Here is a 57,671-nt window from a genome sequence, read left to right on the forward strand (position 1 = left end):
TGTAGAATACATTGAAAGTGGAGTTGTAACTAGAATATGTGCAAACTATATATCAGGACCAGTAGCTAAAGCTATATCAGAAGGAAAACTACAAAACCCTGCTGTTATGCATACACATGGTGGAAGAGCTAGAGCTATAGAAAGTGGAGATTTACACATAGATGTAGCATTTATAGCAGCACCAGCTTGTGATATGTATGGAAACATAAATGGATTATACGGAAAATCAGCTTGTGGAGCATTAGGATATGCTGTAAGTGATGCAGAATGTGCAGATAAAGTTGTTGCTATAACAGACAACTTAGTTGCTTATCCAAACTGTCCAATAGAAATAGCTCAAATCTACGTTGACTATGTAGTAAAAGTAGATTCAATAGGAGATCCAGCAGGAATAGTTTCAGGAACAACTCAAATAACTAAAGATCCAGTTGGATTAAAAATTGCTAAAATGGCATTAGATTCTATGATAGCATCTGGTCTTGTAAAAGAGGGAATGAGCTTCCAAACAGGTGCAGGTGGAATATCTCTAGCTGTTGCAGCAGAACTTAGAGAATATATGAAAAAAGAAAACATAAAAGGAAGCTTTGCATCAGGTGGAATAACTGGATACATAGTTGATATGTACAGAGAAGGATTATTCAAAAACTTATTTGATGTTCAATGCTTTGACTTAAAAGCAGTAGAATCTTACAGATCATCTCATGAACATATGAGAATGTCTGCATCAATGTATGGTAACCCAGACAATAAAGGTTCTGTTGTAAATAACTTAGATATAGTTATATTAGGAGCTACAGAAATAGATACAAACTTTAACGTTAACGTAACTACTGCTTCTGATGGAACTATAATGGGTGGTTCTGGTGGACACAGTGATACAGCAGCAGGTGCTAAACTTACAATAATAGTTACTAAACTTGTAAAAGCAAGATTACCTATTATAAAAGATAAATTAACAACAATTACTACTCCAGGAGATAGTATTGATGTTATAGTAACTGAAAACGGAATAGCTGTTAATCCAAAGAGAACAGACTTAATAGAAGCATTAGGAAAAACTAACCTACCTGTAATGACTATAGAAGAATTAAAAGCTGTAGCAGAGAAAATGACTGGTACACCAAAAGCAATCGAATTATCTGATGAGGTTGTAGCTGTAGTTGAATACAGAGATGGATCAGTAATTGACGTTATTAAAAAACCACTTTAATAAAGTTAAAGATACAGTTAGTTTATAAATTGAAACTGTCTAAATTTAGAATAATATTCTATACTTTAGACAGTTTCTTTATTTAGGTGAGTTTTAAAATTATTATATATTATATAAATATAAGTAAATACATTTATAGAATATATAATAAAAAATATAGTAAAATATATAAATAGCAATTATATGATTAATAAATGTATACTTTGAAGGTGGTAAAAATATGAGCAAGTATTTTTCAATAGGTGAAATGGCAAAATTACATAAAATAAGTATCCAAACACTAAGATATTATGATCAGATAGATTTATTTAAGCCTATTTATGTGGATAAAGAAAGCAATTATAGATATTATTCAATAGATCAATTTTCACAATTGGATATTATAAAATACTTAAAATATTTGGGCGTTCCATTAAAGGAAATAAAGAGTAAATTAAATGAAGATAATGAAGAAAAATTAGAACTTCTAAATAAAAAAATTGATGTAGTTAATGATAAAATAAAAGAGTTACAACTAATAAAAAAGGTTATAGAAACTAAAAAGGAAATAGTGGAAAAGGGATTAAATGCTGATGATATTGGCAAAATACATAAAAAATATATTGCAAAACGAAGTATACTATCTATGATATATGAAGATGGGTTAACTCCAAAAGAGACGCTAGAATTATCTAGAAGATACATAGCAAATATATTAGAAGAAAATATATCTGTATTTTATGGTGGTGTAAGTGGCTTAGCTTCAATGAAAAAAATTATAGAAAAAGGTATTGTTGTATATGAAAAAAGTTTTGTTGCAGTTGAAAGGGATCTTTTTAATAAAGGTGCACAGAAAAACATAACAGAAATACCAGCAGGGGATTTTATATGTATGACATACAAGGGGCCATATAATGATAACTACAAACATTTTAAGAAAATTATTGATTATATTGAAAGTAATAATATTCAGGTGGAGGATTATATGTACGAAATACCAATAATTGATCCACTATCAACTAATAATGAAGAAGAATTTATAACAGAAATTCAAGTATTAATTAAGAAAAGAGAAATAGATTTTAGGTGTTTAGTTTAAAATATCAGTACATACTATGTATTGGTATTTTTTTATTTAAATAAAATTAAGAAAATTAAAATTTATAATAAAAAAATATTGACTCTCTAGTAACTATAGACTTTATAATCATCAATGTAAAGAAAATTTCAAAAACATTAAATTTAAAATTGCAATTTATAAATTTTTAAATCTTTGAGAAATTAATTCAGATTTTGGAGGCAAATAAATTGAGTAATAATTTAAATCACGATTTAGAAACTAAAATAATTCATTGTGGACATAATGCAGATTCATCTACTGGAGCATTAGCAAGTCCAATATATCAAACAGCAACATTTGCAGCAAAGTCAGTGGAACATTTTGAAGAGTTATGCAGAGATTTTGGTTATGTTTACACAAGGGAGTGTAATCCAAACCTAACTGAATTAGAACTTAAACTTGCTATGCTAGAAAATGCAGAGAGTGCTATTGTTAGTACATCTGGTATGGGAGCTATAACATCAACTATTTTAGCATTAGTAAAAAGTGGTGACCACATAGTTAGTTCTGATGGAATATTTTCACACACTAAGCTATTTATGAATGAGTTATTGGGTAAATTTGGAGTTGAAGTTACATTTGTAGATGCAACTAATTATATAAATGTTAAGAATGCACTTAAAAATAATACAAAGTTAGTATATATTGAAAGTCCATTAAACCCAACATTAGATTTAGTAGATATAAAATCTATATCAGAAGTTGCTCATGAAAATAAGAGTTTAGTTATAGTAGATAGTACATTTGGAACACCAATAATACAAAAACCTATAGATTTAGGTGCAGATATAGTGGTTCATAGTCTAACTAAATTTATAAATGGACATGGAGATACTTTAGGTGGCGCAGCTATAGGATCAAAGGAGATCATAGATTTAATAAAATGGCCTAGTCTACCATGTTTTACAGGTGCATCTCTTCCACCAATGAGTGCGTGGATGATAATGCGTGGAATGAAAACGTTAGATATGAGAATGAAAAAACATTGTGAAAATGCATTAACTGTAGCTGAATATTTAAGTAATAGAGATGATATTGAAATAGTTAAATATCCAGCATTAAAATCACATCCACAATATGATTTATGCCAAAGACAGATGAATGGGCTTGGTGGCGGAATGGTTTCATTTAAATTAAAAAATGAAATCAATGGATTAACTAGAGATGAAGCAAGTAGAAAGATGATAAATGGATTAAAGTTATGTACTATTGCTACAAGTTTAGGAGAAGAGCATACTTTGGTTCAAATGAATGGAGAAAATCTTATAAGATTAGCCATAGGATTAGAGTCTGCAAAAGATATAATAAATGATTTAGAACAAGCATTAGAAAATTTAGTTTAAGTGTTAAAAGTCTAAATATAGGGAGAATTAAAAATGGAAAAAAGCAAAAATATAAAGAGGTTTTTGATAATATTCATATTAGCATTTGGTACGACTGCAATGTATAGCTTACCTTATATGAAATCATCATTTTATGATCCTATGCAACAAGCATTAGCATTATCTCATACTCAAATAGGTAATTTATTAAGCTTATATGGAGTAGTTGGTATGGTTTCATATTTTGTTGGTGGATGGTTTGCAGATAAATTTTCTGTAAAGAAATTAATATCATTTTCTTTAATAGCATCAGGAGCTATAGGATTTTACTTTTCAACATTTCCATCTTACAAGGGATTAATTTTAACATTTGTATTATGGGGAATAACAACAATAATGACATTCTTCGCAGCATCAGTAAAAGTTGTAAGAATGCAAGGAAGTGAATCAGAACAAGGTAGAATATTTGGATTTTATGAAGGGTTATCTGGAATATCAGGAACATTAATATCTTTTATAGGACTATATTTATTTGGTAAATTTGCAGAAATAACTGTAGGATTCAAGTATGTTGTATGGTTATATTCAATAGCATCAATAATATGTGGAATATTACTGTTTGTGTTAATTGAAGATAAAAAAGAAGAAAATGAAAAAAGTGAAAACACTAGTTTTAAATCTATCATTAAAGTTGTTACTATGCCTAAGGCGTGGTTAATAGGAATTATAATATTTTCAACTTATTTAGTATTTTCAAGTTTAACGTATTTAAGTCCATATTTATCAGATGTATACGTTATGCCAATGACTTTAGTATCTGCTATTTCTATAGTAAGAACTTATGTTATAAAAATGGGAGCATCTCCAGCGGCAGGAATAATAACTGATAAAGTAGGATCATCAATAAAAGTTATGTTTGTAGGATTCATATTAATGGCTTTAAGTACATCAGCATATTTAATAATACCTAAAGATCAGAGTTTTATATGGATAGCTATTATAAATATGATAATACTAAGTGCAATATTATTTGGATTTAGAGGAATATACTTTGCGTCAGTTTCAGAATCTAATATACCACTAGAAAGTACAGGAGCAGTAGTTGGATTTGCATCATTTATAGGATTTTCACCAGATGCATTCTACTATACTCTTGCTGGAAATTGGCTAGATAAGTATGGACAAGCAGGGTATACATACATATTTGTTCTTTCAGTAATTTGTGCAGTATTAGGTATATTTGCAACATTTATGTTAGCTAAAATAAATAAAAAAGAAAAAATGAAGGCTTAGTATAAATAGAGTATATACAACAAATAATTATTTAATAAGAAGTAAAGCTCTACCTAAATTTAGATTTAGGTAGAGTTATTCCAATTTTAGTTTCAAATTTTAACTTTAAATTTAAGAAAATTTAGGAAATAATATATTGAGTCTATGGAGGAAAATTATGCTTACATTATGGGAAAATGGGATTATAGTAATATTTGCGCTGATATTATTAGCTATAGGATATTATTTCTCTAAAAATGTAAAAAGTATGGAAAGTTACTATTTAGGAAATAGAAGTTTACCTTGGTCATTAATAGTTGGAACATTAGTGGCATCATGGTATGGAGGGGTAGGAACTGTTGGAAGTGTTGAATATGCAGCTATATATGGGTTGTCAGCATGGGCTGTGTGGTCAATAGCTGCACATATAGGTAGAATGCCATTGGCATTGTGGGTTGGTCCCAAAATTCATATAAGAACTAATATAACAGTGCCAGATTTATTAGAAAGCTTTTATGGAAAGCATGTAGCCATACTGGGTGCAATACTTATGTTTGTATATTGTGCACAACTTGGTGAAATAACAGCCATGGGAACAATTGGTCAAGTAGCATGGGGGTTAGAAAAAGAAACAATAGGATTTATATTAGTATTTATAGTTGTAATAATAACTGTGCTTGGCGGATTTATGGGAGTGGCAATAACTGATATGATACTATTTTTTTGTATGGTTATTGGACTAACAATGGTTATGCCAGGACAATTTGAAAATATAGGCGGTTTTGCTGGAATTACAGAAGCATTAAAAAGCTCGCCAGAACTTATGCATCCAACCAAGGGAATGTCTACAATGAAAGCTTTAATGCTGATAGTATATTCTTTTGGAGCGTACTCGGACCCCACTTTTTATCAAAGGTTTTCGGCAGCAGATTCACCAAAGGTTGGTAGAAGAGCATTATTAACTTGTTTTTCATTGTGGATATGTTTTGATTTAGTATTAGTTATTACAGGGCTTATAGTTAGGGCAACATATCCAGAAATGGCTCCAGCTGCTGGATATATAACTTTAGTTTTAAATACATTACCTAAAGGAATAAGAGTAATATTTATAATTGGTATATTAGGATCTATAATTTCTACATTAGATAGTTACTATCTTGCTGCAGGAGCTACACTAGCAAATGATATATATGCAAGAATAACAAAAAAAGAATTAACTCAGATGCAATTAGTTAAGTTTACAAGAATAGGTGTTATTTTAGCAGCTGTAATGGGATTAAGTGTTGCATTTAAATTTGAAAATGTATATGATGCTTGTATTTTTGTAGGGAGTATTTGGATGGGATCAGCATTTATACCGATAGTTGGTGGATTACTAGGTAATGGTAGGCGAACAGCTTTAGGTGGTATGTTGTCTATGATTGTAGGTGGTTGTACATTTGGATATTTAAAAATGTTTCCAATAAAAGCAATAGAAATAGAGCCACTTGTTATAGCTATTCCACTTTCATTTATAGCATGGCTTATAGGAAATAGAATAGGTAAAAATTTAAATGATAATGAACTCAAAATAGAGGAGAATTAATATGGCTAAATTAGTATCTAAGGTTAAAAAAGATTTAGAGATAAAATGGATTGGAATAGATGGTTTTTTAGTATTGTTATATTTTTTTATAACAGCATTTATATTTTATGGAATTGCAACAAAAAATGATTTTATAATAGGAAAATTAATTCCATATGGAGTTATGTTTGTGGTAACAATTATATTTTGTGATTATTTAAAACAAATATATAAAATGATAAAAAATAGATAGTTATAAAAATGAGAAAAAAGGTGTTAAATGTGGCAAAAATAAATGTATTAGAAATAAAGATTAGTGAAGAAGAAGCTATAGATAGCGCTAAATTGAAATGTAAATCTATTTTTTATAGAATACTCTTGAGGGCGAAAAAGATAGAGGAAGTAAGACTTCACTATATAGAGTTTAAATTAGTTACTGTACAGATATACAACAAGAGGCAAGATAAAGAGGACACAATAAAAATATTGGTAAATGGATCTACGGGTGGTGGAAGTATAATTCAAGACATTCCAAAAGATTTAAGCAATAAAGAAATAGATGATGATATAGTTCAATATTCAGATAAAGATAATGCTAGAATAAGGTCAAAGGCTATGAATATGGCAATGAGAATAAGTCACAAATTTATGGGTGGAACACCTGAAATAAAGATTAAGAATATAGAAAGTATTTTTAGACCGTACTGGGTTGTATTTTTTGATAAGGTTCAACAAAATAAAAGAGTAATATATATACCAATAGAAGCTGATGGGTTTAAAATTAGTAGAAATTAAATTAATTAGTCACATTATTTCCAGAGAAATAAATACTAAAAAGAAGAATAATTATATTTAATGTAAAATAAATTTATAAATAAGTACATTTTTAAAATAAAAGTAATATTATAAATAGTAGATAAATTTTAAATATAAAATTTATCTAAATGGAAAATTGAATATATATAATCTATAGGGCAATTAAATTTAAATAGAAAATTAGAACCCTATAAAGTAGATTTATAAGTTTTATATTTATATATTAAGACTTAAAATATATAAGTTCATATAAGACTTTATCTATATTATATTGATATAGGAGTGATAACATGAAAAAAGATGAGAAACTAAAGCTATTTCTAGTGTTATTGCCATTTTGTAATGATATAGATTTGGAGCAGAATAGAAGTAATGAACTTAAGATTAAATTTAATAGAAAAAGATTTTATATAAACAATATTTTATATAAAGAAAGAAATGTTCCTGAATTTATAATGGATTCATATAAAGAAGAGTTAGAAGTACTACCTGAGTATATTTTGAAGTATTATGTTTATCATGGAGTAAAAATGTATGTAACTAATAGAAAATTAAGGTTTTTAATAAGAAATGAAATAGGATATGATTTAGGTCCTGCTGAAATAGGTGGAGTTTTCATTAATTTGCCAGACAAATTAAAAGGATACGTTTCATCTAATTATTATAGTTATCATTATGTGTTACTTCATGAGTTAGGACATGGAATAGACATAGTAGAGAAATTTTATGGTATAGGCTTTGAACCATCAGCAACTAATGAATTTAGACAAATTTATTTTGAAGAAGCACAAAGAGTATTTAATAGACAAGGAATGGTATATGCAAATTCACCAAAAGAATACTGGGCTCAATGTTTTGCATTATATAATTTAGATCAAGAAACACTAAAAAATAAAGCCCCTAAAACATTTGCATATATGGCTTTAATACTATTAAATATAAAGATGCGTATAGAAACTTACAGAATAGCTATGTAAGTTTTATAAAAAAACAAGTTAAAAAAGGAAGCACGAATTTAATTATTCGTGCTTCCTTTTTTATGGATTAGAGAATTAAAAACTAGAAATGTTGTCATAAAGAAGAGTTTATATATAAAGCTATTATATTAATTCATATAATAAGAATTGAAAAGTAATTAAACTTACAATATATAAAAAAAATGAAAAAAGATGTATAATAAGCTTTGGGAATTTACAAATAAGCAAGTTTAAATTTAAGAACACTTTAAATGTGAAAATGGACTTATCAGGATGATATAAAATATTTAAGGGTGGGAGGATATATGCTAAAAAAAATTAAAATTAATAAGAAACTTTTGAAACAATTAGATTTTATTACTATATTAACAGTTATAATTTTAGGTATTTTTGGTTCAATAAATATTTATAGTGCTACTCATTTAAATTGTGGAAATCATTACTTAAAATCCCAGTTAATAGGGATTGCAGCAGGTATGGTCATTATATACCTTGTATTGATACCTGATTATGCAATTGTTAAAAGATATGCCAATATAATATATTCATTTGGGGTATTTTTACTTATTCTTAATTGCCTTCCTATGTTTAAGTCTACAGTTAATGGAGCTTCTTCATGGATAAAGATAGGACCAGTTTCAATGCAACCATCAGAATTTGCAAAAGTCGGTATAATAATAATGCTTGCAAAAGAATTAGATGATATGGAAGGTAACATAAATAATCTAAAAAATTTTATGAAACTAACAGCATATGCAGCATTACCAATGATACTTATAGTTACACAACCAGATATGGGAATGATGATGGTTTGTTTTTTTATTGTACTAGGAATATATATTGTTGCTGGATTAGACTTTAAAATAATAGGCGGAGGACTTGCAATACTAACAGGGCTAATTTGTATAGTATGGAATTCACCTATTATGCAGACATATTGGAAGACTAGGCTATTGTCATTTTTAGATCCAGATGCAGATCCGTTAGGAGCTGGATTTCAGCTTTCACAATCAAAACTTGCTATAGGCTCTGGTGGTATTTTAGGAAAGGGCTTTTTAAAAGGGAGTCTAACAACTGGTGGATTTATACCAGAAGCTCATACAGATTTTATATTTTCAGTTATAGGTGAAGAATGGGGCCTGATTGGAGCACTGTTTGCATTAATGTTATATGCAATAATCATTTACAGACTTATAAAAATAGCAAAAAATTCTAAAGATATATTTGGAACAATCGTTTCAGTAGGATTAATAGCTACTATGTTATTTTCTATATTACAAAATATAGGTATGACTATTGGGATAATGCCTATAACTGGCATTACATTACCATTTTTAAGTTATGGTCGTAGTTCAATGCTTACAGCATTTATGAGCATTGGAATAGTTTTAAATATAGGTATGAGACGGAAGAAAATCAGCTTTTAAATTTAAAATGTAAATTTGAATAATAAATCATATTAATTTATATTTTATTTATATGTTTAATTTAGTATATTAGATTTAAGTAAATCATGAATGGGGTGTTAAATTTGACGAACAGATATAATTGTTTAATATGTGGAGATGAACTTGAATATTTTGACGAAAGTAAGGAAATGGAATGTTATTTCTGTAAGAAGAAATTTATGTCAAATGCTAGCTGTAAGTCTGGACATTATGTATGTGATAGTTGTCATAGTTTAGGGGCATTTGAAATAATAAAAGAGTATTGTTTAAATACTAATAGTGTTAATCCAATGGAGATGGCAATAGATATTATGAAGCATCCAGCTATAAAGATGCATGGACCTGAACATCATTATTTAGTACCAGCAGTTTTAGTTACAGCATATATAAATAAAACTGGAGAAAATGAAAAATTAGAAAGACTTTTAAATGAAGCATCTAAGAGAGCAAAAAATGTATTAGGTGGTTTTTGTGGATTTTATGGTGCATGTGGTGCCGCTGTTGGAACCGGAATATACATAAGCTTAGTATTAGGAGCTAGTCCATTATCTGAAGAAAAATGGGGACTTACAAACTTAATGACAAGTAGAAGTTTAGAAAAAATAGCATCATTTGGTGGACCGAGATGCTGTAAAAGAGATACATGCTTAGCAATAGAAACTGCAATAGAATTTACTAAAAACAATTTAAAAGTAGAACTTGATAATATAAACAACTTGAAATGTTCATTTAATAAAATGAATGATCAATGTCTAAAAGATAAATGTAAGTTTTACAGTAAAGTATAATTAAGGCGTAAACAAAAAACTAGCAATTATGCTAGTTTTTTTAGTTAGATTTATTCATCATTTTCTTTATTATTAGGTTTATCTTCAGTGGGATGGTTTCCCATAAAAGAACTTTTTATAGATTTAGGATTACTAAGTTTTAACTCTGTTATATCAACTTCATAATTATCAATTAGCTCCATTATTTCAGGATGATTATTATTATATTTTTTAAAGAATTTATCATAGTATATTTTTATTACACCTGCAATAGGAACTGCAAGAAGCATTCCAAACATACCGTAGAGTTTACCACCAACAGTAATAGCAAATAAACAAGCTATAGGATTAATACCAACACTGTTAGATGACATTTTAGGACCAAGCCAGTTTCCATCTATTTGTTGCAATATAAATAAGTAAATTAAAATTATAAAGGCTTTCATAGGACTAATAAATAAATTTAATATAGTTCCGAAAACAATTCCTATAAATGGTCCAAAATAAGGAATCATATTAGTTACACCAAATACAATAGAAATTAACACTATATATTTAGAATGTATGAATATAAGACCTATGAAGCAGGCAATTGCAACAATAGTAGATTCGACAGCCCTAACCCATAAGTAAGTGCTTAACATATAGTGTACGGAATGAATGAATGTTAAAAATTTCTTTCCTAAATTCTCTCTAAAAACAAAGAATATAAATTTACGAGATGATTTTAAAAGCATTTCTTTGTAATACAAATAATAAGCTGCGATTATAAGTGCAAAAATCCAATTAAAAACTGAAAGTGTAAAAGTCACCAAAGAAGAAAGGGCCGTATTAAATAATTTTGTAGACCATTCACCAATATTTTGAATTAAATTTAGTTTCTTTGCTAATTTATTGGCAAGGTCAATACTTAAATTGTTTTGAAGCCAGTTGTCAGCAATAGTAACCATATCTGGTATGGAATTAACAAGTGCTTTAATATTTGAAATAACTTCAGGAAGAACATATACAATACAAAATGCAACAATTAGAGAAACCACAATGAATGTAATAAGAAGACTTATACCACGAGAAAGATTACATTTAGTTTCTAAAAATCGCATTAATGGATTTAAAATATATGCAATGATAAATGCAAGAAGGAATGGCCATAGCAGATTTAAAGTAAAATTATATAATGTGGCAAGTAAATTAGCATTGTCAATAAGTTTTATACCGATATATGCTAATAAAATTATCAATATTATATAGAAATTGGATTTAATTTTTTCTTTTAGCTTGTCCAAATTCATTCTTAAAAACCCCCTTTTCAGATTGGTATATTATGATTATAAACAAAATAATTATAAATTATAACCATTATACTGGAAAATAAATGATTTAAATAAAATAAATGGTTATAAAAACAAAACTAGTATTGTAAATATTGTGAAAATTCATTAAAATTAAAATATAGTTGAATGTAGGAATGAAAACCCTATAACAAATGGAGATGATTATAAAGATGGGAAATGTAACCCAATCGCTTAAAAGAATAAGAATGAAAGGAAGTGAAGTTTTTCCAGCACTTAAACATAAAAATTTTAGGTATTTTTGGCTTGGTCAATGTGTATCACTTATAGGAAGTTGGATGCAAAGCACTACTCAAGGATGGTTAGTTCAAGAAATAACAGTCAATAATTCAGCATTTTTATTAGGTCTTTTAAATGCACTTCAATTTACACCTATGATGATATTTTCACTTTTTGCTGGTGTATTTATAGAAAGATTTTCAAAACGGAAAATTCTTTTGTTTACACAAATAGGATTAATGGCAATGGCTATTATACAAGGAGTACTTGTTTTAACAGGAACAATAAAATATTGGCATCTGCTTGTAATAGCAGTTATAAATGGAATTATTAATACGATAGATATGCCAACAAGACAATCTTTTGTAATTGAATTAGTTGGAAAAGAGGATTTAATGAATGGTATTGCATTAAATTCATCAGTATTTAATGCAGCTAGAATGCTTGGACCAGCTGTGGCTGGAATAATAATTGCATATGTAGGAATAGCAGGATGTTATTTAATAAATGCAGTTTCATTTATACCTGTTATATATGGAATATCTAAAATAAGAACAGTATATAAGAAAAAAGAAAGTAAAGATATAAATGTAATTAAGGATATAAAAGATGGATTAATTTATATAAAAGGCAATAAGGTTCTTGTAAAAAGTTTTGCTTTAATAACTGTTATGGGTATATTTGCATACAACTACAATGTAATAATACCATTGTTTGCAGTTGAAACATTAGGACTTTCAAGTAAAGGATATGGATTTTTAATGTCTGCACTAGGGTCAGGTTCACTTATAGGTGCACTTTTAATGGCAACAAGAAGTAAAGGCGGTCCTAAATCTAAAGTTATAGTTGGAGCATCTTATATAATGGGGGTATTACTTATAATTTTAGGAATAAATAGAAATCAATATATGATGGCTGGTCTTTTAGCTTTTGTTGGAATATTTAATATAACTTTTTCAACAAATTCAAATTCAACAGTTCAGCTAAATTCAAAGGATGAATATAGAGGCAGAGTTATGAGTGTTTACAGTTTGCTTTTTGCAGGGGTTACTCCTATAGGAAGTTTATTTACAGGCACTATATCTAATGAATTTGGACCTTCTAATGCATTTGTTTTTAGTGGAATTATATCTATGATATTTGTTACTATAGTGTTAGTATTTGGATCATCTAAAAAGAGAAAAAAAGTTAGTAATGTGTAGGATATGGTATGAAAATAAAATAAAATGTAGAAATTTATATTTTTCTTTGATATAATTAGATTTAATGGCTAAAAAATAGATAATAAGCCAGTATAATTAAGAATATTAAAGTAAAAAAGGATAGCTGCGTATATAAGAAACAACATTATAATATACAAATAGCTATGAATTTTTAATAAAGTTAAAACATATTTTATTATAGCAGTGTAATATTAAGTTGCTTTAAATATGTTTGAAGGATTAAGTTTTATTTTTGCTAATATGGGTTTTATATTTAACTGAATTAGTAAAAATAAATAATGTAGAGGGGTTAATAAAATGAAGACGACAAGCTAAGATATGTCAGTTAACACTTTGGACTTATTCTAAATTTATTGATTAGTTCATAAATCATATAAGGCAGCTTGATTTTAGTATTTTGACCAATATTACCCCTTGCAATTTTTTATGCAAGGGGTTTTTTATTGATTAAAATTAAACACTCAATACATAGTATAAAATAAAAATTTAAATAAAATCAAAAAACATTAATAAATAATGTAAAAAAACAAAATAATAAAGTAGGGGTGATTTTCTTGATTGATGTAATGGTTCAATTAAAAGGAGTTAGTAAAGCATTTATAGGAAGCGATGGATTGGCGGTTAATAATATATCACTGGATATAAATAAAGGTGAATTTTTAACTATTTTAGGTCCAAGTGGATGTGGTAAAACAACAACACTAAGAATGATAGCTGGGTTTGAAAATCCAACAGAAGGACAAATTCTAATAGATGGAGAAAGTGTTTCTAATGTACCAGCATATAAAAGATGTGTAAATACTGTGTTTCAAAGTTATGCATTATTTCCACATATGAATATTTTTGATAATATAGCATTTGGTTTAAAGGTAAAAAATAAAAAAGATAGTGAAATAAAAGAAAAAGTTAGTGAAATGTTAAAGATGGTTCAATTAGAAGGGTATGAAAAAAGAATGCCAAGTGAACTATCAGGTGGTCAAAAGCAAAGAGTTGCCATAGCAAGAGCGGTTATAAACAACCCTAAAGTTTTGCTATTAGATGAACCATTAGGAGCATTAGATTTAAAACTTAGAAAGCAAATGCAACTAGAATTAAAGCAACTTCAAAGAAGACTTGGAATAACATTTATATATGTAACACATGATCAAGAAGAGGCATTAACAATGTCTGATAGAATAGTTGTTATGAACAAAGGTGTTATAGAGCATGTTGGAACTCCAGCAGAAATATATGAAAAACCAAAAACAAAATTTGTTGCAAACTTTATAGGCGAAACAAATTTATTTGAAGGCACTGTATTAGAAAAAGGTGAAGTTTTATATCTAGTTGATAATGAAATAGGTGAAGACATCTTTATTGGAGAAAAAGAAAATACTCTAACAGAGGAAATTTGTCTAGCCGTTAGACCAGAAAGAATAAAATTATCAAATAATATAGATGATGGTATGGCAGGAGTAAAAGTAAACATAAAAGAGAGAATTTATAATGGTGCTGTTATAAAAACTGTTGTTGTAACTAAAAATGGAATGGAGTTTGTTGTATCTGAGCCAATAAGTGATGTTTATTCACTAGATAATGACATGAAACCTTCATTGTTTGCTACTTGGAATCCTAAGCATGCAGTGGTGGTTCAGTAATGAATAAAACAGAAAATAGAAAGAATAGTAAGCTTAAATCTATACTAAGCACCGTAGGACCAGTTGGATTATGGCTTATAACATTTTTTGTTGTACCACTGATATTAGTATTTATATTTAGCTTCTTATCAAGAGGAGAGTACGGAAATATACAATTACCTTTTACGTTGGACAATTATAAAAGATTAATGACACCTATGTATTTTGAAATACTATGGAAAACTGTACTTATTGGAATATTAACTACAGTAGGATGTTTAATAATAGGATATCCATTTGCATATTTTATTGGAAGAGCGAAGAAAAAACATAGAACATTATTATTATTGTTAGTAATATTACCATTTTGGACTAATTCATTAGTTAGAACGTATGCATGGATAATACTTTTAAGAACAGAGGGAGTTATAAATGCAATATTATTGAAAATAGGACTTATATCAGCACCGCTTGAAATGTTATATACAGATGCTGCGGTGTTTATAGGAATGCTTTATATAATGTTACCATTTATGATACTTCCAATATATACTTCAATAGAAAAATTAGATATGAGTTATATAGAAGCGGCAAATGATTTAGGAGCCTCACCATATAAAACATTTAGAGAAATAACACTTCCACTTACTAAACCGGGAATTATTGCCGGTTGTATGTTGGTGTTTATACCAACTCTTGGATATTTCTTTATTTCAGATTTAATGGGTGGAAGTAAAACTATGCTTATATCAAATTTAATAAAAAATCAATTTTTAACAGCAAGAGATTGGCCTTTTGGGTCTGCTATAGCTGTAGTTTTAATAATATTAATGTTAATTGCAATTGGAATATATTTTAAAGCTACGCAAAATAAAGAAGGCACAAAGGAGGTAGTATAATGAAAAATAAAAAAAGTGTATTTCCAAAAATATATGCAACATTAGTTTATTTATTTTTATACTTACCTATATTTGTGCTTGTAGTATTTTCGTTTAATAAGTCTAAATTAAATGCTACGTGGACAGGATTTACATTAGACTGGTATAAAAAGCTTTTGACTAATCAACAGATTTTAGTTGCATTAAAAAATAGCTTGTTAATTGCATTTGTAAGTACAATATTTGCAGTTATAATAGGAACGCTTGCATCAATAGGTATGTATAGATACAAGTTTAAAGGAAAAAAGGCAATTGAAGGACTTTTATATGTTCCAGTTGTTATACCAGAGATAGTTATGGGTATATCAATGCTTGTATTCTTTTCAATGATTAATTTGGAAGCTGGACTTACAACATTAATACTTGCACATATAACATTTTGCATAGGTTATGTTGTAATAGTTGTAAGAGCAAGGCTAGAAGGATTTGATGGTTCAATAGAGGAAGCGGCACTTGATTTAGGAGCAACACCTTGGCAAACACTAACAAAAGTAACGCTACCTATAATATCACCAGGAATTTTAGCTGGTGCCATGCTTGCATTTACTTTATCTTTGGATGATGTAATAATTAGTTTCTTTACAGCAGGACCGCAAAGTAACACATTGCCACTTAAAATATTTTCAATGGTTAAATTTGGAGTAACTCCAGAGATAAATGCGTTATCAACACTTATGATGATATTTACTTTAACTATTGTTTTAATTGCAGAAGGAATAAGAAGAAATGCATTAAAAAATAAAAAGTTAAAGAAATTTTTAAGTGTAATAGCTTTAGCTATGGTTGTATTTTTGGGTGGATTTACAATGTTTAATGGAGTTGGAACAGCAGAAAAAGAAACACTTAATATATTTACGTGGTCAGAATTCCTTCCAGAAAAAGTAGTTCAAGAATTTGAGAGAGAATATAATGTAAAAGTAAATTATATGACATTCTCATCAAATGAAGAGATGCTTGCAAAGTTAATGGGTGGAAATGTTCCATATGACTTAATTATAACAAGCGATTATGCTATTGAAGTTATGATTAAACAAGAGTTATTACAAGAAATAGAGAAAAATAATATACCAAATATAAAGAATATAGATGATAATGTATTAGACTTAGAGTTTGATAAAGGAAATAAATATAGTTTTCCATATATGTGGGGTGGAAACTATATAGTAGTTGATAGAAGTAAAGTAGACAAAGAGTTTACAAGTTTTGAGGATTTATGGGATCCGAAGTTTAAAAACTCACTAGTAGTTTTAGATGATTCTAGGGTTATGATAGGACTTGCCCTTCAAAAGAATGGATATTCAATAAACACTACAAATATTGATGAATTAAATAAAGCAAAAGAGGATTTAATAAAATTAATGCCAAATATAAAAGCATTTGATAGTGAATCACCAAAAACATTACTTATAAATGGTGAAGCAGTAGCAGGATATGTTTGGGGAACTGAAGCATACCTAGCAAAACTTGAAAATCCAAACTTAGAAACTATTTTAACTAAAGAAGGAGCGATTCCACAATATGATAACTTTGTTGTGCCCAAAACAGCGAAGAATAAGGCACTTGCAGAAAAGTTTATAAACTATATATATGAGCCAGAAGTAAGCTTTCAAGTTTCAGAGGAGTTTCCATATGCTAACCCAAACAAGGAAGCTCAAAAATTAATGCCAAAAGAAAAATTAGAAGATATAGCAGTATATCCTCCAAGAGAAGCAGTTGAACATAATGAGCTTATAAAAGACGTAGGAGAAGCTACTAAACTATATGATGACATATGGACACAAGTAAAAAATTCTAAAGGAAAATAGAAAAAGTTTTTTATGTGTATTTGTATGTATAATTAAAACTAATCTACACATAATACTATTGTAAAACAAAACTGAATGTAGGAGGGAACAAAGATGAATAATCCAAGTAACCAAAGCATTCATACTGATGAGGCTAAAATGGCTAATACAGCTGAGGATGGTCCAATTGAAAGGTAAGTCCTATAGATTATGTTAACTTAAAAGAATTTAAAAAGTTTTATTAAATTGATAAATCTATAGGACGGTAAAGTTTTACAAAATAGAAGGAACTTATTTATTATTCATGTAAAAGTGAAGAATAAATAAGTTCTTTTTATTTAATTAATTGGTATTTCTAAGAGGGAAAGATAAAATAAAGCAAGGTTATAAATATTGACCACTTAATGTATAATTTTAGGTTTTGAGGGTACAACTTAAGATAAATGAAAAGATAAAGGAATGATATTAGTTGGATAAAAAAATTAAAAAGGATATTTATCATATTCATGATAAATCCTATAAAGATTTGTATTCAAAAAAGGAAATAGCACTTGATTTATTAAAGAATTTTGTAAACAAGGAGTTTACAAAGGGGTTAAGTGCAGAAGATTTAACACTAGTTAACAAGTCTTACATAGCTTCTGATTATGAAGAATCTGAATCAGATATAGTATATAAAGCAAAAATAGGAGATAGTGAAGCAATATTTTATATACTTTTAGAATTTCAATCAAGAGTTGACTACACAATGCCAATAAGGCTTTTATTTTATATTTGTGAAATACTTAGAGAGTATTGCAAAAATGCAAAACATGATAAAAATGATAAGAATATAAAAATACCAGCAGTAGTTCCAATTGTTTTATATAATGGAACAAAGGTTTGGGATGCACCAAATGAATTTAGAAAAATGTTCTATAATGAAGATAAATTTCACAATGGAATTTTAAATTTTAGATATGATATAATTGATATAAACAACGGATTTACAAAAGAAAAATTGGTGGAAAATAAAAATGTAACATCAGCTATATTTTTATTAGATCAAAAAATAACACCAATAGAGTTTTTAGAAAGAGTTAAAACAATAGCATTATTCTTTGATAAACTTACAAAGGAAGAATTAAAAGCTATAAAACATTGGATAAAAAATACAACCGAGGATAGACTAGCTGAAAAGGCAAGGGAAGTTTTAGACGCAAGTAAAGAGGAGGTTAAGAATATGGTAGCTAACAATGCATTTATAATAAAAGAAATGGAAGAAAAAGCAGAGAAGAAAGGAATAGAAAAAGGAATAGAAAAAGGAAGAGAAAAAGGAAGAGAAGAAGAAAAATTAGAGCTAACTAGAAATTTATTAGATATTTTAGATGATGAAACTATAGCATTAAAAGTAGGACTTAACATAGAAGTAGTTAAAAAAATAAGAAAAGAAACTGAGGCAGGTGGATAACCTGCTTTTTTATGTTTGAAAATAATAATTAAATAGTAACAGTTAGTATAAAAAATAAAAGTTAGTAATGATACGCAAAATGTATGAAGAAGAAAAAGAAGATTGTAGAAGGATTACAAAACATAAGATATATATTATAATAAGTATTGAGAAATAAAGAGTTAATTTAAAAGTGTATGTGTATAAAACCTTGGAGGTATATAATGAAAATGTATGATTTAATTGTAATTGGTGGAGGGGTCAGTGGAATGATAGCCGCAATTACAGCTAAAGAATATGGAGCAGAGAGAGTTCTTGTATTAGAAAGAGAGTTTGAACTTGGTGGAACATTAAATTATTGTGTTCATAATGGGTTCAAAAGTAAATATACAAGTGGTGATTTAACAGCTCCAGAGTATATATATAGTTTGGTAGAAAAATTAAAAGAATGTAATATAGAATATAAAACTTTAGCAAATGTTATAAGTATTGATAAGGATAAAAAAATTACAGCTGTAAGTGAGGAAGGAATATTAACACTTAAGGCAAATGCAATAATAATGGCAATGGGAACAAGAGAACGTCCTTTAGGATATAAAAATATTTTAAGTCATAGATGTGCTGGAATAGTTAGTGCAATGTCTACTTTGAAGTTAATAAATAAAAGGGCTACTTTGCCAGGAAAAAATGTATTTATATTAGGTTCGGAAGATACAGCTATATTTGCTGCTAGAAGTTTGATTTTAGAGGGAGCAAATGTAAAAGGAATAATAGAAACTACAGATAAGATTAAAGCTAAGAGTCATAAATCTAAGCAATTTGTTGAAGAGTTTAATTTAAATGTTATGACAAACTCAAGAGTTACAAAAGTTTTTGGAGAAGGAAGAGTAACAGGAGTAAACATAAGTAAGCTTGATAAAAATAAGAGAATTATAGAAGGCTCTAAACAGTATATGGATTGTGATACATTAGTATTATCCATATATATGAAGGCTGAATCAGGAGTTGCAGAAGAATTAGGAATAATTGTTGATAAATATGGAAAGATTTTAGTTAAAGAAGATATGCAAACGTCAATCACTGGTATATTTAGTTGTGGAACAATAGTTTCAGGATACGAAACTGCAGATAAAATCACAGAAGAAAGTGAAAAGGCAGCAATAGAGGCTGTGAAATATTTAGGAACAATAAAAAATGAAAAATAAGGAAAAAATAATTAAGTTTGCAAATTCAATAGGAATTGATACTATAGGGTTTACAAAGTGCAGGAAATTTGAAGAATTAATATCAGAATATGAATATAGGAATTTAAATAAACTTAAAGTTGAATTCGAAGAAGAAGAAATTGAAAAAAGAATCAATCCATTTTTAATAATGGAAGAAGGAAAAAGTATTATATCAATAGCAATTCCTTATTTTCATGAGGATAATAAAAAAGTAAATAATTTTTCAAAATACACAGTTGGTGAAGATTATCACCTAGTTGTAAAAAAGTATCTACAGCTTATCTGTGGATATATAGGAGAATTAGGTGGAAGAGCAGAAGCTTTTGTGGATAATAATCCATTGCCAGAAAGATATATAGCATATTTATGTGGAATTGGATTTGTTGGGAAAAATAATACATTTATAACTGAAAAATATGGTTCATATATTTTTTTAGGTGAGATTATAACTTCTTTGAACTTAGAAAGTGATGAACCAATAGATAAAGATTGTGGTCAGTGTAATATGTGTATAAAAGCATGTCCTCAAGGTTTATTAAAAGAAAATAAAATTGAAAATAATTTTAATAAATGTTTATCGTATATAACTCAAAAAAAGGAACTTTCAGATGATGAAATTAAAAGTATAAATGGAAGGATTTTTGGGTGTGACATATGCCAAGATGTATGTCCATTAAATAAAAATGCAATAGAATCAAACTTTAGTGAATTTAAGGCATTGCCATTTATGATAGAAGATGAAATCGAAAATATAATTGCTATAAATAATAGTGATTTTAAAAATAAATATAAAAAATGTAGTTGTGGATGGCGAGGAAAAAATATTTTAATAAGAAATGCATTAATTAAGTATAAACATAAGAATAAAATGGACGTAGATAATATAGAAAAAAATATTAATTCTCCATACATAAAAGATTATTATAATAGATTATTTAAAAGATAATTTTAAATAGGATTAATAAATGAGAAGGGTGATTATATATGGATTTAAAGCATCAATTAGCTCTTGTAGAAGAGTTACCAAAGGATATGAGAGAAAAAGTACTTAGAAGTAAAATAGAAGAGTGTTGCAAGACATACGGACATTTAAAAATTAATGGTGAGGAAAACTTAAAAGGTATAGAAGGACCTATAATTTTCATATCAAACCATTTAAGCAATTCTGATGGAATGTTTTTAGATATAGCATTAAAAGAATACAAGCCAGTATTTGTAGCAGGAGAAAAACTTAGTAAAAATCATTTTACAAACTTAGTTTTAGATTTAGTTGAACGTGTTATTATAAAACCAAATTCAGCAGATAAAGATGCTATAGCAGCAGTTATAAATACGTTAAAATCAGGAAGAAACATAATGATATTCCCAGAAGGAACAAGAAGTAGAACTTGTGAAATGATAGAGGCTAAAAAAGGAATAATTTTAATTGCAAAACTTTCTAAGGCAACAATTGTTCCAGTTGGAATTACAGGAACAGAAAAGTTTATGCCAATAAATAAGAATGAAATGGAATCAGAAGAAATATGTGAAGCTAATGTAGAATTAAATGTAGGAAAACCATTTAAGTTACCAGCTAAGGAAAAAGATGAAGATAGAAATGAATATCATGAAAGAGCACTGTGGGAGATAATGACATCAGTTTCAACATTATTACCAGAAGAGTATCAAGGATTTTATAAGATAAATAAATAAAAAAAAGGAGATATGCGAAGTTAGTATATCTCCTTTTGTATTTTAATTTAGAAATTTTTTTGAATGCTATTTTTAGGGCATGCATTTAAACATTCGTTGCAGTGTATGCAATCAGAGTTTAATACATATCCATTTTTATAATCTTTAGGTGATATGCCCATAGGACATGTTTTAGTGCAAATATTACAATTTATGCAGTTACTACTTACCTTAAGAGATATTTTTTTACCTCTAATTTTCGTGATTAATGAGGCAATTGAACCCATGGGACAGAAATTACACCAGGTTCTGTGTGATATGAATAAACCAAGTACAATTCCAACAATTGATGTTCCGACAATTATACGATAAAAAACTAGGCCTATTCCAAATAAATTACCCCAATTTTTACTCACTCCATTGGCAAACATATATATTATAAAAAGTACCATAAACGCTCTAAGAAAAATACTTCTAAAAAATCTTGGTACTTTAATTTTAGGTGATACATAAGACAAAATGTTATCAAAAAAACTACCACGAGGACAAAAGTTTCCACACCAATATCTACCTTTACCAAATAATGAGATAATTATGGGAGCAACCATACAAATTATAGCAATAAGTGCAAATCTCATATCAAAAAGAGATGCAATTAAAAATACTAGAAAGATTATATAACCATATTTCTTAAAAAAGTTCATAACAATATCTCCCTTATGTTTAATTGGATTTTATAGTTAATTGTATGATTTAATATTTATTTTATGATTAAATGAGTATTTATAAAATTATTAAGATAAACACATAAATTAAATATTTTAAAATATATTTATACAGGAAATATAAAGAAAAATTTTTAAAGAACATAAAGATAAACTATATAAAAAGTCTGAATTGTTAACAAAAAGTTAATATTAAAAATATTTGTAAAATTTTAGAGGGAATTTAAGAACTATGTAGAAAACAAATAGATAGGTGAATATGTATTTAAAAATTAACTAGTTGTTAAAAGTTAACAAACTATTAAGCATTTACAATTAACCAACAATATTATTGCAAATTAGTTCTTTATTCGATATGAAAAAATAGGAGGAGTGTAAAATGGGAAGTAATGCATTAAAAAATTTTCTAACAACTAATTTGGAAGATTTAAAAAGTAAGGGATTATATAACAAGATAGATGTTATATGTGGTTCAAATGGTCCAGTTATAAATATTGATGGAAAAGAACTTATAAATCTTTCATCTAATAACTATTTAGGACTTGCTACAAATCCTAGAATGATAGAAGCAACAGTTAAAGCAACAGAAAAATATGGTGCTGGAGCTGGAGCTGTTAGAACTATCAACGGAACATTAGATATACACATAGAGCTTGAAAAAAAATTAGCAGAGTTTAAACATACAGAAGCTGCAATTGCATTCCAATCAGGATTCAATTGTAATATGGCAGCGATATCTGCTGTTATGAATAAGAAAGATGCTATATTATCAGATGCATTAAATCACGCATCTATAATAGATGGTTGCAGATTATCTGGTGCAAAAATAATAAGAGTAAATCACTCAGATATGGAAGATTTAAGAGCTAAGGCTAAAGAAGCTAAAGAATCAGGCTTATATGAAAAAATAATGGTTATAACTGATGGTGTATTCTCAATGGATGGAGACATAGCTAAGCTTCCAGAAATAGTTGAGATTGCAGAAGAGTTTGACTTAATAACATATGTTGATGATGCGCATGGTTCAGGAGTACTTGGTGATGGTGCAGGAACAGTTAAACATTTCGGATTATCTGATAAAGTTGATTTCCAAATAGGAACATTATCTAAAGCAATAGGAGTTGTTGGAGGATATGTTGCTGGTTCTAAAGATTTGATAGATTGGTTAAAAGTAAGGGGTAGACCATTCCTATTTTCAACTTCTTTAACTCCAGGAGCAGCTGGTGCTTGTATTGAAGCTTTGAATATATTAACAGAAAGTACAGAACTTAACAAAAAACTATGGGCTAATGGGGATTATTTAAAGAAAGGTCTAAAAGAACTTGGATTTAATATAGGAAATAGTGAAACACCAATCACTCCATGCATTATAGGTGAAGCTGATAAAGCTCAAGAATTTAGTAGAAGACTATATGAAGAAGGCGTATATGCAAAATCTATAGTATTCCCAACAGTACCAATGGGAACAGCAAGAGTTAGAAATATGCCAACAGCAGCACATACAAAAGAAATGCTTGATAAAGCAATAGCTATATATGCAAAAGTTGGTAAGGAAATGGGGATTATTAAATAGTGAGTAAGAGGCACTTATTTATATATAAAATTAAATTATTTTAAGTTAATAAAAATATAAAATGGAGGATAAGGCCTTCATAATTTAAAAATAGGACATTAGGACATTTATATTATTTAATGGAAGTGGGGCATAAGTTTATGAAAAAGATATTAGTTACGGGTTGTTTAGGACAAATAGGTAGTGAGTTAGTTACAGAATTAAGAAGAAGATATGGAAATGAAAATGTAGTAGGAACAGACATAAGAAAACCAGAAGATAATCCTGTAGTTACTGGAGGTCCATTTGAAATAGTTGATGTTACAGACAGAGCAAGACTTTTAGAGGTTGCAAAAGAGCATAAAGTTGATACAATAATGCATTTAGCAGCATTACTTTCAGCAGTTGCAGAAGCAAAACCACAATTAGCTTGGAATATAAATATGGGTGGACTTGTTAATGCACTAGAAGTTGCAAGAGAACTTAAATGTCAGTTCTTTACACCAAGTTCTATAGGAGCATTTGGTCCAGATACACCAAAAGAAAATACACCACAAGATACTATACAAAGACCTAAAACTATGTATGGTGTAACAAAAGTATCAGGAGAATTATTATGTGATTACTATCACACTAAATTTGGTGTAGATACAAGAGGGGTAAGATTCCCAGGACTTATATCATATGTAGCTCTTCCAGGTGGTGGAACAACAGATTATGCTGTTGATATTTATTATGAAGCACTAAAAAATGGAAAATACACTTCATATATAGATAAAGGAACTTATATGGATATGATGTATATGCCAGATGCTATAAATGCAATAATTACTTTAATGGAAGCTGATGAATCTAAATTAAAGCATAGAAATGCATTTAATATAGCTGCTATGAGTTTTGAACCAACACAAATTGCTGCAGAAATCAAAAAACATATAAAAGATTTCGAGATAACATTTGAAGTTGATCCAGTAAGACAAGCAATAGCAGATTCTTGGCCAGATTGTATAGATTGTACAGCAGCTAAGGAAGAATGGGGATTTAAAGCTGAGTATGATTTAGAGAAAATGACTAAAGATATGTTAGAAAAATTAAAAGAAAAAGGTATATAGCTTATATAACTATAAGTTTATATAAAATAAAAATTCTTCCTAGAATGACTAACTAAGCTAAATGCTTAGTTAGTTTTTCTTCGTCTAAAATAAACTGAAAATTATAAAAACATTGACACAAATGTTTAATTCCAGCTATAATTTATATGTGGGGAATTAAGATATTATTTAAATTTATTTATTGTATCAAAAATTACGTTTGATTATTGAATTTAATATATCTTCCTTTTAAGTATATAAAAAATAAATATACTCATATTAATTTTTATATAAATAGCATACTAAGTAATCAAATTTCAAATCATATTTATAAATGACAATTCAATTATTAAGAAAAAACTAAATTTTAAGAAAGGGATGATAATATTTATGACAGTACCCTTAATTTTATGTTCTCTAGTTTTGCTAATATGCATATTCTTTAGCAAAGCACTTTACAAATTTGGAGTTCCATCATTACTAATATTCTTAGTAATAGGGATGCTTTTTGGTTCAGATGGAATTGTTGGAATTAAATTTGAAAATTATGAATTAGTGCAGCAAATAGGTTCTATTGGATTAATTTTCATTATGTTTTATGGTGGTTTCAGCACAAATTGGAAAGCTGCAAAACCTGTAGCAACAAAATCTGTGCTTATGTCTACACTAGGTGTTATTATAACATCAGTATTAACAGGAGTATTTTGTAAATTTATATTAAAAACGTCTACTCTTGAAGGATTATTAATTGGTGCAGTAGTTGGCTCAACGGATGCAGCATCAGTATTTTCAATTTTACGTTCAAGAAAATTGAACTTAAAAAATGGATTAGCATCATTGCTTGAAGTTGAAAGTGGAAGCAACGATCCAATGTCATATATGCTTACTATAACTATATTAAGTTTTATGAGTAATGAGGCTAAAAAACAGTCTATTTTCATTTTAATATGCTCTCAAATTATTTTTGGAGTTTTAGTTGGTATTGTATTAGCTAAAATTGTTTCTGCTATATTAAAGAAAGTTAATTTTGAAGTTGAGGGAATGTACCCTATATTTGTTATGGCAATAGCTGTATTATCTTATTCGCTTAGTGAATGGATTGGGGGAAATGGCTATTTAAGTGTATATATTTGTGGAATAATTATAGGAAATAGTAAAATAAAACATAAAAGGAGTTTGGTAAGTTTTTTTGATGGTATATCATGGCTTATGCAAATTATGTTATTTTTCATACTAGGATTGTTATCATTCCCATCAAAAATGCCAGATATAATATTCCCTGCTGTATTAATATCTTTATTTTTAATATTTATTGCTAGACCTATTGCTACATTTGGAATATTAACATGGTTTAAAGTGCCATTAAAGGAGCAAATATTTATATCATGGGTTGGACTGAGAGGTGCCGCATCTATAGTTTTTGCAATCTTTGCAGTTACTCATAAGGCAATTATAGAAACAGATATATTTCATATTGTGTTTTTTATAGCTTTATTTTCGGTTTCAATTCAAGGTACATTAATTCCAGCGTTAGCTAAAAAATTAGATTTAGTAGATGATGATATGCCAGTTTTAAAAACATTTAATGACTATAAAGATGATTTTAATGAAAGATTAGTAGAAGTTAGAGTAACAAAGGAAAATAAATGTGTTAATAAAGCGATAGTTGACTTAGAGATACCTGATGATATTCTTGTAGTTTTAATAAAGAGAAAGAATATGATAGTACATCCGAGAGGATCTACTGTAATTGAAGATGGAGATGTTCTTGTTGTTGGATGTAATAATTTAGATAAAAACTATATGGAATGTTTTGATTAAAAATGTAAGGGGAGTGCAATTTTCTGTGCTCTCCTTAATTTTATTACAATATTTTAAAAATTTAATGTATAATTAAGAGTGAATTTTGAAATTATTATGGTGGTGACTTAGAGAATGTATGAATTAAATGTAGAAAAAGTAAATTTAAATAGAGAACGTGACGTAAAGGAAGTTAAAAAATTTCTAGAAAAGTTTGAGTTGGATTTAGACAAAGATGTTGATTATACAGTAGTTATAAGAGTAGATGATGAAATAAAGGCCACATGTTCTAAATCTAAGAGTGTATTTAAATGCTTTGCAGTAGATGATGATTTAAGAGGTGAAGGGGTCTCAGCCAAGCTTCTAAATGCTTTAAATGATAAATTATTTGATGAAGGAAAATATCATAGCTTTATTTTTACAAAACCTAAAAATGTTGAAATATTTTTAGGCCTTGGATATAAGTTAATAGAAAAAGGTGAGAAAGTTGCACTTTTGGAAAATGGAATTTACAATATAAATTCTAAACTTGATAAAATTATGAAAGAATATAACTTAGATGAAATAAAAAACAGGGCAGCATTAGTAATGAATTGTAATCCATTTACTTTAGGTCATTTATATTTAATAGAGAAAGCTGCTAGTGAAAATGAAGAGGTTTTAGTGTTCATAGTAGAAGAAAATAAATCACTATTCCCAGTAGAAGATAGATATAATTTAGTTAAAAAAGGTTGTGAACATCTTAAAAATGTTAAAGTAATAAAAGGAACAGAATATATAATATCATCAGCTACGTTCCCATCTTACTTTCTACGTAAGAAAGATGATATATTAAGTGCATACACAACTTTAGATGCAACTATTTTTGGAAAGTACTTTGCTAAAAAGTTTAATATAAAGAAAAGATATGTGGGTAGTGAGCCTTATTGTGAAGTTACTAATGCATACAACAAAACTTTAAAAGATATATTACCAGGTTTTGATGTAGAAGTTGTGGAAGTTGAAAGAAAGACAGAAAAAGACAGTGCAATTAGTGCATCAAGAGTTAGGGAACTTATAAAAAATGATAGTATAACTGAGTTTAATGAATTAATACCTAAAGTTACAATAGATTTTTTAAATAGCGAAAAAGGGAAGGAAATAGTGGAGAATATAAAAAATAGTAATTCTGCACACTAAGAGTTATGGATAGAGAAGAAATATTAAAAGCAAATGCAATACTAGAATCAAGAGAAGAACGAGTTAATCTTATAGAAAAGGTAGCAAGTGAGTATAAAGGTACAATTATTGTAGCTAGAGTAAACTATCCAGGTGTAAATAAAGAAAATGATATAAGTGAATTCATTATAAATGAAGGTAGAGAAGAACTTATAAAAATATTTAATAATAGGATAGAATACATATTAGATAAAAAGTCTGCGGAAGGTCCATATATAATTATGGCTATAAATGATGATAATTACGATGTTAAAAGAAAAACTGTATCATTAGAAAATGAACACAAGCTAGGTAGATTTTGGGATATAGATGTATATGAAACTACTGATGGCGAATTTTTAAAATCTATAAGTAGGGAAACTGTAGGATGCGAGAAAAGAAAATGTTTTATATGTGATAACTATGCTCATATTTGTATAAGAAGCAAAAATCATACAGTAAAAGAAGTAGAGGACTTTTTAATAAATAAGGTTAGAGAATATACTGATATTAATTGAAAATGAAAAATTGATAATGGAAAGTGAATGTTAAAGTAGTTCTATTTTAAAATGTCATTACCATCTTTGTAGGCTAGAATTCATTCTTACAAAATATCATTTGGATATATTGCTTTAAAAAATTTATATCCAAAGCAAAGACCGCCAAGGTTAAAACCTCAGCTACGAAGGGGAGAAATTATTAATCACTATGTAGGGTGGAATTTATTCTAACTGGATTTTAGGGGAGCATCAAAACCTAAGATCACCAAGATTGAAATCTCAGCTACAAAGAAAAAGGGGAAAAGTGACAATTTATCTATAGGCGAGGTTTCAACCTTGCCTAGTGGCATTTGAATATAGTACTTTCTAATTTTCAATTTGTTCCAAGAAAAAAGCTAAGAGTTAAATTTAAAACTACTATTATCAATTAGTAATTGTATAAACGAAAATATTAGGTTGAAACACTATAGAAAGGCGGTGAAAGTTTGGAGAAGAGTAGAAAGTATTATGCGAAGGCAATGGATTTTTATAATGATGGATATCTTGATAAGTCTATGGAGTTTTGTGAAAAAAGCTTAAGTGCTAATAGGGCCAATTCTGCAACTTTAAACTTAAAAGGTCTTATTTATTATGTTAAGGGTGATTTAGAATCTGCTAGAAATCAGTGGAAGATGAATTATCGTATGAATAATGATGAAGTTGCTAGAAAATATTTAGACGATAGTAAGAATGATAGGGAAAGTGTATATAAATTCAAAGAAGTTAATAAATTAATAAAAGCTATTAGACCACAAGAAGCGTTAAAACTTTTAGAGCAATTGAAAGCTTCAGACTTTAACTCCATTAATTTAAATAATTTAATGGCAAATTGTTATATAAAATTAGGGGAGTATGAAAAATCGTATTATTATATATTAAAAACAATTGAAATAGATAAACATAATAAGATAGCAGAAGAAATGATTAAGTCTTTAGAAGATATAGGAGCAATAAAACATAAGAAAAATGTTAATAAAAAGGCAATTGCCAGCATAATATGTATAGTAGTAATAGTGTCTTTAGGTTGTATCATAGGTGTAAATAAAGATAAGATTATTACTAGTTTTAAAAATGTAACAAACTTAAAAAAACAATCAGAAAAGGATGTTAAAAAAGAGGAAGAGAAGATTACAACCGAAGAAGTAAAAGAAGATAAAGAAACTGAACAACAAGAACAAGAAGCAAAGCCTAAAGAAGAAGTGAAAGAAAAGAGCACATTTTCAATAGAAAAAGTAAAATCGTATATTGATAGTAAAAACTACGAAGAACTTTTAAAAGTAATAGAAGAATATAAAAATGAGCAATTAGGAATAAATGAAAAGCAAATGTACATTAATGCATATAATCTTGTAAAAGAGGATGCAATTGGAATATATTATGACAAAGCTCAAGAATACATAGGGAAAAAAGAGTATAAAAAAGCAGTAGATGAACTAACTAAAATATATAATATTAGTGATGGGAATTATTTAGAAGAACATATTATATATATGTTAGGTGTTTGTTATGAAGAACAGCATGACATTGTAACTTCATTAAAGTATTATGAAATGTATGTAAACAAGTTCTCTAGTGGAAGTTATACTGAAGGTGTTTTATACAAATTAGCTGTTTTAAATGAAAATATAGACTTAGGGAAAGCTAAGGGGTATGCTGAAAAGTTAAATAATGATTTTCCAGAGTCACAATATAATAATTCAAATATACAACAAATACTAAGTAAGTAATAATAACTATATTTTAATGATATAGGAAATGGGGTGCTTTTATGAATGAGTTAAATAAAAGTAATTTAAATTCAGAACTGTTAGACACAGATAAACCAATAGTACTTGATTTTTGGGCAAATTGGTGTGGTCCATGTGAAAGGTTAGCACCAGTAATAGATGAACTATCTAGTGAAATGACAGATGCAATTTTTGTGAAAATAAACATAGATGATAGCATGGAAATTGCTAAAAAGTTTAAAGTAATGAGTATACCAACTATTAAAATTATTAAAAATGGTGAAGTGGTAGACACATCTATAGGATACAAAGATAAAAATGATTTAAAATCAATAATAGAAAAACATATATAAAAAAAATAAGCCTTATGTAGGGCTTATTTTTTTTATATATTAATAAATATAATCATATTAAAATGGATGAAGATTAAATGGGCTACAAATCAGTAGAGTCAAATATATGATTTTCTTTAAAAACTTCTGTGCATTTACCATTAAATCTTATTAGTGTTTCTTCTGCTAAAGAGCTACCTTCTTGCATAGGAGCTAAACATAAGATTGTTAAAATTATTGCTGCAAACTTTATCATAAGTTTTCTCATATATTATCACCTCTTTATGTAGTTTATTGTTACCTTAATCCAAGAAAAAATACATAATTTTTATAATCTATGTTTAAATCACTCAATATGCCAATTATATATAGGTATAAGAATAAATTTTAAAGATATTTAGACTTATATTCTTTGTAAAAACTCAAGAATTTGGAATAATATTCATTACAATTATCTAAATAACTTTTAGAATTATCATAAAGAGCATTTGACATTTTTTTAGATTTTTTTTCATTTTTAGAATATACTTTTTCCATAGATAGTCCGTGTTTAAAGCTTTCAAGATAATTACCATATTCATCTATTGATAAATTTAATTTTTCATATGATTTAACTGCACCATTAGGAATAGATAACTTTTTTAATTCACTACAAAGTGTGGAAAATTTACTTATATGATTATCCAATTCAGAAAGTGCTAATTCATAAGTCATTTCATTATTTCTAGCTTTAGATACAATCTCTAAAAGGTCTGTAGATTTTAAGTCATTAAAAGAACTTACAAATGTATCTAATGTGGTTACAAAGATTTCATTTTGTTCAGATTGTATTTTATCTACCTTTTTCGTATTAGATTTATCTAGACAATAATTGTTAGTTAATTTAATAGCAGTAGAAAGTTCGCCTAAAATATTAGCATCTTTGACAAGTAATGAATAATTAGAATTAGCTGTGTCATAATAATTTTTAAGATTGGCTACACTAATGCTATTATCTTTAGCCATAGGATTTTTAAGCATAAGTTCAATTTGCTCATAAATAAGTATGTTGTTATTTATGGCATCTGTATAGGCTTGAAGCTGTGTTTCACTAGATATATTAGTAGTTTCTTTTACTTTATTTAAATTTTCCTTTAATGCAGGTATGTTTTTTAGTGCTTTATTATAATCCAAAGTATTATCTTTAATAAATACTTTACAGCTATTATTAATATCTTGAATTTCTTTTAAATAACTTAACATACTGTTTTTAGCCACAGGGGTTTTGAAAATATTGTAACTTAAACAAAAAAGTGATATAGCAGCAAAAGCCACAATTACATATTTAATGAAATCTGATTTTTTATCCTTTAAAACTATGTTCATAAACTTATCCTCCTTAAAATGTTAAAAAACTTAAAAATTAAACTATGTTTTTATAAACTTATATTAAGAAGTGATAAGAAATATTCATGAAAAGTAATATTACTTTTAAATTATTTATAAAAAATTCTTAATTAATGGAATTTGATTTTATTATTTTTAAGTATATAAAGGTGTTTTTTTACATATAAAAATTAAAAAATAAATATTATTAAATGTATTATAAACATATCCGTTAGTGTATAATTATATGTGTAAAAGTATTTTAAAATAAGAAAATAAAGTAGAAATAAGAGGTGAGGCAACAATGGAGGGTGTAAAGTTACTTCTAAATAGTTTAAAAGGATTTAATTTGTTTGCAGCCATAGATATATTAGTAGTATCCTTTATTTTCTATAAAGGTTATATGCTAATAAAGGAAACAAGGGCAGAGCAACTTTTAAAAGGAGTAATATTTATAATTTTATTAATTCCTATAAGCGAATTATTTAACTTAACTATGCTAAGTTGGATACTTACAAAAACTTTAACAATAGGTGTTATAACAGTAGTTATTATATTCCAACCAGAAGTTAGAAAAGCGCTAGAACATTTAGGGCGAACTTCATTTGTAGATAAGATAATCTATGAAGATGAAGAAGTGATGAACAATGTAGTAAACGAGATAGTAGATGCAGTAGAAGCATTAGCAGCTGAAAAAACAGGTGCATTAATAATAATAGAACAAAAAACAGGTCTTGGAGATATTATTAATACAGGAAATGCTATAGATGCAGTAGTATCATCAGCTTTACTTCAAAACATATTTGTTGTTAACACTCCATTACACGATGGAGCTACAATTATAAGAAATGATAGAATTGTAGCGGCAGGATGCTTCCTTCCTCTTACTAGTAATGATAAATTAAATAAACAATTAGGTACTAGACATAGAGCTGGTATAGGAGTTACAGAATTAACTGATTGTTTGACTATTATAGTTTCAGAAGAAACAGGAATAATTTCATTAGCAGTAAATGGTAGATTACTTAGAAATTATGACGGAGAGAAACTAAAAAATATTCTCGTGCGAATTATGAAAAGTAGACATAATAGTAAAGTAACATTTAAAGAGAGGGTTAGGTTATGGAAAAAGACAAAAAACAAGACATCTTAATTAGAATTTGTTGTGTAATAGCCTCTTTAATATTATGGATATATATAAGAAATGTAGAGAATCCAGTTACTAGTCATGTTATAAAGTATGTGCCAGTAGAAATTCAAAATGTAGAGACTTTAGAAGAACATGGATTAGTTGTAGTTGATGATCAAGATTATAGTATTGACATAACAGTAAAGGGTGCATCACAAGCTGTTTATCAAATAGACAAAATGAAAGATTTTAAAATAGTTTCAGACTTAAGTAAATATGCATTAAAGGTTGGAGAAAATAGAATTCCAGTTGAAATAAAAGAATCGCCATCAGGGGTTACAATAGTTTCAAATGAATCTATGTGGATAAAAGTTAAAATAGATAAATTAAAAGAAAAAGAAATGGAAATAAAACCAGAAATAATAGGGACTTTGCCAGAGGGATATCATATAGATGGAACTACAATATCAGTAGCAAATGTTAAAGTCCATGGTTCTGAAAAGTTGGTAGATCAAGTGGCTAACGTTGTTGCAAGAATTGATGTAACAGGAATTCAAAATGATATAAACAAAAATGTTGACTTAATTGCTGTTAATGAAGATGGAAATGCTGTAGAGGGTGTTAATCTATCAGTTACAAGCGTAAATGCAAAAGTCGACCTAAAAAAAGGAAAGGTAGTTCCAATACAAGTTCAGACTACTGGTAATGTTTTGAAAGGAACACTTCAGGGCATTGAAGTTGAACCTAATAAGGTAGAAATACTAGGAAAAGATGGTGACGTTGGTAAAATAGAAGCTATTTATACTGAAACAGTAGATTTGAGTCAAATAGTTCAAGATACTACATTAACTGTGAAGTTAGTTAATCCATCTAATTTAAAATTATCACTAGGAAGTGTTAATGTTAAAATAAATGTTTTAGAAGAGAAAAAGATAGAAAAAACTATAAAAGTGCCAATAAAACATATAAATGCTTTAGAAGGTGCAACTATTAAAGTAGATACTGAAATAGTTAATGTAACTATTACTGGAGATGAAAGTTTAATAAAAACTATAGCTGACAATAGTATAACAGCTACTATAGATTTAAAAGGGTTAAATGATGGAGATCATGCTGTTAAAATTTCTATAGCTGGTATTCCAGAGGGAGTTACAATATCATCTCAAAGTGCAGATAGCGTAAAAGTAAACATAAAGAAAAAAGTGGAGGAAAACAATACTGATGTGGATAAGAATCAATAATATAAACTTAGATATAGATGAAGATTTAAGTAATTTAAATAAAATAGCAAGTAAAAAATTGAAGATAAAAGATAGTGATATAAAAGAACTTAGAGTTGTCAAAGAGTCTATAGATGCAAGAAAGAAAAACAATATTAAATTTAACTATGCAATAGATGTTAAGTGTGATAATGCTGAGAGAATAGTTAAAAAAATAAACAGTAATGATGTAAAAATAGAAGAGAAAGTTTATGCTCCAGAATTTACATTCGGAACAGAAAAACTACAAAAAAGACCAATTATTATAGGGATGGGGCCAGCAGGACTTTTTGCTGGTCTTATTATGGCTCAAAAAGGGTATAAACCTATAATATTTGAACGTGGAGAAGATGTTGATGCAAGAACTGCATCTGTAGATAATTTTTGGAATCAAGGGAAGTTAAACACTGAATCTAATGTTCAATTTGGAGAAGGTGGAGCTGGTACATTTTCTGATGGAAAATTAACAACAAGAATAAAAGATATTAGATGTGATTATGTACTTAGAGAATTAGTTAATCACGGTGCACCGGAAGAAATTTTATATATGGCAAAACCGCATATAGGAACTGATATATTAAAAGTTGTTGTTAAAAACATTAGAAAAAGAATTATAGAACTAGGTGGAGAAGTAAAATTTAATTCAAAACTAGAAGATATAATTGTAAAAAATAATGAAGTTCAAGAAGTAGTTGTAAATGGTCAAAAAATACCATGTGATGTGTTAATTTTAGCAATAGGACATAGTGCAAGAGATACATATGAGATGTTATTTAGAAGAGGAATATTTATGTCACCAAAGCCATTTGCAATTGGATTTAGAGTAGAGCACAAACAAGATCTTATAAATGAAAATCAATATGGTTCATATAAAAATCATCCAAGACTTAAGGCTGCAGAATATAAACTTACTCACACTGCAAAATGTACAGGTAGAGGTGTGTATAGTTTTTGTATGTGTCCTGGAGGACATGTAGTTGCTTCTGCATCAGAAGAAAACACTGTAGTTGTTAATGGTATGAGTAATTATAAAAGAAATAATATAAATGCAAACTCAGCAATAGTAGCCTCAGTAAGGCCAGAAGATTTTGGAAGTGATTCACCAATTGCAGGAATTGAATTTCAAAGAAAATATGAAAAATTAGCATTTGAATTAGGTGGAAAAAATTACAATGCACCAGTTCAATTAGTAGAAGATTTCTTAAATGATAGAAAAAGCACAAAATTAAAAGGAATAGAACCAAGCTATACACCAGGAGTGGAGTTTAGTGACCTTAGAAATTGTATGCCAAACTATGTAGTAAATTCTATAAAAGAAGCTATGCCTGTATTTAATAGAAGAATACATGGATTTGCAGAAGGTGGAGCTATATTTACAGGAGTAGAAACAAGAACTTCTGCACCAGTAAGAATAAATAGGAATGAAGAAGATGTAAGCATATCAACAAAAGGACTATATCCAGCTGGTGAAGGTGCTGGATATGCTGGTGGTATAATTTCAGCAGCTGTAGATGGTTTAAAAGTAAGTGAAACAATTATGAAAAAATATAATATACCAAATTATTAGACAATTTAGTTGATATTTGTATTAACAGTTTGTTAAAATAAAAAAAGGGAATAAATAAAAAAAATGGTAGCAGATAATATTGGGGAATATTATCTGTTATCTAATATTTGCAATTGGGGGTATATTTTATGGAAGGCAAAAGGTATGTTTTAGTTGTAAATCCAGGCTCAACATCAACTAAGTTAGCTATATTTGAAGGGGAAAAATCAATAGTAGCTACAAATTTAAATCATGATGTGGAAGTTATAAGAAGCTTTGACACAATATATGATCAAAAAGATATGAGAATTAAAGTTATATTAGAATGGCTAGATGAAGTAAATGTTAAATTGAGTGAACTGCTATGTGTAGTTGGCAGAGGTGGACTTTTAAGTTCAATGCCAAGTGGAACATATAAAGTAACAGATAAAATGCTTGAAGACTTAAAAATAGGGGTACAAGGTCAACATGCATCAAATCTAGGTGGAATTATTGCTGATGAAATAGCTAAAAAAGTCAATGTATCAGCATATATAGTTGATCCAGTTGCAGTAGATGAAATATGTGATGAAGCAAGAATATCTGGACTTCCAGAATTGCCAAGAAAATCTTTAGTTCATGCACTTAATATGAAAGCTGTTGCAAGAAGAGTTTGTAAAGAGAAAGGATTAAAACTTTCAGAATGTAGTTTTGTAATAGCACATTTAGGTGGCGGAATATCTGTTTCACCATTTAAATATGGTAAATTACTTGATTGCAATAATGCAAGTCAAGAAGGACCTTTTTCACCAGATAGAACAGGTGGACTACCAGTAGGCGATTTAGTAGATATGGCTTTCAGTGGAAAGTATAGTCAAAAAGAATTGTCAAGAAAGATAATGGGACAAGGTGGTTTAATTGGATATCTTGGAACTAATGACGGCAGAATTATTGATAAAAGAATAGATGAAGGTGACAAAAAAGCTGAAATGATATTCAAGGCAATGGTATATCAAATTTCTAGAGAAATAGGTGCAATGGCTACGGTAATCAATGGCAAAATGGATGGAATAATAGTTACAGGTGGACTAGCTTACAATAAAAGATTAATGAATTGGATAAATGAATATGTTGGCTTTATAGCACCAATAATTGTAGTGCCAGGTGAAGATGAAATGCTTGCATTAGCCGAAGGTGCATTAAGAGTTGAAAATAGGGAAGAAGATTTCAAAATATACGAAAATGAAATTAAAAAATTCGGAAAATAATTTTTATTTAAAATTATATATAAATTCAAAAATAAACAAATCAGGGGGAAAAAAACAATGGTAAAGTCATTTAATGAAGTTATCGAAAAGGTAAAAAACTTATCTACAAAAACAGTAGCAGTAGCAGTGGCTCAAGATGAACCAGTGCTAGAAGCAATAAGAGATGCTAAGAAAAATGGAATAGCTAATGCAATATTAGTTGGAAATAAAGAAGAAATCGTTTCAATTGGAGAAAGAATTGGAATGAATATGGATGAGTTTGAAATAATAGACGAAAAAAATAGTAAAAAAGCTGCATTAAAAGCTGTTGAGCTTGTATCAACAGGAAAAGCAGATATGGTTATGAAGGGACTTGTTGATACAGCAACATTTTTAAGAGCTGTATTAAATAAAGAAATAGGGTTAAGAACAGGAAAACAAATGTCACACATAGCTGTATTTGAAGTACCAGGAATTGATAGAATGTTATTTTTAACTGATGCAGCATTTAATATGTATCCAGAGTTAAAAGAAAAAATAGATATTATAAACAATTCTGTAAACGTTGCAAAAGCAATAGGAATAGAAATGCCTAAAGTAGCACCTATATGTGCTGTTGAAGTTGTAAATCCAGCAATGCAAGCAACACTTGATGCAGCTGCACTAACATCTATGAACCAAAGGGGACAAATAAAAGGTTGTATAGTTGATGGGCCATTAGCACTTGATAATGCTATATCAGAAGAAGCAGCAGCTCATAAAAAAGTATCAGGACCAGTAGCAGGAAAAGCGGATATACTTTTAATGGCTAATATAGAAGCAGGAAATGCAATGTATAAATGTTTAACATATACAACTGAAGCTAAGAATGGTGGATTATTAGCTGGAGCAGCAGCACCAGTAATTGTTACTTCAAGAGCAGATTCACCAGAAACTAAACTAAATTCTATAGCAATAGCAGCTTTAGTAGCAGAAAGCAAATAAAATTAGGGGGATAAAATTATGGCACAAAAATTACTTATTATAAATCCAGGTTCAACTTCAACAAAAATAGGAGTTTATGAGGATACTAATCCTATATTAGTTGAAACATTAAGACATAGCGCTGAAGAAATAGGAAAATTCAATAATATATACGATCAATTTAATTTTAGAAAAGAAGTTATATTAAATGTTTTAAAAGATAAGAACTTTGATATAAAAACATTAGATGGAATTGTTGGTAGAGGTGGACTTTTAAAACCAATAGAAGGTGGAACATATAGAGTAAATGAAAAAATGTTAGAAGATTTAAAAGTTGGAGTACAGGGACAACATGCTTCTAATTTAGGTGGAATAATTGCAAATGAAATAGCAACTAGTTTAGATATACCAGCATTTATAGTTGATCCAGTTGTAGTAGATGAGATGATGGATGTAGCTAGAGTTTCTGGAATGCCAGAAATAGAAAGGAAAAGTATAGTTCATGCATTAAATCAAAAAGCGGTTGCAAGAAGATTTGCAAAAGAACGTAACAAACAATACGATGAATTAAATTTAATAGTTGCACATATGGGTGGAGGAGTATCTGTTGGTGCACATGAAAAAGGAAAAATTGTAGATGTAAATAATGCTTTAGATGGAGATGGTCCATTCTCACCAGAGAGAAGTGGTGGACTTCCAGTAGGACAATTAGTTGAAATGTGCTTTAGTGGAAAATATACTAAAGATGAAATAAAGAAAAAGATAACAGGAAAAGGTGGAATTGTAGCATACTTAAATACTAATGATGCTAAAAAAGTTGATGAAGATGCAGCAGCTGGTTGTGAAAAATCTAAATTAATATATGAAGCTATGGGTTATCAAGTTGCCAAAGAAATTGGTAAATGTGCAGCTACATTAAAAGGAAAAGTTGATGCAATAATATTAACTGGAGGAATTGCATACTCAAAATCAATGGTTAAATATATAAAAGAAAGAGTAGAATTTATATCTGAATTTGTTGTATACCCAGGAGAAGATGAATTGCTTGCTTTAACTGAAGGTGGATTAAGAGTATTAAATGGTGAAGAACAAGCAAAAGAATATAAATAATATGGATAAAAGGTGATATTATGAGTAGAATTAGGGTTTTTACAGGTCATTTTGGTAGTGGAAAGACAGAAATAGCAATAAATTATGCTATAAATTTAGCTAAAGAGGGAAACAAAGTTGCAATAGTCGATTTAGATATTGTAAACCCTTATTTCTGTGTAAGAGATTTAAAAAAGGAATTAGAAGAAAAATATAATATAAGAGTTATATCTTCCAATCCAGAATATGTAAATGCTGAACTGATGGTTGTTCCAGCAGAAGTCATGGCTGTATTTAATGACAAGAGCTATGAAGTAGTTTTTGATGTTGGTGGGGATGATGTAGGTGCAATTGGGCTTGGACAATACAATAAGTATTTTAATGAAGAACCATATGATATGTACTTTGTAATAAACACAACAAGACCATTTACAGCAGATGATGAAGGCATAAAAGAATATATAGGAGCAATACAAAGGTCATCAAGACTTAAAGTTACACACTTAATATCAAACACAAATTTATCATATGAAACAACAAAAGAACATATATTGAAAGGTGATAGGGAAGTAGAAAAAGTTAGTAAAGAATTAAATTTACCACATCCATATACTGTTTGTAGAAAAGATATGGTAAGTGAAGTTGAAAACTTAACTTCAGGGGAATTATTTCCTATAGATATATTTATGTTACCACCTTGGAGAAAAGGTGAATATGAAAAATAATATATAATTATAAAAAATTGTTTCAAAAGTTTAAACAAGAAATAACACATATAATTTGAATTAGAATCATATAACATTATGAGATAAAGGACAGAACTCTAAAGCGAAAAATGCTAGAGTTCTGTTTTATAATGCTAGATTATTTCTAGAAAAATAGTATAAATAAAAGAGTTTATAAAATTTAATAGCTTGTACAGAATATGAATAGATGGAAAAGTCTAATTTAATAGAATTATTAGAATTTTGTTAATAAACTGAATTGACAACGTATTCATTAAAGGAGTAAAATTAAGGTGCAAGCATAATAGAAAAAAATGTATACTATTTAAAAAAATAGGGGATTTGTAAAAATGCCCTTTAGGGGTATTTATGCATGTTAAATGTTAGTAGTATACAAAATGAACTTTTAAAATTACTGCAACATTATAAGGAGGGATAGTTATGGCTAAGGTTAGTTTTAGAGAAGAAAGATGCAAGGGATGCGGAAATTGTATAGTTGTATGTCCTAAAAATATAATTACTTTTTCACAAGAATTAAATGTAAAAGGATATCACCCAGCTATTGTTACTGAAGAGAAACAAGCTGAATGTATTGGATGTGCATCTTGTGCAAAAATGTGTCCAGATCTTGTAATAACAGTTGAAAAATAAAGGGGGGTCAATTTCATGGCAGAAAAAATATTAATGAAGGGTAATGAAGCTATTGGTGAAGCTGCCATCAAAGCTGGATGTAAATGCTTTTTTGGATACCCAATAACACCACAAACAGAAATATCAGCATATCTTTCAAGAAAAATGCCTAAAATAGGCAGAGTTTTCTTACAAGCAGAAAGTGAAGTTGCAGCTATAAATATGGTTTATGGAGCAGCTGGAACTGGAGTAAGATGTATGACATCTTCAAGTTCACCTGGAATAAGCTTAAAAGCAGAAGGAATATCATATATAGCAGGTGCAGAATTACCATGCGTAGTTATAAACATAGTTAGAGGAGGCCCTGGTCTTGGAAGTATCCAACCAGCTCAATCAGACTATTTCCAAGCTACAAAAGGTGGAGCACATGGAGATTTTAATATGCCTGTATTCGCACCATCATCTATTCAAGAGATGGTTGATTTAATACAAGATGCTTTTGATGTTGCAGATTTATATAGAACTCCTGTAATGGTTATGGGAGATGGTATGCTTGGCCAAATGATGGAACCAGTTGAATTTAAAGAAAGAGAAGAAAGAGAGCTTCCAGATAAATCTTCTTGGGCAGCAAATGGATTAAATGGAAGAAAGAAACACAATGTTATAAATTCTCTTTACTTAAAACCAGAAATATTAGAAGAACATAACAAACACTTACAAGAAAAATTTAAAACAATAAAAGAAAATGAAGTTAGATATGAATTATTTAATTGTGATAGAGAAAATGATTTAGTTTTAGTTGCTTATGGAACAACATCAAGAATATGCAAAAATGTTGTTAAAATGGCAGAAAACGAAGGAATTAAATTAGGATTAATAAGACCTATAACATTATGGCCATTCCCAAAAGCAGCTTTTGATAAAACTCTTAATGGAACTAAACATGGTTACTTATCAGTTGAATTAAGCTGTGGACAAATGGTTGAAGATGTTAGATTATCTGTTGAAGGTAAAAAACCAGTAGACTTCTATGGTAGAAGTGGTGGTATGGTACCAACACCAGAAGAAATACTAGATAAAGTAAAAGAAATCGTAGGAGGTGCTAAGTAATGGCTATAGTATTTGAACCAACAAAAGCATTATTAGATGTTCCTACACACTATTGTCCAGGATGTACTCATGGAATTATTCATAGATTAGTAGGAGAAGTTTTAGACGAATTAAATGTTGTTGATAAAACAATAGGAGTTGCTCCTGTTGGATGTTCAGTTTTAGCATATGATTATTTTGCATGTGATATGTTTGAAGCTGCACACGGTAGAGCACCAGCTGTTGCTACTGGAATAAAAAGATCAAATCCAGATAAAGTTGTTTTCACATATCAAGGAGATGGAGACCTTGCAGCTATTGGTACAGCAGAAATAGTACATGCTGCAACTAGAGGAGAAAACATTGTAACTATATTCGTTAATAACTGTATTTATGGTATGACTGGTGGACAAATGGCACCAACTACATTACCAGGACAAGTTACAGAAACAACTCCATATGGTAGAGATGTAAAACTTCAAGGACACCCAGTTAGAGTATCAGAAATGATATCTACATTAAGTGGTGCTTGCTACGTAGAAAGAGTTTCTGTTGATAGTGTACCAAATGTTAATAAAGCTAAAAAAGCTATAAAGAAAGCATTTGAGAATGCTATAGCAGGAAAAGGATTCTCATTAGTTGAAGTTTTATCAATATGCCCAACTAACTGGGGATTAGCTCCAAAAGAATCTATGGAATGGCTAAGAAACAATATGATGCCATACTATACTTTAGGAGTTAAGAAAGATATTACAGGGGAGGTGGAATAATTATGGCATCACAAGATATAATCTTTGCAGGATTCGGTGGACAAGGTATTTTATCAATGGGTAAATTCTTAGCTTACGCTGGAATGGATGCTAATATGAATGTTTCATGGTTACCATCTTATGGTCCAGAAATGAGAGGGGGAACTGCTAACTGTTCAGTAATAGTTAGTGATGATCCAGTAGGCTCTCCAATAGTTACAAGACCAGAAACACTTATAGTTATGAATAGACCATCATTAGATAAATTTGAGAATGATTTAGCTAAAGGTGGATTATTAATAATGGATAGTGACCTTGTAGATAGAGATACTGTAAGAGATGATATAGAAGTAATAAAAATTCCAGCTCAAACAGAAGCTGCAAAAGTTAGCAGTAGTAAAATTGCAAACATGGTTCTTTTAGGAGCATTAGTTGCTAAAACAAACATAGTTACTATGGATGAAATATTAGCATCATTAAAAGCTCATGGTAAAGAAAAATTCTATGAAGCTAACAAAAAAGCATTAGAAGTTGGAGCTTCATACGTTAAATAAATGAAGGTTTAAATAAAATGAGAACTTTAAAATAGGATTTTTCTATTTTAAAGTTCTCATTTTTTATTAAAGACTGTTCACCTTTCACTATTACTTCTTAATTGGTTCCAAATATAAAAAGAGAAATAAATTATAACGCTACTAATGTCATTTGATAAAAACATTACTTTAAGTTTGAGCTTGGAACCCTATACATGTTTTAAACATAATTTATAGTTGAATATTTTGTAAAATATTTATTAAAAAGGATTAAAATGTTATATAACAAATTATAATATTAGATGTGAGGTAAAGTGGCATATAAATGATTAAATTTGGAGGGGAATTTTATGGATAAGAATAAAATTAATGATTTAAAAATCTCAGGAAGTGGAGAAGTTGGTGGGGGACAGTATAAAGATGTAGTTATAAGTGGATCAGGAAAAATTAATGGCAATATAGAATGTGATAACTTTAAGATAAGTGGAAGTGGAAAAGTAGATGGAACTATAAATTGTAAAGATAACTTTTCTATAAGTGGAAGTGGAAAAATAATTGGTGGAATAGTATGTGATAATATTTCATTAAGTGGAAGTTCAAAAATTGAAGGTGATATACAAGCTAGAAGTGGACATATAAGCGGAAGTTCTAAGATCGATGGAAGTATAACTGCTGAGGAATTTAAAGTTAGTGGTGGAGCAAAAATAGCAAACAATCTTTGTATAGATACTTTATATATATCAGGGGGAAGTGCTGTTGGTGGCAAAATTGAAGGTAAAGAATTAAAAATATCTGGCGGAGTTGAAGTAGAAAATAGTATAGAAGTAGAGAAATTTAAAGCAAGTGGTGTTTTTAGAGTAAATGGAATGTTAAATGCAGATTCTGTTAGTATTCAAATGGACGGTAGATGTGAAGCAAAAGAAATCGGTGCAAGTGTAATAGAAGTTAAAGATATATATGAAAAATCAATAATAAAAGGTTTATTAAGTGCTTTTATAAAATTAGCAGAAAGAAAACTTGTAGTAGATGTTATAGAAGCCGATGAAATTTACTTAGAAAATACAGAGGCAAAAGTTGTTAGAGGAAATAAAGTTGTTATAGGACCTAACTGCAATATAGAGCTACTAGAATATAGTGGTAAATTAGAGAAAAATGAAAATAGCATTATAAAAAATAGCAATAAAATAAATAAATAATTAATTAATAGGAGGGCAACCTCCTATTTTTGTATAGGAAATTTAACTTCTTCAACAAAATAAATATTCACACTTATGTTGAATATGAAGATAAATTTTATTTGTTGAAACTTTAGGGAGAATTTTAATAAAGAATAATATGCTAAATTTAGCTAATAATAAAAACAGGAAATATTAAGGTTAATGTCAAATAATAAAAGTAGAATTAACATTAATAAATAAAAAATAGGGGGTACTAGTCTATGGAAGAAACTAAGTCACTAAAAAGTATTACAGCAAAAGAGAGTGAAAAAATTGTTGGTGGGACTTTTAACAAAGTTGTCATAAGAGGAAAAAATATAATAGAAAAAGATATTAAGTGTAAAAGTTTTTTAGTGGATGGCGTTTGTAAACTAAAGGGGAATTTAGAAGCTAAAAGCATAGTAATTAAAGGACAAATGAGCATAGATAAAAGTGTGAGTGGAAAAAACGTTAGATTTGGCGGAATTGTTAATGTTAAAGAAAATTGTAATATAGAAGATTTAACAATTAGTGGTAAAGCTCTATTAGAAAAAGATATTATATGTAAGGAATTAAATATAGCTGGTTCAGCAAGCATAGATGGAAATGTTGAGAGCAGTTACATGTATGTATCAGGTGTTAGTTATTTAAAAGGAAATTTAAACGTTGATAAACTTGCACTAAGTGGTGGAATAATTGCAGAAAAATCAATAAAGGGTAGTAACATAAATATAACATTAGGTACAGAATCTAAAATAAACAATTTAAAAGGAAAAAATGTAACAGTAAAAAATCCAGAGAATACTGCAAAGCTTTTTTCTAAAATCTTGAAAAAATTAGTTAAAAATAAAGTTCAGTTGTCTTGTAAAAAAATAGAGGGAGATAAAATTTATTTAGAAAACACTACAGCCGATTTAGTCAGAGGAAATGTAGTTATAATTGGAGAAGGATGTAACATAAAAAAAGTAGAATACATAGAAGAACTTAAAGTTATTGAAAATGGAAAAGTTATAAAGAATATAAAGGTAGATTAAGATTATATAAATTAAAATTAGTGCGTAATTTTAAAGTGGTACAAATTAATAAAAATTGTGCTACTTTTTTTATTAGTAGTATAAAATCCTTCGTTTATTGTAGATTACAAACATTTATATTATAATATAAGTTATGTATTTATATTTTAGTATAGAATAAATTCTAGAGCATTGTAATTTATTTGTTACTAATTAAACTGAAGATTAAATTACATTAATAATATAAAAATATATTCATTTAATATAGGGATTTTATTTAAAGTTCATATATATGGATATATTTAATTTATGTTATCCAAATTTTTCATAGAATAAATTGTGAGAGTGCTTTGAAAAATATAATAAATGAATAAGAATATAAAGAGGAGAGGTTTCTTATTATGAGTAGAATATTTGGTACTGATGGAGTTAGAGGAATAGCTAACAGTGAGTTAACTGTTGAACTTGCATATAAGTTAGGAAAAGCAGGTGCATATGTATTAACAAATACATTACATAGACCTAAAATATTAGTTGGTATGGACACAAGAATTTCAGGAGATATGCTTGAAAGTGCATTAGTAGCTGGAATATTATCTAGTGGTGCAGAAGCTATATGTGTGGGAGTAGTTCCAACACCAGCAGTAGCGTATTTAACTAGAAAATATGGAGCAGATGCAGGAGTTGTTATATCAGCATCACATAATCCAGTTGAGTACAATGGAATAAAATTCTTTAATAAAGATGGATTTAAATTAAGTGATGAATTAGAAGATAATATACAAGCATTAATAGAAAAGAATTTTGAAGGAATAGAAGTTGTTACAGGCGAAAAGTTAGGTAAAAAAGTAGTTGTTGATAATGCAACACAAGACTATGTTGATTTTGCTGTATCAACTGTAAAGGGCGATTTAAAAGGATTAAAGATAGCTATAGATTGTGCAAATGGAGCATCATATAAAACTTCAGAATTAGCACTAAAGAAATTAGGTGCTGAAGTACTAGCTATAAATAATACACCAGATGGATGTAACATAAATAAAAATTGTGGATCAACTCATCCAGAAGGACTTATGAAATTTGTAGTAGAAAATAAATGTGATTTAGGACTTGCTTTTGATGGTGATGCAGATAGATGCTTAGCTGTAGATGAAAATGGAAAGTTAATAAACGGAGATTTCATGATGGTTATAGCAGCTAAACACTTAAAAGTTCAAGGGAAATTACATAAAGACACTGTAGTTGTTACAGTTATGAGTAATTTAGGACTTGATATAGCATTAAAAGAAGATAATATAAAAACTGTTAAAACTAAAGTTGGAGATAGATATGTTTTAGAAGAAATGAAAAAAGAAGGATATAGCATAGGTGGAGAGCAATCAGGACACGTTATATTCCTTGACTACAATACAACTGGTGATGGACTTGTTTCAGGACTTCAATTAGCAGCAACAGTTAAAGAAAGTGGAAAAACAGTAAGTGAACTTGCATCTGCAATGACAGAACTTCCACAAGTATTAGTTAATGCAAAGGTTCCAAATTCAATGAAAAACATTCACAATGAAGATGAAGAAATAAAAGTTGAAATTTCAAAAATGGAAAAGAAACTTGAAGGTGAAGGTCGTGTGTTAATAAGACCTTCAGGTACAGAACCACTAGTTAGAGTAATGCTAGAGGGAAAGAATCAAAATGAATTAGATGAAATGGCACATGCTTTAGCTAAATTAATAGAACAAAAAGCAAATTAATATAAAAAAACCTTGCAGTAGTTTGCAAGGTTTTTTATATTGTAAGAAAATCTAAGTTTTATGAATGTAAAGTAACATATGATTACTATTTATTCCAAGAAACAGTAATTATTTAAAACGTTATCAATAAAAATTTCCAAGAAACTCTAATAAATTTGACATTTTATTTCCAAGACTAAACGGCTGAATCGACGTCCTGTCTAGGCAGTCGCTGAACCCGTCCTTGGGTTCAGGTCTTGAAAATAAAACACAAATTAATAAGATTTTCTAAATCAATTTTTAAAGAAATACTAATTTAAATGATTCCTGTTTCTTGATGAAAGAAAAAAAGTTTTTCAATTGATAAATTCAAAACTATTCTTTTAGCTGTAAATATAATCATTTCAAAAGAAATGATTATTATAAAATGATTCCGAACTAGTCTCACTCTTAAGGGTATGCAAGTTTTGGAGCTAATAATTATGAAGATGAACTTGGAACCCTATAGAAAATGATAAAGTTTACAAAGGGTTATATTAGAAAAATAGAAGAGGTGTGTTAGAAGTTATAGGAGATGAGAAAAGTTTAATAAATTTTCTTATATTGTTTTATTAAGAATTAAATAAATGATATAATGTGTACAATTAATGAGTTATTCACAAAGTTATGCACATTATATATAAAATAGTGTGCATTAATGCTTTAATAATTAAAAGTATTAATATTATAAAATAATATTAATACAGAATATTTATAAATATAAGATATAAATAAAAATATAACAATTACTCTAAAAAACTTTATGGTAAAAAATAACATTGACCATTATATTGACGTTGAATATAATAAATTGAGGTTTAGTTATGTTAAATAAGCCTAATTAAAGCGCCAGGACTTATTTTTTTTATAAATTTTTTTATCATGACATACTTGGAAGTGTTTACGACAAGGTATGTTTTAAATGAAATTATAGATAATCTAAGTTGACGAGGATGGGGAGAATCGAATCTTCGGCGGGTGCCCCACGGTATCGCACTACCGTTAAAGATTGGTAAAAGCAAGAAGTGATTTTTGTGACAACATCAATCAGGTGTTAAAACCTTTTTTATATAGGTAGTTTTTTTGTTATTTTTCATGTTTTGTGTAAATAATAAATCTAAACACCTATGAGATTAATAATATTAGATATAATTGGAGGAAGAAAATTATGTGCGGAATAGTAGGTTATTTTGGAAATCGAGAAGCAGCACCATTATTAGTTCAAGGACTAAGTAAGTTAGAGTATAGAGGATATGACTCAGCAGGTGTGGCTATAATAGAAAATGGAGATATAAAAGTTACTAAATGTAAAGGTAGACTTAAAAATCTTGAAAATAAATTAGAGGAGAATCCTATACACGGATTAGTTGGTATAGGTCATACAAGATGGGCAACACATGGACAGCCATCAGATGTAAATTCTCATCCACATTCAAATAAAACAGAAACAATAAGCGTTGTTCACAACGGAATTATAGAAAACTACTTAGAACTAAGAGAGTGGTTAACTAGTGAAGGATACGAGTTTAAATCTCAAACAGATACAGAGGTAATACCAAACTTAGTAGATTACTTCTATGAAGGAGATTTATTAAAAGCTGTTATAAAAGCTACTGAAAAAATGGAAGGAAGTTATGCTATAGGAGTTATAGCTAAAAATGAACCAGATAAGTTAGTAGCAGTAAGAAAAGACAGCCCACTTATAGTTGGACTTGGAAAAGAAGAAAGCTTTGTAGCTTCTGATATACCAGCAGTATTAGCTGAAACTAGAGATGTTTATTTATTAAATGATAAAGAGTTTGTTATTCTAACAAAAGAAGGCGTTAAAATAGTAGATGCTAATGAAACTGAAATTAAAAAGGACATATATAAAGTAACTTGGGATGCAGATGCAGCTGAAAAAGGTGGATTTGAACATTTCATGTTAAAAGAAATACACGAACAGCCAAAAGCTGTAAAAGATACTATGGCTTCAAGAATAGCTGTAGGTCAGCCAATAAAATTAGATGATATAAATATAACAAAAGAGCAAATACAAAAATTAAATAAAGTTTATATAGTTGCTTGCGGAACAGCATATTATGCTGGAGTAGTAGGAAAGTATGCTATAGAAAAATTAGCAAGAATACCAGTAGAAGTTGATATAGCTTCTGAATTTAAATATAGAGATCCAATCATTGATGAAAACTCATTAATGATAATAGTAAGCCAATCAGGAGAAACAGCAGATACATTATCAGCATTAAGACTTGCAAAAGAAAAAGGTGCTAGAGTAATAGCTGTTACAAATGTAGTTGGAAGTACAGCTTCAAGAGAAGCAGATGATATATTATACACATTAGCAGGACCAGAAATAGCTGTTGCATCAACAAAAGCTTATTTAACTCAATTAACTGCAATGTATATAATTGCATTATTCTTTGCTGAGCAAAAAGGAACTGTATCTACTGAGAAACTAGAAGAAATAAAAACAGAAATGTTAAACCTTCCAGATAAAGTTGAAACAGCATTAAGCTGCAAAGAAGAAGTTAAGGCATTAGCAGAAACTACTAAAGATGAAAAAGACATGTTCTTCTTAGGTAGAGGAGTAGACTATGCAGTAGCATTAGAAGGTGCTTTAAAATTAAAAGAAATATCTTATATTCATGCTGAAGCTTATGCAGCTGGAGAATTAAAACATGGTCCAATAGCATTAATAGAAGATGGAACAGTTGTAATAGCATTAGGAACTCAAGAAGAGTTATTTGATAAAATGGTAAGCAACGTGCAAGAAGTTGTTTCAAGAGGAGCTAAAGTTTATGCTGTAGCTCAAATGGGACACGAAGAAGTTAAGAAAACAGCAGACAGCGTAGTATATGTACCAAAAGTAATGGACTTATTAGCTCCAATCGTAGCAGTAATTCCACTACAACTATTCTCATACTACATGGCAATAGCAAAAGGCTGTGACGTTGACAAACCAAGAAACTTAGCAAAATCAGTAACAGTTGAATAATATTAAATCATATAAAAAACTGCCTAAGATAAATAAAAATTTATCTTAGGCAGTTTTTTTTATAGTATTCAACTAATTTGTCCTGAAAATTTAATAAAAATCATTAAATGAACTGGAAATCTAGTTTTAATATTTACTTTCAAGTACACTAACTATAGGGTTCCAAGCTGAAAAATGAAATTATTCAAATATTAAATGAGAATAGTAGTATTCCAAGAAAAAGTAATTATTTAAAACGTTATTCATAAAAATCTCAAAGAAACTCTAATGGATTTGCTATTTTATTTCCAAGACTAAACGGCTATAAGTGAACTAAATTAAGACCTATGTAATTAAATTCTAGTCTATTTTTCATAACTCTTCGTCAGTAATTCACATTAATAAAATACCATTATTGATGCGAATTGCTTCCTTGATTTATAAAAAATATACATTGAATTTTTAATTACATATTTCTAAATTTAGTTCACACGACGTCCTCTCTAGGCAGTCGCTGAACCCGTCCTTGGGTGTTCAGGTCTTGAAAATAAAAAACAAATTAATAAGAGTTTCTAAATCAATTTTTAAAGAAATACTAATTTAAATAATTCCTGTTTCTTGATAATGAATAGAGAGAGGATTAAATGATATTCTGTAAAGATTTCAAAGAAAAATTCATGAAATTCTCTAATAAAACTTTAAATGAATAGATTATTAGATTTCAATAAAAAACTTGTATTACATATCAAAAATCAGGATAAAAATAAAGATAAAACCTTATTAAATATTGAATGTATTTTATTTGAAGCACAAAGATTTGAGTGTAAATATTAGAATTGAAAATTAGTGTTAAGCCTAATTTATTATAACCTTATTATGACTGTAGGATTAAGGAAATAGGTGAGGTGAATTTATGGATAAGTTGCTGGAAAGGATTTTGGAGTAATATGAGTTTTTATGAGTATACAGCCGTATCAAAATGATATGGTCTTTTATTAGGTATTTATATAGTTATATGTTATAAAATGTAAAATAGAGAGGAATTAGTAAATAACATATAGAATAGATATAGAGTTATAAATAAAAGAATGAGTTGGAATATTTTGTGTTTAGCAGAAAATAAATGGGGATATGTTTTGTTAGATTTTATTAAAATTACTGAAAAAGAAATGTTAGAAGATGATTTATATAGACCAATTACAGGTTCATTAATATTAGTTAAATGTAATGATAAATATCTTATTGCATTTAACAAGTTTAGAAATCAATGGGAGATACCTGCTGGTGGAGTAGAACAAGGTGAGACACCAAGGGAATGTGCGGAAAGAGAATTATTAGAAGAAACAAACCAAAAAGCAGGAAATATACAGTTTAAGGGCATATTTAAATTATATGATAAGCATAGAGGTATAACAAAATATCAAGCAATGTATAGTGCTTGTATTAATAAACTTGAAGAATTTATTGAGAATAATGAAATGGACAAGATTATGCTGTGGGATTTACAAACTCTTATTGGAGATTTTGATGAAGTAGATAGAAAAATGATTGAATTATGTTTATTAGATAATACTTTATAATAAAGTTAAAATTTTAGCTTTAGAGTGTATTAAGGAAACTATTATTGCTAAAGGATTAATTGTTTGCATAGTAATTTCAGTAATAAAATAACTTAGAAATGAAACTTTAAGTATTAAAGCTTAAATATAAGAGTTTGGCTATGTCTATATTAAAATAAGCCAATTATACTATAAGATAACTATTCAAATAATTATTTGTGGATAAATTATTTACAGTAAGAAGATTATAATCATTAATTTATAAAGTATTTTGAGGACACTGTTAAGTTAAGATGGAGACAGGAGGATATAATGGATAAAGATGATGGTTTAATTATTTGCACTGAAAAATTATTGCAATCTATATTTAAAAAAGTAGTAATGGTAAAATCTATTGGACATGAAGAACTAGGAAGAAATTCAGTATACTACATCCAAAAATATGATATTATATTGAAATTATATAAAGACAAGATGAGGTGGGGAAGAGAAGTGGCTTCACTTAACTATCTTATTGGCAAGAAAAGTATTTGCTTTCCTAATATAGTTGATTACGGTGTATTTGAATATAGAACATATTGGGTATTGATTGAAAGATTAAATGGTATTAATTTATCTAGTGTAATTTGGAATTTAAATGAAAATTATAGGTTAGATATGTATAAAGAAGTTGGAAGTTTACAGGCAGCTTTCCATAAAGAGTGTACAGTAGATGTATTTGGAGATTGGGATGTAAATGGAAAAATACTAGATCCAAAAGAATCATATTTTTCATATGTTAAGGAGAAAAATGATAAACAGGTTAAAAAAATAATTTCTAAGGGATATCCTGATACAAAGTTATTTATGCTAGCAGCAGAGAAGCTTAAGGAATTGGAATATACTGTGGAAGATTGTAGTGTAAAGTCACTGTGTCACAATGACTTTATATTCAGAAATATTTTAGTGGATAATAAGTATAACTGGAAAATAACTGGAGTTATTGACTTTGAAAGGTGTTATCCAAGCGATCCTGAAACTGATATTTCACCTATATTAATATACATATATATGAAAAAGGAGATGGATTATTTTTTAAGTGGTTATACAAAAGTACGTACATTAAGTAATACATTTGATAAAAAAATAAAATATTACTTAATTGCATTTTGTTTAGAAGTATGCAATTGGTCATATAAAGTTGCCATTGATTACTATGAAAGATCAAAGAAAATGTTAGAGTTTTTAATAAATAAATAGTTATTTAATGAGTTTATTATGGTTAAAGCATAAGTATATGAACTGTGAATGATGTTTTGTATACTTTTAAAATTTATATTAATTTTGGAGAAAAAGGTTATGTGTGTGAATGAATACTTTAAAAAGAATAGATATCTACTTATGAAATGGATGATGTATGAATTTTTTTGTTCTGTAGCTATAGTATTATGGTCATTTTTTATGAAAAGTTTATATGATGTTTTAGTTAATGAAGGTCTTGGTAGTATTAAAAATTTATTTATATATGGTCTATTTTTCGTTATATTTTATTTTATATCAAGTTATTATAGTGAAAGATCAAAGGCGAAGTATTTAAATGGATGTAATAATATGTTAAAGAATGATTTGTATTCTTGTATTATGAATAAAAATATTAATTCATTTAATGAAGATAATAGTGCAAAATATATTTCTATACTAAATAATGATGTGAAATTAATAGAAGAAAAATACTTTTGTTTGTTGCCAACTATTTTTGCATCTTATATGCTAGCTTTCATAGCTGGAGTAACAATGATATTTTATGATGCTTTATTAGGAACAGCTACTCTTTTTATCAATCTTCTTCCAATAGTTGTTTCTTATTTTATAGGAAACAATTTGTCACAAAAGAGAAAGATATATATGGATCACTTAGAAAAATTCAATTTAAATATAAAAGATATTTTTAATGGATTTGATATAATAAAAACATTTAATGCAGAAGATAGGGTTGGGGAAAAGTTTAGAGAAATCAATTGTAAAACAGAGGGTAGACTGTTAGAGTTAAGGAAAAGTGAATCGTTAGTACAAGCAATAATGAGTACTTTAAATTATTTGACAGCAGTTATTCAATTAGTTTTATCAGTGTATTTAATTTATAAAAATTATATAAATATGGGTATTTTATTAGGAATCATGCAAATATCTAATTATGTATCAAACCCAATAGAACATTTATCGCAATACATGGTTCAATATAAATCTGTAAAAAGTATAAAAAATAGAATAAATGACATTTTGAATATAGATAATGATATATCTATTAACAAGGTAAATATAAATGGAATAAATACGATTAGTTTGAAAGATATAAGTTATAGTTATAATGAGAAAAATGATGTTATAAAAAATTTTAGTTTTGATTTTGAGTCAGGAAAAAAATATGCCATAGTTGGAAGAAGTGGATGTGGAAAGTCTACTTTAATAAAATTAATTATGCATTATTATGAAAATTATAGCGGGCATATACTAATAGATGATAATGAATTAAGAAATATAGATAAGAAAAGTTTATATAATAATGTGTGCTTGATTGGGCAAAATATTATGTTGTTTGATGATAATATTAGAAATAATATAACAATGTTTCAAGAATTTGAAGATAAAGAAGTTATAGATGTAACAAATTTAGTTGGGCTAAATAGTATAGTTAATAATTCTGAAGAAGGAATATATTCTAAGGTTTTAGAAAGTTGTATGAATTTTTCAGGAGGAGAGAAGCAGAGAATAGCAATATCCAGAGCATTAATAAGAAATACACCTATTATCATATTAGATGAAGCTACATCAAATTTAGCTAAGAAAAGCACCAGCTACTATTGAATTTGAGTAATTTAAAACACTGTAAACTCTTAGTTTTACTAGGTTTTAAGTAGATTAATAAATTTATAAAGTAGGTAGTTAAGAAAGCTATTTTTATTGAAAAAGTGGCAATCATGACTACCTATTTATTTATTTTAAAGGAGGCTTTCATATGAAGAAAGAGCCAATGGAACAAACAATATTACCTGAAATTAAGATAAGAAAAAGAAAAGTATCATCAGATTTTGCAATAACAAATATAAGCTATAGAAGTTTATTTCAATTATACGTTAGAGAATGTAAAATTAAAAATTTAACTGAGACAACAATAAAGTGATATGAATATGCTACAAGATATTTTCTTGATTTTGCTGGCTATGATTTGATGTGATATGACGTAACACAGGAACTTATAAATAATTATTATCTTCATTTACAAAAGGTACATAAAGCAACAACTATAAATAGTTATATATTTAAGATATCTCATACAATTTTATATGGAGTGGAGAATGAATATATCAATGAAAAGATTGAGTTTACTCATATGGCTGAACAGGAAACAATTAAACAGATTTATACACATGAGGAATTAGAAGCTTTATTAAAAAGACCTACTTCTAATGATTTTTGTGAATTTCATGCATGGGTAATTATAAGTACATTTTTGCTACAGGAATTAGAGCACAGGAATTAAGATTCATTAGAATAAAAGATGTAAACTTAAAGCAAGGTTATATAACTTTAAATGTTACTAAGAATAAAGAAGCTCGTATTATTCCAATCCCATCATAACTTCATATTGAATTAAGTGAATGGATGCAGTTTAGAAATACATCAAAGGAGGACTTTTAATTTTGTAATATTTATGGAGAGTAAATACAAAGAACTGTATTAAAAACACTTGTAAAGCGTTATTAATTAAGACGAGGAGTAAAAAGATATGGGTTACATTTATATAGACATACTTTTATTACTTTATCAGTTAGAAAAGGAATGTCACCAGTAATGTAAAAAAGAGTAACTGGACATAAAAGTATTAAGCATAATTAATTACATAAAATATTAGAGTTTTTTAAAAGTATCTATGTACTATTAAAGGAACATAGATACTTATTTTTAGTTACTTTTTAGAAACCCATTTAGCTTGGCCTTTTTTCTTAAAGTAATCAATAAAATATGATTCAACGCCTTCAGCCATATATGAAGGATCAATTTTAAATGTGATGACATATATAATTCTACTAGTTTTTTTAAAACTGTTTAGGTATGTGCAGATAGGTTTAATCGCAGAGCCTGTCTTTTTAGTAGTATTTTTTAGTAGATGTAATCCTAACCTATAATTAAATCCTTTTTGCCTATATATTGGCACTTAAAGTTTTTATCAAATAAGAAGTAAATATTATCATCTTTATTAAACGAAAATTTAAAATTAGAAAAGACTTTTTTCCCATTTACACTAATTAAATATGTAGTTAATTTAGTTGCAACTTGTTTGTTGTCAAATTCTAACTTAAGAGCGTTTTTTTGGTTAATTGTAAATTAATATTATTCATATCATTTTGGAGTTGTTGAGAAAATGCAAAGTTTATACTCATAGAAAATCCCCTACCTATTATTTTTATTAGTAAAGAGTAATAATAATTAACAAAAGACACTAAGTATATTACTAATTAAGTGGCTTTTTAAGTTACTTTTCACTATTATCAATTATTTATATTTCATGCTTTTGGAACAATAATTTTAATGCTTCGTCAACAAGTTTTGATTTAGGAATTCTAGTTTGTTTTGACAATTCATCTAAGGTATCAAATAGTTTTGTATCAACTGTCATAGTATATTGTTTTCTTGTTTTATATAATCCAGCCATATTTTTTCACCTCGTTATTAGTCTATTATACAACTTTAAAATTAAATGATAGATAAAAGTGATGCAGAAACACTTAAAACGATAGGTGAGTTGAACCAATGCAGTAAATAAACAGGATTATTATTCAAACTAGAATTTCTTCTATTTTAAGGTTTTTAAGGTAATAATAATTTGCTAGGTGAGTGGCGGCCAATAACCTAAAATAACATTCATGGTGGTAGTTTTATGCTTTAAAGAGTAGGTAAGCATTAGTAATAATAGACATGATGGACAGAATAGTTGATGGTAAAACTAATGTGATTAGATAATTATTGCTAATAGAAGATGTTAATACGATGAACTCAGTTATACGGTGATATTTACATGGATCTTACAATGTCTTCAATTAGTAATAATTGAAGACATTGTAAGATACTTTATTACACCTCAGAATCTAGTAACCAATGATCTTAGAAGAACTTAATAATGGGAATATTGTTAAATATAATATATAATAGAATAAAGTGTATAAATATAAAAAGTAGTTGTTAAGCTGATTGTGAGGGAGATATAAACATGTATTTAGGTGAGGTTAATATATGGAATTTTAGAAAGTATGGACATGCTAATATAACAGAAAATCCAGCAATACAAGTTAAATTAAATTCTGGACTAAATGTACTTATTGGTGAGAATGATGCTGGGAAGACGGCTATTATTGATGCGATAAAATTAGTTTTAGGAACTAAAAGCCATGATAATATACATATTCAGGAGTCGGATTTTTATATAGATGATAATGGTGTAAGAAGTGAGAACATAAAAATAGAGTGTATATTTAGAAAACTTTCAGAGGAGGAATCAGGAAGTTTTTTAGAGTGGATTGATTTCGATAAGGAAGGAGATCCAGAATTACAGGTAAGATTGATTGTAAAGAATACAGAAAATAAAATATCATATTCTATTAATGCAGGATTACCTGATTTAGATTCGAAATTTCAAGCAATAGATCTATTGTCTGCAACATATCTAAAGCCTTTAAGAGATGCTGAAAATGAATTGAAACAAGGATATCATTCTAGGTTGGCACAAATACTAAATAATCATCCTATTTTTAAGCATAATAAGGAGCAGCAACATACATTAGAAAAGTATTTTAGTGTTGCTAATAAAAAGATAGAAGAATATTTTAAAAAGGATGATTTAGAGAAAGATGAGGAATTTGGAATTGAAGATGGGGAAAAGGGAGCAAGAGAAATTACAAAAAGTTTGGATACTACTTTAGATGCATT

Annotated in this window: 51 protein-coding genes (2 of these 51 cut by a window edge); 46 read left to right on the top strand and 5 right to left on the bottom strand. The window is 28.2% G+C overall.

The window, feature by feature from the left end:
- The 10 genes from citF to AC07E4_RS04775 form a co-directional block, all read left to right on the top strand.
- Positions 1–1,210 carry the 3' portion of a citrate lyase subunit alpha gene (citF, locus tag AC07E4_RS04730; RefSeq protein ID WP_478215827.1) on the top strand. Its footprint begins 329 nt before the window's first position, so the window shows 1,210 of its 1,539 coding nt (coding positions 330–1,539); its start codon lies off the left edge, out of view; the stop codon is at positions 1,208–1,210.
- A 220-nt stretch (positions 1,211–1,430) separates the two neighbouring features.
- Positions 1,431–2,288: a MerR family transcriptional regulator gene (locus AC07E4_RS04735; RefSeq protein WP_478215828.1), complete on the top strand. Its 858-nt coding sequence runs from the start codon at positions 1,431–1,433 to the stop codon at positions 2,286–2,288.
- Between the two features lie 209 nt (positions 2,289–2,497).
- Entirely contained in the window at positions 2,498–3,652 is a 1,155-nt protein-coding gene (locus AC07E4_RS04740; protein ID WP_478215829.1) for a trans-sulfuration enzyme family protein, read from the top strand.
- A 33-nt stretch (positions 3,653–3,685) separates the two neighbouring features.
- Positions 3,686–4,924 (top strand): MFS transporter, encoded by a 1,239-nt coding sequence (locus tag AC07E4_RS04745; RefSeq protein WP_478215830.1) that lies wholly within the window; start codon positions 3,686–3,688, stop codon positions 4,922–4,924.
- Positions 4,925–5,081: 157 nt separating this feature from the next.
- Positions 5,082–6,488 carry a sodium:solute symporter family protein gene (locus AC07E4_RS04750; protein ID WP_040327583.1) on the top strand — a complete coding sequence of 469 codons (1,407 nt, stop codon included), beginning with the start codon at positions 5,082–5,084 and terminating at the stop codon, positions 6,486–6,488.
- A gap of 1 nt (position 6,489) precedes the next feature.
- A complete protein-coding gene (locus tag AC07E4_RS04755) occupies positions 6,490–6,720 on the top strand; it encodes a hypothetical protein (RefSeq protein WP_040327584.1) in 231 nt (76 codons plus the stop codon).
- Positions 6,721–6,749: 29 nt separating this feature from the next.
- Positions 6,750–7,262 carry a hypothetical protein gene (locus tag AC07E4_RS04760; protein ID WP_242838403.1) on the top strand — a complete coding sequence of 171 codons (513 nt, stop codon included), beginning with the start codon at positions 6,750–6,752 and terminating at the stop codon, positions 7,260–7,262.
- Positions 7,263–7,573: 311 nt separating this feature from the next.
- Positions 7,574–8,260 (top strand): anthrax toxin lethal factor-related metalloendopeptidase, encoded by a 687-nt coding sequence (locus AC07E4_RS04765; protein ID WP_040327586.1) that lies wholly within the window; start codon positions 7,574–7,576, stop codon positions 8,258–8,260.
- A 305-nt stretch (positions 8,261–8,565) separates the two neighbouring features.
- Complete coding sequence (rodA, locus tag AC07E4_RS04770; RefSeq protein ID WP_478215831.1) at positions 8,566–9,687, top strand: rod shape-determining protein RodA; 1,122 nt, start codon at positions 8,566–8,568, stop codon at positions 9,685–9,687.
- A gap of 104 nt (positions 9,688–9,791) precedes the next feature.
- Complete coding sequence (locus AC07E4_RS04775; RefSeq protein WP_478215832.1) at positions 9,792–10,496, top strand: DUF5714 domain-containing protein; 705 nt, start codon at positions 9,792–9,794, stop codon at positions 10,494–10,496.
- 50 nt (positions 10,497–10,546) lie between these two features.
- Here the strand turns inward: AC07E4_RS04775 and AC07E4_RS04780 are convergent, their stop codons facing one another.
- Positions 10,547–11,767 (bottom strand): AI-2E family transporter, encoded by a 1,221-nt coding sequence (locus tag AC07E4_RS04780; protein WP_051540152.1) that lies wholly within the window; start codon positions 11,765–11,767, stop codon positions 10,547–10,549.
- 212 nt (positions 11,768–11,979) lie between these two features.
- Here AC07E4_RS04780 and AC07E4_RS04785 point away from each other — a divergent pair, with 212 nt between their 5' ends.
- The 8 genes from AC07E4_RS04785 (at position 11,980) to AC07E4_RS04820 (ending at position 21,954) form a co-directional block, all read left to right on the top strand.
- Positions 11,980–13,248: an MFS transporter gene (locus AC07E4_RS04785; RefSeq protein WP_203226290.1), complete on the top strand. Its 1,269-nt coding sequence runs from the start codon at positions 11,980–11,982 to the stop codon at positions 13,246–13,248.
- A 575-nt stretch (positions 13,249–13,823) separates the two neighbouring features.
- Complete coding sequence (locus tag AC07E4_RS04790) at positions 13,824–14,906, top strand: ABC transporter ATP-binding protein (RefSeq protein ID WP_040327593.1); 1,083 nt, start codon at positions 13,824–13,826, stop codon at positions 14,904–14,906.
- Positions 14,906–15,784, top strand: a complete 879-nt coding sequence (locus tag AC07E4_RS04795) for an ABC transporter permease (protein ID WP_430829095.1) — start codon at positions 14,906–14,908, stop codon at positions 15,782–15,784. Before AC07E4_RS04790 ends, AC07E4_RS04795 begins: the two co-directional genes overlap by 1 nt.
- Positions 15,784–17,628 carry an extracellular solute-binding protein gene (locus AC07E4_RS04800; RefSeq protein WP_101541688.1) on the top strand — a complete coding sequence of 615 codons (1,845 nt, stop codon included), beginning with the start codon at positions 15,784–15,786 and terminating at the stop codon, positions 17,626–17,628. The genes AC07E4_RS04795 and AC07E4_RS04800 overlap by 1 nt, the downstream gene beginning before the upstream one ends.
- A gap of 448 nt (positions 17,629–18,076) precedes the next feature.
- A complete protein-coding gene (locus AC07E4_RS04805) occupies positions 18,077–19,057 on the top strand; it encodes an Rpn family recombination-promoting nuclease/putative transposase (RefSeq protein WP_478215833.1) in 981 nt (326 codons plus the stop codon).
- Positions 19,058–19,260: 203 nt separating this feature from the next.
- Entirely contained in the window at positions 19,261–20,241 is a 981-nt protein-coding gene (locus AC07E4_RS04810; protein ID WP_478215834.1) for an NAD(P)/FAD-dependent oxidoreductase, read from the top strand.
- Entirely contained in the window at positions 20,231–21,208 is a 978-nt protein-coding gene (gene queG, locus AC07E4_RS04815; RefSeq protein WP_478215835.1) for a tRNA epoxyqueuosine(34) reductase QueG, read from the top strand. Before AC07E4_RS04810 ends, queG begins: the two co-directional genes overlap by 11 nt.
- Before the next feature lie 38 nt (positions 21,209–21,246).
- Positions 21,247–21,954: a lysophospholipid acyltransferase family protein gene (locus AC07E4_RS04820; protein ID WP_040327599.1), complete on the top strand. Its 708-nt coding sequence runs from the start codon at positions 21,247–21,249 to the stop codon at positions 21,952–21,954.
- Positions 21,955–22,001: 47 nt separating this feature from the next.
- On the opposite strand, the gene AC07E4_RS04825 is transcribed toward AC07E4_RS04820, so the two are convergent.
- Entirely contained in the window at positions 22,002–22,637 is a 636-nt protein-coding gene (locus tag AC07E4_RS04825) for a 4Fe-4S binding protein (protein ID WP_478215836.1), read from the bottom strand.
- A 400-nt stretch (positions 22,638–23,037) separates the two neighbouring features.
- Between AC07E4_RS04825 and AC07E4_RS04830 the strand changes: the two genes are divergently transcribed.
- The 7 genes from AC07E4_RS04830 to trxA all read left to right on the top strand — a co-directional run bounded on the left by AC07E4_RS04830 (position 23,038) and on the right by trxA (position 30,917).
- Positions 23,038–24,231, top strand: a complete 1,194-nt coding sequence (locus AC07E4_RS04830; RefSeq protein ID WP_040327601.1) for a glycine C-acetyltransferase — start codon at positions 23,038–23,040, stop codon at positions 24,229–24,231.
- Between the two features lie 140 nt (positions 24,232–24,371).
- The gene (locus tag AC07E4_RS04835) at positions 24,372–25,322 is read left to right on the top strand and encodes an L-threonine 3-dehydrogenase (protein ID WP_040327602.1); all 951 of its coding nucleotides are present in this window, start codon (positions 24,372–24,374) and stop codon (positions 25,320–25,322) included.
- 369 nt (positions 25,323–25,691) lie between these two features.
- Positions 25,692–27,122 carry a potassium/proton antiporter gene (locus AC07E4_RS04840; protein WP_040327603.1) on the top strand — a complete coding sequence of 477 codons (1,431 nt, stop codon included), beginning with the start codon at positions 25,692–25,694 and terminating at the stop codon, positions 27,120–27,122.
- Between the two features lie 114 nt (positions 27,123–27,236).
- Positions 27,237–28,280, top strand: coding sequence for a [citrate (pro-3S)-lyase] ligase (citC, locus tag AC07E4_RS04845; RefSeq protein WP_478215837.1), 1,044 nt, complete (start codon positions 27,237–27,239; stop codon positions 28,278–28,280).
- A gap of 5 nt (positions 28,281–28,285) precedes the next feature.
- Positions 28,286–28,816, top strand: a complete 531-nt coding sequence (gene citX / locus AC07E4_RS04850; RefSeq protein WP_051540155.1) for a citrate lyase holo-[acyl-carrier protein] synthase — start codon at positions 28,286–28,288, stop codon at positions 28,814–28,816.
- A 467-nt stretch (positions 28,817–29,283) separates the two neighbouring features.
- A complete protein-coding gene (locus tag AC07E4_RS04855; RefSeq protein WP_430829085.1) occupies positions 29,284–30,564 on the top strand; it encodes a tetratricopeptide repeat protein in 1,281 nt (426 codons plus the stop codon).
- A 41-nt stretch (positions 30,565–30,605) separates the two neighbouring features.
- Positions 30,606–30,917 carry a thioredoxin gene (trxA, locus tag AC07E4_RS04860; RefSeq protein ID WP_040327606.1) on the top strand — a complete coding sequence of 104 codons (312 nt, stop codon included), beginning with the start codon at positions 30,606–30,608 and terminating at the stop codon, positions 30,915–30,917.
- Between the two features lie 82 nt (positions 30,918–30,999).
- On the opposite strand, the gene AC07E4_RS04865 is transcribed toward trxA, so the two are convergent.
- Together AC07E4_RS04865 and AC07E4_RS04870 are read right to left on the bottom strand one after the other, a co-directional pair.
- Positions 31,000–31,164: a hypothetical protein gene (locus tag AC07E4_RS04865; protein ID WP_158644463.1), complete on the bottom strand. Its 165-nt coding sequence runs from the start codon at positions 31,162–31,164 to the stop codon at positions 31,000–31,002.
- A gap of 119 nt (positions 31,165–31,283) precedes the next feature.
- On the bottom strand, positions 31,284–32,261 hold the full coding sequence (locus AC07E4_RS04870) for a hypothetical protein (protein ID WP_430829084.1): 978 nt from the start codon (positions 32,259–32,261) through the stop codon (positions 31,284–31,286).
- A 304-nt stretch (positions 32,262–32,565) separates the two neighbouring features.
- Between AC07E4_RS04870 and cdaA the strand changes: the two genes are divergently transcribed.
- The 20 genes from cdaA to AC07E4_RS04970 all read left to right on the top strand — a co-directional run bounded on the left by cdaA (position 32,566) and on the right by AC07E4_RS04970 (position 55,325).
- Complete coding sequence (gene cdaA / locus AC07E4_RS04875) at positions 32,566–33,414, top strand: diadenylate cyclase CdaA (RefSeq protein ID WP_040327608.1); 849 nt, start codon at positions 32,566–32,568, stop codon at positions 33,412–33,414.
- Complete coding sequence (locus AC07E4_RS04880; protein WP_040327609.1) at positions 33,384–34,631, top strand: CdaR family protein; 1,248 nt, start codon at positions 33,384–33,386, stop codon at positions 34,629–34,631. The genes cdaA and AC07E4_RS04880 overlap by 31 nt, the downstream gene beginning before the upstream one ends.
- Positions 34,612–36,216 (top strand): NAD(P)/FAD-dependent oxidoreductase, encoded by a 1,605-nt coding sequence (locus AC07E4_RS04885; RefSeq protein WP_040327610.1) that lies wholly within the window; start codon positions 34,612–34,614, stop codon positions 36,214–36,216. The genes AC07E4_RS04880 and AC07E4_RS04885 overlap by 20 nt, the downstream gene beginning before the upstream one ends.
- Before the next feature lie 128 nt (positions 36,217–36,344).
- Complete coding sequence (buk, locus tag AC07E4_RS04890) at positions 36,345–37,442, top strand: butyrate kinase (protein WP_478215838.1); 1,098 nt, start codon at positions 36,345–36,347, stop codon at positions 37,440–37,442.
- A gap of 57 nt (positions 37,443–37,499) precedes the next feature.
- Positions 37,500–38,405 (top strand): phosphate butyryltransferase, encoded by a 906-nt coding sequence (gene ptb, locus AC07E4_RS04895; protein WP_040327613.1) that lies wholly within the window; start codon positions 37,500–37,502, stop codon positions 38,403–38,405.
- 18 nt (positions 38,406–38,423) lie between these two features.
- Entirely contained in the window at positions 38,424–39,494 is a 1,071-nt protein-coding gene (buk, locus tag AC07E4_RS04900; protein ID WP_040327615.1) for a butyrate kinase, read from the top strand.
- Between the two features lie 20 nt (positions 39,495–39,514).
- Entirely contained in the window at positions 39,515–40,198 is a 684-nt protein-coding gene (locus AC07E4_RS04905) for a nucleotide-binding protein (protein ID WP_040327617.1), read from the top strand.
- Between the two features lie 441 nt (positions 40,199–40,639).
- Positions 40,640–40,849, top strand: coding sequence for a 4Fe-4S binding protein (locus AC07E4_RS04910; protein WP_040327618.1), 210 nt, complete (start codon positions 40,640–40,642; stop codon positions 40,847–40,849).
- Between the two features lie 15 nt (positions 40,850–40,864).
- Entirely contained in the window at positions 40,865–41,938 is a 1,074-nt protein-coding gene (locus tag AC07E4_RS04915) for a 3-methyl-2-oxobutanoate dehydrogenase subunit VorB (protein ID WP_478215839.1), read from the top strand.
- Positions 41,938–42,687: a thiamine pyrophosphate-dependent enzyme gene (locus tag AC07E4_RS04920; RefSeq protein WP_040327620.1), complete on the top strand. Its 750-nt coding sequence runs from the start codon at positions 41,938–41,940 to the stop codon at positions 42,685–42,687. The genes AC07E4_RS04915 and AC07E4_RS04920 overlap by 1 nt, the downstream gene beginning before the upstream one ends.
- A 2-nt stretch (positions 42,688–42,689) precedes the next feature.
- A complete protein-coding gene (locus AC07E4_RS04925; RefSeq protein ID WP_040327622.1) occupies positions 42,690–43,220 on the top strand; it encodes a 2-oxoacid:acceptor oxidoreductase family protein in 531 nt (176 codons plus the stop codon).
- Positions 43,221–43,549: 329 nt separating this feature from the next.
- Positions 43,550–44,395 (top strand): polymer-forming cytoskeletal protein, encoded by an 846-nt coding sequence (locus AC07E4_RS04930; protein WP_040327625.1) that lies wholly within the window; start codon positions 43,550–43,552, stop codon positions 44,393–44,395.
- Between the two features lie 242 nt (positions 44,396–44,637).
- Positions 44,638–45,429 (top strand): polymer-forming cytoskeletal protein, encoded by a 792-nt coding sequence (locus tag AC07E4_RS04935; protein WP_478215840.1) that lies wholly within the window; start codon positions 44,638–44,640, stop codon positions 45,427–45,429.
- Positions 45,430–45,809: 380 nt separating this feature from the next.
- Positions 45,810–47,156 carry a phosphoglucosamine mutase gene (gene glmM, locus AC07E4_RS04940; protein ID WP_478215841.1) on the top strand — a complete coding sequence of 449 codons (1,347 nt, stop codon included), beginning with the start codon at positions 45,810–45,812 and terminating at the stop codon, positions 47,154–47,156.
- Positions 47,157–48,342: 1,186 nt separating this feature from the next.
- Positions 48,343–50,169, top strand: coding sequence for a glutamine--fructose-6-phosphate transaminase (isomerizing) (gene glmS / locus AC07E4_RS04945; RefSeq protein WP_430829078.1), 1,827 nt, complete (start codon positions 48,343–48,345; stop codon positions 50,167–50,169).
- A 1,115-nt stretch (positions 50,170–51,284) separates the two neighbouring features.
- Positions 51,285–51,728, top strand: a complete 444-nt coding sequence (locus AC07E4_RS04950) for an NUDIX domain-containing protein (RefSeq protein WP_478215842.1) — start codon at positions 51,285–51,287, stop codon at positions 51,726–51,728.
- A gap of 291 nt (positions 51,729–52,019) precedes the next feature.
- Entirely contained in the window at positions 52,020–52,946 is a 927-nt protein-coding gene (locus tag AC07E4_RS04955) for an aminoglycoside phosphotransferase family protein (protein ID WP_478215843.1), read from the top strand.
- A gap of 99 nt (positions 52,947–53,045) precedes the next feature.
- The gene (locus AC07E4_RS04960; RefSeq protein ID WP_478215844.1) at positions 53,046–54,551 is read left to right on the top strand and encodes an ABC transporter ATP-binding protein; all 1,506 of its coding nucleotides are present in this window, start codon (positions 53,046–53,048) and stop codon (positions 54,549–54,551) included.
- A 151-nt stretch (positions 54,552–54,702) separates the two neighbouring features.
- A complete protein-coding gene (locus tag AC07E4_RS04965; RefSeq protein ID WP_478215845.1) occupies positions 54,703–54,867 on the top strand; it encodes a hypothetical protein in 165 nt (54 codons plus the stop codon).
- A gap of 308 nt (positions 54,868–55,175) precedes the next feature.
- Positions 55,176–55,325, top strand: coding sequence for a tyrosine-type recombinase/integrase (locus AC07E4_RS04970; RefSeq protein WP_478215846.1), 150 nt, complete (start codon positions 55,176–55,178; stop codon positions 55,323–55,325).
- Between the two features lie 919 nt (positions 55,326–56,244).
- Here the strand turns inward: AC07E4_RS04970 and AC07E4_RS04975 are convergent.
- On the bottom strand, positions 56,245–56,400 hold the full coding sequence (locus AC07E4_RS04975; RefSeq protein WP_478215847.1) for a ribbon-helix-helix domain-containing protein: 156 nt from the start codon (positions 56,398–56,400) through the stop codon (positions 56,245–56,247).
- 555 nt (positions 56,401–56,955) lie between these two features.
- On the opposite strand from AC07E4_RS04975, the gene AC07E4_RS04980 reads away from it, so the two are divergent.
- On the top strand, positions 56,956–57,671 hold the 5' portion of the coding sequence (locus AC07E4_RS04980; protein ID WP_478215848.1) for an ATP-dependent nuclease. It continues 1,345 nt past the right edge of the window; only the first 716 of its 2,061 coding nucleotides appear in the window; its start codon is at positions 56,956–56,958; its stop codon lies off the right edge, out of view.

This window comes from Clostridium amazonense (assembly GCF_056431285.1).

What these genes read in the sequence shown, in the direction of transcription:
- AC07E4_RS04735 (WP_478215828.1), top strand. Translation starts at nt 1,431, where the DNA reads ATGAGCAAGTATTTTTCAATAGGTGAAATGGCAAAATTACATAAAATA.
- AC07E4_RS04745 (WP_478215830.1), top strand. Translation starts at nt 3,686, where the DNA reads ATGGAAAAAAGCAAAAATATAAAGAGGTTTTTGATAATATTCATATTA.
- AC07E4_RS04750 (WP_040327583.1), top strand. Translation starts at nt 5,082, where the DNA reads ATGCTTACATTATGGGAAAATGGGATTATAGTAATATTTGCGCTGATA.
- AC07E4_RS04755 (WP_040327584.1), top strand. Translation starts at nt 6,490, where the DNA reads ATGGCTAAATTAGTATCTAAGGTTAAAAAAGATTTAGAGATAAAATGG.
- AC07E4_RS04765 (WP_040327586.1), top strand. Translation starts at nt 7,574, where the DNA reads ATGAAAAAAGATGAGAAACTAAAGCTATTTCTAGTGTTATTGCCATTT.
- rodA (WP_478215831.1), top strand. Translation starts at nt 8,566, where the DNA reads ATGCTAAAAAAAATTAAAATTAATAAGAAACTTTTGAAACAATTAGAT.
- AC07E4_RS04780 (WP_051540152.1), bottom strand. Translation starts at nt 11,767, where the DNA reads ATGAATTTGGACAAGCTAAAAGAAAAAATTAAATCCAATTTCTATATA.
- AC07E4_RS04785 (WP_203226290.1), top strand. Translation starts at nt 11,980, where the DNA reads ATGGGAAATGTAACCCAATCGCTTAAAAGAATAAGAATGAAAGGAAGT.
- AC07E4_RS04795 (WP_430829095.1), top strand. Translation starts at nt 14,906, where the DNA reads ATGAATAAAACAGAAAATAGAAAGAATAGTAAGCTTAAATCTATACTA.
- AC07E4_RS04800 (WP_101541688.1), top strand. Translation starts at nt 15,784, where the DNA reads ATGAAAAATAAAAAAAGTGTATTTCCAAAAATATATGCAACATTAGTT.
- AC07E4_RS04810 (WP_478215834.1), top strand. Translation starts at nt 19,261, where the DNA reads ATGAAAATGTATGATTTAATTGTAATTGGTGGAGGGGTCAGTGGAATG.
- queG (WP_478215835.1), top strand. Translation starts at nt 20,231, where the DNA reads ATGAAAAATAAGGAAAAAATAATTAAGTTTGCAAATTCAATAGGAATT.
- AC07E4_RS04820 (WP_040327599.1), top strand. Translation starts at nt 21,247, where the DNA reads ATGGATTTAAAGCATCAATTAGCTCTTGTAGAAGAGTTACCAAAGGAT.
- AC07E4_RS04825 (WP_478215836.1), bottom strand. Translation starts at nt 22,637, where the DNA reads ATGAACTTTTTTAAGAAATATGGTTATATAATCTTTCTAGTATTTTTA.
- AC07E4_RS04830 (WP_040327601.1), top strand. Translation starts at nt 23,038, where the DNA reads ATGGGAAGTAATGCATTAAAAAATTTTCTAACAACTAATTTGGAAGAT.
- AC07E4_RS04835 (WP_040327602.1), top strand. Translation starts at nt 24,372, where the DNA reads ATGAAAAAGATATTAGTTACGGGTTGTTTAGGACAAATAGGTAGTGAG.
- AC07E4_RS04840 (WP_040327603.1), top strand. Translation starts at nt 25,692, where the DNA reads ATGACAGTACCCTTAATTTTATGTTCTCTAGTTTTGCTAATATGCATA.
- citC (WP_478215837.1), top strand. Translation starts at nt 27,237, where the DNA reads ATGTATGAATTAAATGTAGAAAAAGTAAATTTAAATAGAGAACGTGAC.
- citX (WP_051540155.1), top strand. Translation starts at nt 28,286, where the DNA reads ATGGATAGAGAAGAAATATTAAAAGCAAATGCAATACTAGAATCAAGA.
- trxA (WP_040327606.1), top strand. Translation starts at nt 30,606, where the DNA reads ATGAATGAGTTAAATAAAAGTAATTTAAATTCAGAACTGTTAGACACA.
- AC07E4_RS04865 (WP_158644463.1), bottom strand. Translation starts at nt 31,164, where the DNA reads ATGAGAAAACTTATGATAAAGTTTGCAGCAATAATTTTAACAATCTTA.
- AC07E4_RS04870 (WP_430829084.1), bottom strand. Translation starts at nt 32,261, where the DNA reads ATGAACATAGTTTTAAAGGATAAAAAATCAGATTTCATTAAATATGTA.
- cdaA (WP_040327608.1), top strand. Translation starts at nt 32,566, where the DNA reads ATGGAGGGTGTAAAGTTACTTCTAAATAGTTTAAAAGGATTTAATTTG.
- AC07E4_RS04880 (WP_040327609.1), top strand. Translation starts at nt 33,384, where the DNA reads ATGGAAAAAGACAAAAAACAAGACATCTTAATTAGAATTTGTTGTGTA.
- AC07E4_RS04885 (WP_040327610.1), top strand. Translation starts at nt 34,612, where the DNA reads ATGTGGATAAGAATCAATAATATAAACTTAGATATAGATGAAGATTTA.
- buk (WP_478215838.1), top strand. Translation starts at nt 36,345, where the DNA reads ATGGAAGGCAAAAGGTATGTTTTAGTTGTAAATCCAGGCTCAACATCA.
- ptb (WP_040327613.1), top strand. Translation starts at nt 37,500, where the DNA reads ATGGTAAAGTCATTTAATGAAGTTATCGAAAAGGTAAAAAACTTATCT.
- buk (WP_040327615.1), top strand. Translation starts at nt 38,424, where the DNA reads ATGGCACAAAAATTACTTATTATAAATCCAGGTTCAACTTCAACAAAA.
- AC07E4_RS04905 (WP_040327617.1), top strand. Translation starts at nt 39,515, where the DNA reads ATGAGTAGAATTAGGGTTTTTACAGGTCATTTTGGTAGTGGAAAGACA.
- AC07E4_RS04910 (WP_040327618.1), top strand. Translation starts at nt 40,640, where the DNA reads ATGGCTAAGGTTAGTTTTAGAGAAGAAAGATGCAAGGGATGCGGAAAT.
- AC07E4_RS04915 (WP_478215839.1), top strand. Translation starts at nt 40,865, where the DNA reads ATGGCAGAAAAAATATTAATGAAGGGTAATGAAGCTATTGGTGAAGCT.
- AC07E4_RS04920 (WP_040327620.1), top strand. Translation starts at nt 41,938, where the DNA reads ATGGCTATAGTATTTGAACCAACAAAAGCATTATTAGATGTTCCTACA.
- AC07E4_RS04925 (WP_040327622.1), top strand. Translation starts at nt 42,690, where the DNA reads ATGGCATCACAAGATATAATCTTTGCAGGATTCGGTGGACAAGGTATT.
- AC07E4_RS04930 (WP_040327625.1), top strand. Translation starts at nt 43,550, where the DNA reads ATGGATAAGAATAAAATTAATGATTTAAAAATCTCAGGAAGTGGAGAA.
- AC07E4_RS04935 (WP_478215840.1), top strand. Translation starts at nt 44,638, where the DNA reads ATGGAAGAAACTAAGTCACTAAAAAGTATTACAGCAAAAGAGAGTGAA.
- glmM (WP_478215841.1), top strand. Translation starts at nt 45,810, where the DNA reads ATGAGTAGAATATTTGGTACTGATGGAGTTAGAGGAATAGCTAACAGT.
- glmS (WP_430829078.1), top strand. Translation starts at nt 48,343, where the DNA reads ATGTGCGGAATAGTAGGTTATTTTGGAAATCGAGAAGCAGCACCATTA.
- AC07E4_RS04955 (WP_478215843.1), top strand. Translation starts at nt 52,020, where the DNA reads ATGGATAAAGATGATGGTTTAATTATTTGCACTGAAAAATTATTGCAA.
- AC07E4_RS04960 (WP_478215844.1), top strand. Translation starts at nt 53,046, where the DNA reads ATGTGTGTGAATGAATACTTTAAAAAGAATAGATATCTACTTATGAAA.
- AC07E4_RS04965 (WP_478215845.1), top strand. Translation starts at nt 54,703, where the DNA reads ATGAAGAAAGAGCCAATGGAACAAACAATATTACCTGAAATTAAGATA.
- AC07E4_RS04970 (WP_478215846.1), top strand. Translation starts at nt 55,176, where the DNA reads ATGGGTAATTATAAGTACATTTTTGCTACAGGAATTAGAGCACAGGAA.
- AC07E4_RS04975 (WP_478215847.1), bottom strand. Translation starts at nt 56,400, where the DNA reads ATGGCTGGATTATATAAAACAAGAAAACAATATACTATGACAGTTGAT.